53 protein-coding genes, 2 tRNA genes, 1 rRNA gene and 1 pseudogene (1 of these 57 running past the window's edge) are annotated in these 53,670 nt (G+C 40.0%); 18 read left to right on the top strand and 39 right to left on the bottom strand.

Features of this window, described 5'->3' with window-relative positions; genetic code table 11:
- Both ACINWC141_RS02625 and ACINWC141_RS02620 read right to left on the bottom strand, forming a co-directional pair.
- Nucleotides 1-94 (bottom strand): 16S ribosomal RNA (locus ACINWC141_RS02625); the annotation flags it as partial.
- A 518-nt stretch (nt 95-612) separates the two neighbouring features.
- Nucleotides 613-1,183: pseudogene (locus ACINWC141_RS02620) on the bottom strand (TetR/AcrR family transcriptional regulator).
- Between the two features lie 88 nt (nt 1,184-1,271).
- On the opposite strand from ACINWC141_RS02620, the gene ACINWC141_RS02615 reads away from it, so the two are divergent.
- Nucleotides 1,272-2,486: an oxygenase MpaB family protein gene (locus tag ACINWC141_RS02615; protein ID WP_009387684.1), complete on the top strand. Its 1,215-nt coding sequence runs from the start codon at nt 1,272-1,274 to the stop codon at nt 2,484-2,486.
- 67 nt (nt 2,487-2,553) lie between these two features.
- Here ACINWC141_RS02615 and ACINWC141_RS02610 read toward each other — a convergent pair whose 3' ends face one another.
- The 4 genes from ACINWC141_RS02610 to def form a co-directional block, all read right to left on the bottom strand.
- Nucleotides 2,554-2,760, bottom strand: coding sequence for a hypothetical protein (locus ACINWC141_RS02610; RefSeq protein WP_009387656.1), 207 nt, complete (start codon nt 2,758-2,760; stop codon nt 2,554-2,556).
- Between the two features lie 54 nt (nt 2,761-2,814).
- On the bottom strand, nt 2,815-4,929 hold the full coding sequence (locus tag ACINWC141_RS02605) for a TonB-dependent copper receptor (protein ID WP_009387376.1): 2,115 nt from the start codon (nt 4,927-4,929) through the stop codon (nt 2,815-2,817).
- Between the two features lie 72 nt (nt 4,930-5,001).
- Nucleotides 5,002-5,427: a DUF2946 family protein gene (locus ACINWC141_RS02600; RefSeq protein ID WP_005309169.1), complete on the bottom strand. Its 426-nt coding sequence runs from the start codon at nt 5,425-5,427 to the stop codon at nt 5,002-5,004.
- 43 nt (nt 5,428-5,470) lie between these two features.
- Entirely contained in the window at nt 5,471-6,001 is a 531-nt protein-coding gene (gene def / locus ACINWC141_RS02595; RefSeq protein ID WP_004795267.1) for a peptide deformylase, read from the bottom strand.
- 122 nt (nt 6,002-6,123) lie between these two features.
- On the opposite strand from def, the gene ACINWC141_RS02590 reads away from it, so the two are divergent.
- The 3 genes from ACINWC141_RS02590 to tsaC are packed head-to-tail and all read left to right on the top strand — an operon-like array spanning nt 6,124 to nt 9,052.
- Nucleotides 6,124-7,278, top strand: coding sequence for a LysM peptidoglycan-binding domain-containing protein (locus tag ACINWC141_RS02590; protein ID WP_009387409.1), 1,155 nt, complete (start codon nt 6,124-6,126; stop codon nt 7,276-7,278).
- Nucleotides 7,279-7,299: 21 nt separating this feature from the next.
- Entirely contained in the window at nt 7,300-8,433 is a 1,134-nt protein-coding gene (gene dprA, locus ACINWC141_RS02585) for a DNA-processing protein DprA (RefSeq protein ID WP_009387439.1), read from the top strand.
- Between the two features lie 49 nt (nt 8,434-8,482).
- Entirely contained in the window at nt 8,483-9,052 is a 570-nt protein-coding gene (gene tsaC / locus ACINWC141_RS02580; protein WP_009387682.1) for an L-threonylcarbamoyladenylate synthase type 1 TsaC, read from the top strand.
- A gap of 390 nt (nt 9,053-9,442) precedes the next feature.
- Here the strand turns inward: tsaC and ACINWC141_RS02575 are convergent, their stop codons facing one another.
- Both ACINWC141_RS02575 and ACINWC141_RS02570 read right to left on the bottom strand, forming a co-directional pair.
- Nucleotides 9,443-10,363: a DMT family transporter gene (locus tag ACINWC141_RS02575; protein ID WP_009387449.1), complete on the bottom strand. Its 921-nt coding sequence runs from the start codon at nt 10,361-10,363 to the stop codon at nt 9,443-9,445.
- A gap of 104 nt (nt 10,364-10,467) precedes the next feature.
- Nucleotides 10,468-11,121 (bottom strand): TetR/AcrR family transcriptional regulator, encoded by a 654-nt coding sequence (locus ACINWC141_RS02570; RefSeq protein WP_081399989.1) that lies wholly within the window; start codon nt 11,119-11,121, stop codon nt 10,468-10,470.
- Nucleotides 11,122-11,256: 135 nt separating this feature from the next.
- Here ACINWC141_RS02570 and ACINWC141_RS02565 point away from each other — a divergent pair, with 135 nt between their 5' ends.
- From ACINWC141_RS02565 to ACINWC141_RS02550, 4 genes are all read left to right on the top strand, one after another.
- Entirely contained in the window at nt 11,257-12,471 is a 1,215-nt protein-coding gene (locus ACINWC141_RS02565; RefSeq protein WP_009387693.1) for an MFS transporter, read from the top strand.
- 21 nt (nt 12,472-12,492) lie between these two features.
- Nucleotides 12,493-13,257 (top strand): AraC family transcriptional regulator, encoded by a 765-nt coding sequence (locus ACINWC141_RS02560; RefSeq protein ID WP_009387444.1) that lies wholly within the window; start codon nt 12,493-12,495, stop codon nt 13,255-13,257.
- Nucleotides 13,258-13,378: 121 nt separating this feature from the next.
- Complete coding sequence (locus ACINWC141_RS02555; protein ID WP_009387460.1) at nt 13,379-13,924, top strand: glutathione peroxidase; 546 nt, start codon at nt 13,379-13,381, stop codon at nt 13,922-13,924.
- A 143-nt stretch (nt 13,925-14,067) separates the two neighbouring features.
- Nucleotides 14,068-14,664, top strand: coding sequence for a PM1805 family lipoprotein (locus ACINWC141_RS02550; RefSeq protein ID WP_009387399.1), 597 nt, complete (start codon nt 14,068-14,070; stop codon nt 14,662-14,664).
- Nucleotides 14,665-14,716: 52 nt separating this feature from the next.
- Here ACINWC141_RS02550 and ACINWC141_RS02545 read toward each other — a convergent pair whose 3' ends face one another.
- The 11 genes from ACINWC141_RS02545 to ACINWC141_RS02495 all read right to left on the bottom strand — a co-directional run bounded on the left by ACINWC141_RS02545 (nt 14,717) and on the right by ACINWC141_RS02495 (nt 23,530).
- Complete coding sequence (locus ACINWC141_RS02545) at nt 14,717-15,199, bottom strand: DUF2846 domain-containing protein (protein ID WP_009387432.1); 483 nt, start codon at nt 15,197-15,199, stop codon at nt 14,717-14,719.
- A gap of 154 nt (nt 15,200-15,353) precedes the next feature.
- The gene (locus tag ACINWC141_RS02540; RefSeq protein ID WP_002114076.1) at nt 15,354-15,773 is read right to left on the bottom strand and encodes a F0F1 ATP synthase subunit epsilon; all 420 of its coding nucleotides are present in this window, start codon (nt 15,771-15,773) and stop codon (nt 15,354-15,356) included.
- A gap of 17 nt (nt 15,774-15,790) precedes the next feature.
- Nucleotides 15,791-17,185 (bottom strand): F0F1 ATP synthase subunit beta, encoded by a 1,395-nt coding sequence (atpD, locus tag ACINWC141_RS02535; RefSeq protein WP_004795290.1) that lies wholly within the window; start codon nt 17,183-17,185, stop codon nt 15,791-15,793.
- Nucleotides 17,186-17,215: 30 nt separating this feature from the next.
- Nucleotides 17,216-18,085: a F0F1 ATP synthase subunit gamma gene (gene atpG / locus ACINWC141_RS02530; protein WP_002114131.1), complete on the bottom strand. Its 870-nt coding sequence runs from the start codon at nt 18,083-18,085 to the stop codon at nt 17,216-17,218.
- Between the two features lie 77 nt (nt 18,086-18,162).
- Nucleotides 18,163-19,707: a F0F1 ATP synthase subunit alpha gene (gene atpA, locus ACINWC141_RS02525; RefSeq protein WP_005037448.1), complete on the bottom strand. Its 1,545-nt coding sequence runs from the start codon at nt 19,705-19,707 to the stop codon at nt 18,163-18,165.
- Nucleotides 19,708-19,753: 46 nt separating this feature from the next.
- Complete coding sequence (locus tag ACINWC141_RS02520) at nt 19,754-20,290, bottom strand: F0F1 ATP synthase subunit delta (protein ID WP_004795294.1); 537 nt, start codon at nt 20,288-20,290, stop codon at nt 19,754-19,756.
- A 12-nt stretch (nt 20,291-20,302) separates the two neighbouring features.
- A complete protein-coding gene (locus tag ACINWC141_RS02515) occupies nt 20,303-20,773 on the bottom strand; it encodes a F0F1 ATP synthase subunit B (protein ID WP_009387442.1) in 471 nt (156 codons plus the stop codon).
- Nucleotides 20,774-20,811: 38 nt separating this feature from the next.
- Nucleotides 20,812-21,057 (bottom strand): F0F1 ATP synthase subunit C, encoded by a 246-nt coding sequence (gene atpE, locus ACINWC141_RS02510; RefSeq protein ID WP_000424060.1) that lies wholly within the window; start codon nt 21,055-21,057, stop codon nt 20,812-20,814.
- An 84-nt stretch (nt 21,058-21,141) separates the two neighbouring features.
- Nucleotides 21,142-22,017, bottom strand: coding sequence for a F0F1 ATP synthase subunit A (gene atpB / locus ACINWC141_RS02505; protein ID WP_009387400.1), 876 nt, complete (start codon nt 22,015-22,017; stop codon nt 21,142-21,144).
- 104 nt (nt 22,018-22,121) lie between these two features.
- Nucleotides 22,122-22,520: an ATP synthase subunit I gene (locus tag ACINWC141_RS02500; RefSeq protein WP_009387660.1), complete on the bottom strand. Its 399-nt coding sequence runs from the start codon at nt 22,518-22,520 to the stop codon at nt 22,122-22,124.
- Nucleotides 22,521-22,690: 170 nt separating this feature from the next.
- Nucleotides 22,691-23,530 (bottom strand): metal ABC transporter solute-binding protein, Zn/Mn family, encoded by an 840-nt coding sequence (locus tag ACINWC141_RS02495; RefSeq protein WP_034677390.1) that lies wholly within the window; start codon nt 23,528-23,530, stop codon nt 22,691-22,693.
- A gap of 127 nt (nt 23,531-23,657) precedes the next feature.
- Here ACINWC141_RS02495 and ACINWC141_RS02490 point away from each other — a divergent pair, with 127 nt between their 5' ends.
- From ACINWC141_RS02490 to znuB, 3 genes are read left to right on the top strand one after another with little or no spacing between them, the layout of a single operon-like run.
- Complete coding sequence (locus tag ACINWC141_RS02490; RefSeq protein WP_002114130.1) at nt 23,658-24,155, top strand: transcriptional repressor; 498 nt, start codon at nt 23,658-23,660, stop codon at nt 24,153-24,155.
- Nucleotides 24,128-24,916: a zinc ABC transporter ATP-binding protein ZnuC gene (gene znuC / locus ACINWC141_RS02485; RefSeq protein ID WP_034677387.1), complete on the top strand. Its 789-nt coding sequence runs from the start codon at nt 24,128-24,130 to the stop codon at nt 24,914-24,916. The genes ACINWC141_RS02490 and znuC overlap by 28 nt, the downstream gene beginning before the upstream one ends.
- 3 nt (nt 24,917-24,919) lie before the next feature.
- Entirely contained in the window at nt 24,920-25,729 is an 810-nt protein-coding gene (gene znuB, locus ACINWC141_RS02480; RefSeq protein ID WP_034677385.1) for a zinc ABC transporter permease subunit ZnuB, read from the top strand.
- Nucleotide 25,730: 1 nt separating this feature from the next.
- On the opposite strand, the gene ACINWC141_RS02475 is transcribed toward znuB, so the two are convergent.
- The gene (locus ACINWC141_RS02475) at nt 25,731-26,357 is read right to left on the bottom strand and encodes a LysE family transporter (protein ID WP_005804759.1); all 627 of its coding nucleotides are present in this window, start codon (nt 26,355-26,357) and stop codon (nt 25,731-25,733) included.
- Between the two features lie 158 nt (nt 26,358-26,515).
- Here ACINWC141_RS02475 and ACINWC141_RS02470 point away from each other — a divergent pair, with 158 nt between their 5' ends.
- On the top strand, nt 26,516-27,436 hold the full coding sequence (locus tag ACINWC141_RS02470; protein ID WP_009387466.1) for a Dyp-type peroxidase: 921 nt from the start codon (nt 26,516-26,518) through the stop codon (nt 27,434-27,436).
- A 44-nt stretch (nt 27,437-27,480) separates the two neighbouring features.
- Here the strand turns inward: ACINWC141_RS02470 and ACINWC141_RS02465 are convergent, their stop codons facing one another.
- A complete protein-coding gene (locus tag ACINWC141_RS02465; protein WP_009387651.1) occupies nt 27,481-29,178 on the bottom strand; it encodes an NAD-dependent malic enzyme in 1,698 nt (565 codons plus the stop codon).
- Nucleotides 29,179-29,672: 494 nt separating this feature from the next.
- Here ACINWC141_RS02465 and argS point away from each other — a divergent pair, with 494 nt between their 5' ends.
- Both argS and ACINWC141_RS02455 read left to right on the top strand, forming a co-directional pair.
- Complete coding sequence (gene argS, locus ACINWC141_RS02460; protein WP_009387463.1) at nt 29,673-31,463, top strand: arginine--tRNA ligase; 1,791 nt, start codon at nt 29,673-29,675, stop codon at nt 31,461-31,463.
- Nucleotides 31,464-31,622: 159 nt separating this feature from the next.
- The gene (locus tag ACINWC141_RS02455) at nt 31,623-32,237 is read left to right on the top strand and encodes an SPOR domain-containing protein (protein ID WP_005804763.1); all 615 of its coding nucleotides are present in this window, start codon (nt 31,623-31,625) and stop codon (nt 32,235-32,237) included.
- Between the two features lie 40 nt (nt 32,238-32,277).
- Here ACINWC141_RS02455 and ACINWC141_RS02450 read toward each other — a convergent pair whose 3' ends face one another.
- The 7 genes from ACINWC141_RS02450 to guaA form a co-directional block, all read right to left on the bottom strand.
- Nucleotides 32,278-32,946, bottom strand: a complete 669-nt coding sequence (locus ACINWC141_RS02450; RefSeq protein ID WP_009387371.1) for a glutathione S-transferase family protein — start codon at nt 32,944-32,946, stop codon at nt 32,278-32,280.
- Nucleotides 32,947-33,059: 113 nt separating this feature from the next.
- Nucleotides 33,060-33,467 carry an OsmC family protein gene (locus ACINWC141_RS02445; RefSeq protein WP_009387662.1) on the bottom strand — a complete coding sequence of 136 codons (408 nt, stop codon included), beginning with the start codon at nt 33,465-33,467 and terminating at the stop codon, nt 33,060-33,062.
- Nucleotides 33,464-34,411, bottom strand: coding sequence for a pirin family protein (locus ACINWC141_RS02440; RefSeq protein WP_009387349.1), 948 nt, complete (start codon nt 34,409-34,411; stop codon nt 33,464-33,466). The genes ACINWC141_RS02445 and ACINWC141_RS02440 overlap by 4 nt, the downstream gene beginning before the upstream one ends.
- Before the next feature lie 158 nt (nt 34,412-34,569).
- Entirely contained in the window at nt 34,570-34,875 is a 306-nt protein-coding gene (locus tag ACINWC141_RS02435) for a DUF3861 domain-containing protein (protein ID WP_002114086.1), read from the bottom strand.
- Nucleotides 34,876-34,896: 21 nt separating this feature from the next.
- On the bottom strand, nt 34,897-35,286 hold the full coding sequence (locus ACINWC141_RS02430) for a Fur family transcriptional regulator (RefSeq protein WP_009387689.1): 390 nt from the start codon (nt 35,284-35,286) through the stop codon (nt 34,897-34,899).
- Between the two features lie 13 nt (nt 35,287-35,299).
- Nucleotides 35,300-35,827 (bottom strand): PadR family transcriptional regulator, encoded by a 528-nt coding sequence (locus tag ACINWC141_RS02425; protein ID WP_009387677.1) that lies wholly within the window; start codon nt 35,825-35,827, stop codon nt 35,300-35,302.
- Between the two features lie 185 nt (nt 35,828-36,012).
- Complete coding sequence (gene guaA / locus ACINWC141_RS02420) at nt 36,013-37,581, bottom strand: glutamine-hydrolyzing GMP synthase (RefSeq protein WP_009387699.1); 1,569 nt, start codon at nt 37,579-37,581, stop codon at nt 36,013-36,015.
- A gap of 385 nt (nt 37,582-37,966) precedes the next feature.
- Here guaA and ACINWC141_RS02415 point away from each other — a divergent pair, with 385 nt between their 5' ends.
- Complete coding sequence (locus ACINWC141_RS02415) at nt 37,967-39,184, top strand: DUF445 domain-containing protein (RefSeq protein WP_171061953.1); 1,218 nt, start codon at nt 37,967-37,969, stop codon at nt 39,182-39,184.
- A gap of 64 nt (nt 39,185-39,248) precedes the next feature.
- Here the strand turns inward: ACINWC141_RS02415 and ACINWC141_RS02410 are convergent, their stop codons facing one another.
- Nucleotides 39,249-39,686, bottom strand: coding sequence for a DoxX family protein (locus ACINWC141_RS02410; protein ID WP_002114126.1), 438 nt, complete (start codon nt 39,684-39,686; stop codon nt 39,249-39,251).
- A 194-nt stretch (nt 39,687-39,880) separates the two neighbouring features.
- Here ACINWC141_RS02410 and ACINWC141_RS02405 point away from each other — a divergent pair, with 194 nt between their 5' ends.
- A complete protein-coding gene (locus ACINWC141_RS02405) occupies nt 39,881-40,522 on the top strand; it encodes a DedA family protein (protein WP_009387649.1) in 642 nt (213 codons plus the stop codon).
- A 7-nt stretch (nt 40,523-40,529) separates the two neighbouring features.
- Here the strand turns inward: ACINWC141_RS02405 and ACINWC141_RS02400 are convergent, their stop codons facing one another.
- The 5 genes from ACINWC141_RS02400 to ACINWC141_RS02380 form a co-directional block, all read right to left on the bottom strand.
- Nucleotides 40,530-41,120 carry a LysE family translocator gene (locus ACINWC141_RS02400; RefSeq protein WP_009387470.1) on the bottom strand — a complete coding sequence of 197 codons (591 nt, stop codon included), beginning with the start codon at nt 41,118-41,120 and terminating at the stop codon, nt 40,530-40,532.
- Between the two features lie 213 nt (nt 41,121-41,333).
- Nucleotides 41,334-41,720 carry a hypothetical protein gene (locus tag ACINWC141_RS02395; protein WP_002114091.1) on the bottom strand — a complete coding sequence of 129 codons (387 nt, stop codon included), beginning with the start codon at nt 41,718-41,720 and terminating at the stop codon, nt 41,334-41,336.
- Between the two features lie 10 nt (nt 41,721-41,730).
- Nucleotides 41,731-42,573 carry a ParA family protein gene (locus ACINWC141_RS02390; protein ID WP_009387679.1) on the bottom strand — a complete coding sequence of 281 codons (843 nt, stop codon included), beginning with the start codon at nt 42,571-42,573 and terminating at the stop codon, nt 41,731-41,733.
- Nucleotides 42,574-42,649: 76 nt separating this feature from the next.
- Nucleotides 42,650-43,042, bottom strand: a complete 393-nt coding sequence (locus ACINWC141_RS02385) for a SirB2 family protein (protein WP_005071964.1) — start codon at nt 43,040-43,042, stop codon at nt 42,650-42,652.
- Nucleotides 43,043-43,053: 11 nt separating this feature from the next.
- The gene (locus tag ACINWC141_RS02380; protein ID WP_009387620.1) at nt 43,054-43,362 is read right to left on the bottom strand and encodes a BolA family protein; all 309 of its coding nucleotides are present in this window, start codon (nt 43,360-43,362) and stop codon (nt 43,054-43,056) included.
- A gap of 230 nt (nt 43,363-43,592) precedes the next feature.
- Between ACINWC141_RS02380 and ACINWC141_RS02375 the strand changes: the two genes are divergently transcribed.
- Both ACINWC141_RS02375 and ACINWC141_RS02370 read left to right on the top strand, forming a co-directional pair.
- Nucleotides 43,593-43,668 (top strand) — tRNA-Gly (locus ACINWC141_RS02375).
- A gap of 45 nt (nt 43,669-43,713) precedes the next feature.
- A tRNA-Gly gene (locus ACINWC141_RS02370) sits at nt 43,714-43,789 on the top strand.
- 169 nt (nt 43,790-43,958) lie between these two features.
- On the opposite strand, the gene ACINWC141_RS02365 is transcribed toward ACINWC141_RS02370, so the two are convergent.
- The 5 genes in view from ACINWC141_RS02365 to ACINWC141_RS02345 are tightly spaced (at most 54 nt apart) and all read right to left on the bottom strand, a layout consistent with a single transcriptional unit that may run on beyond the window.
- A complete protein-coding gene (locus ACINWC141_RS02365) occupies nt 43,959-44,723 on the bottom strand; it encodes a 4'-phosphopantetheinyl transferase family protein (protein ID WP_009387416.1) in 765 nt (254 codons plus the stop codon).
- Nucleotides 44,723-46,576, bottom strand: coding sequence for an alpha/beta fold hydrolase (locus tag ACINWC141_RS02360; protein WP_009387698.1), 1,854 nt, complete (start codon nt 46,574-46,576; stop codon nt 44,723-44,725). Before ACINWC141_RS02360 ends, ACINWC141_RS02365 begins: the two co-directional genes overlap by 1 nt.
- 54 nt (nt 46,577-46,630) lie before the next feature.
- Complete coding sequence (locus ACINWC141_RS02355) at nt 46,631-47,905, bottom strand: hypothetical protein (protein ID WP_009387641.1); 1,275 nt, start codon at nt 47,903-47,905, stop codon at nt 46,631-46,633.
- Nucleotides 47,902-51,552, bottom strand: a complete 3,651-nt coding sequence (locus ACINWC141_RS02350; protein WP_034677374.1) for an outer membrane lipoprotein-sorting protein — start codon at nt 51,550-51,552, stop codon at nt 47,902-47,904. Before ACINWC141_RS02350 ends, ACINWC141_RS02355 begins: the two co-directional genes overlap by 4 nt.
- Nucleotides 51,553-51,576: 24 nt before the next feature.
- Nucleotides 51,577-53,670, bottom strand: the 3' portion of a protein-coding gene (locus ACINWC141_RS02345; RefSeq protein ID WP_009387484.1) for a non-ribosomal peptide synthetase. 1,866 nt of this gene lie beyond the right edge of the window; only the last 2,094 of its 3,960 coding nucleotides appear in the window; the start codon falls outside the window, past its right edge; it ends in the stop codon at nt 51,577-51,579.

Raw genomic sequence — 53,670 nt, 5'->3', positions numbered from 1 at the left:
AAGTGATAGTGCAAGCACCATCACCCCGCTCGACTTGCATGTGTTAAGCCTGCCGCCAGCGTTCAATCTGAGCCATGATCAAACTCTTCAGTTAAAAATCATTTTGCACCTTATTAAAGACAAGGTGCCAATTCTGGCTCATAATTTTCTGACTTAAATTTCGCTCAAATAAACTTCGAGTAATTTAAACCAATCAATCAATGATAATATTTCGATTAATCAATCAGTAAAAATCCACACAAGTTGTTCTTCAATTCTCTTAATGATCTTCTTCCTGGTTCGTCACCAGCAAGCTAGGTCGGCTATATTACTCTTAATCTCTTAAAAGTCAACAGGTAATTTCGATATTTTTAAAACTTAATCTCTAAACCAACTTCCCATCAAATTCATCACTTAAAGCAATCAACTCAATTCCAAGTAACTGTTTTTCAACAAGTTTCTATCTGCATCACCGCCGATGGATGTGCATTATAGAGGATTAATAACCCTTTGCAAGCGAAAATTAGAAACTTATGACTTGAGCGTTCACTTTTAAATCAACAACCTATTTAACCTATTGTTTTATATTAATAATTATTTTAATTATTTATTTTTGACCTAAATAAGCTAATATCATGCTCGACAATTCTCGCTTAAGTTGTTGTTCTGATATAAGAAAATTATTCTGACTCACATAGCGCATCATCGTAAAAAGCGTACTATTAATAATTACAAAGGATTTATGCTTCACTTGTTCGAAGTCCCACTGATGAGGATTTTTATTAAATGTATATAGCCCTACTTCAAAAAAATGCTTTTCTAAAATCTGAGCAGCTTGCGAATGGTTATAGTTATGCCAATGTTTTAGCACTTCTATAAAAAATCCATGATCGGCTTTTAATGCATTAAATCCTAGCTCTATAGCCAAGGGGATGAGCAGGTCTAAAGGAATATTTTCTTGCTGCATAACTAATTCTTTGAGTTGATGACCTAATAGTTCGCTTTTACGGCGTAATAGTTCTTCTATGATTTGATCTTTATTCTCAAAGTATTGGTAAATCGAACCTACACTTACTCCAGATTTCTCTGCAATTTTAGGAGTTGTGGTATGTAGTAATCCATATTGGGCAATACAGTGTTGTGTCGCCTCTAAAATATGGTCAACAATAATTTTTGAACGCTGTTGCTGCGGAGCTTTTCTCATCGGTTGTTTATTCGTTAAATGCGAATTGAATGCGAATAATTATTCATATTAGCCTATTTATTATTCAGTTCAATAAGTAAGTAACGATATGCAAACGATTAGCCCAACTCGACTTGCTTCTTTTAATGACATGCAAGACAGTAATTTCTTTACTCAGTTTTTAAATATCTGTTGCGAAAAACCAGCTCAACCAAACTATACAGAATATGCATCTTTACAACGTGCTCTTTGTGAAGGGGACGTTGAAATGGATAAGGTGATTGATTGGGTTATGCAAAACCCCAAAGGTCACCGAATGATTTTCAAGAAAGTATTATTTCAAGGCCGCGATGATCTATCTGAGCCAATACCTACTGAGTTAGAAAATTTCTTTAATTACATTGAACAAAAGCCTGAATGGTTAGACCAGCGCCAAATTGATGAGGCTATTAAATTTACTCATCGTTTAGGAATAAATAATGGTTTTATCCTTAGAGATTTATCTTTGATGGCGGGATATTTATATCCGGGATTTAATCAGCCTCTAATTTTAACAGGTGCATTAAATAAACAAGCGGGTACTCGTTTAGCAGAAACTACAAAATGGTGGGTTGATATTACTGAACCTCAGGGGCTTTCTCGTTTAAGTTCAGGTTTTACATCAACCATTTATGTTCGGTTTATTCATGCTCTTGTTCGCCGACAATTGAAAAAGTCTGATCGTTGGGATAGTGAAATTTGGGGAATTCCTCTTAATCAATTTGATTTGGCAATGACTAATTTGGCTTTTAGCAGTGTAGTTTTACTCGGTATTAGAGCTTTAGGTGTATGGCCGACGAAACAAGAAGCTAAGAGTTTTTTACATTTTTGGCGTTATGTTGGCTGGTTAATGGGTATTGATGAAAAATGGCTTATTCAATCTGAATCTGAAGGCTGGCGATTACTGTACTGGATGCAGTTTGCTCACCCTCGCTCTGATCACAGCAGTATTGAATTAGGATCAAGTTTATCTAAAGAGCCTTTTGAGAGAAAATATCTGCATTTGCGTTCTTTGCAGCAGAAGCTTGCATATCGACAACATTTAGAACTAACCCAATTTTTTATTGGTAAGAAAAGAATGAAACTACTTGGATTGCCTCAGCAGTCTGCTTCATGGTTTGCTTATTATCTAATTGTGCGTAATTCACTACTTTATAATGGTGCAAAGCTTTCACCAAAAGTTGAAAAGTTTTTATCTAAATCAGGCCGAAATATACAAAAACTTGGCTTAACGCTTTATCAGAATCAAGGTAAAGCAAAAACCTTAGCGAGTATGCATCAATAATTTTTAAAACCTAAAAATAAAAATGGAAGCCCGTTAATTAGACTTCCATTTTCAAATATTAAGGAACTTATTGGGCTGATGAACTGTGCATTTCAGCGTGATTCATTTGCTCGTGTGACTCTATCATCTGCTTCTTTTTTTGACTTGGCATGTAGTCAGGTTCATTATTGATGGCCAAGTAAAAAATAATCATAAACAATAAACTCAAGATAGAAGCCACAATAAGTAACCTCCATCCCCACCAAGATTGTTCAGGCGATAATTTATTTGTCATTTCATTTCTCTCTTTAAATTAATATTTTCAGTTCATTTCATTCGCTACGGCTTATTAAAACTTCATGCTCATACGAACCCAGTAATTTCTTCCGATATTGTTGAACTGCTCTTCGCTCGCAAATCCAAAGCCTGCACTACCCGCTTTGTTTAAGTGTTCGGTATAGGTTTTATCTAATACGTTATCGACACCAACAGAGACATCAATATCTTTACGAAGGTTGTAACTTCCATTTAAAGAAAGAGTTGAAAAACCTTTACTTGGTTTTAGGTCATATCCCACGATGTTACCTTGATGTAGACTCACGCGGTTTTGCTCAGCAACAGCTCGCCACAACAGACCTAAGTTATATTTGTCAGCTACATAGCGAATATTTAAGCGGCCTTCTAAAGGGGAAATTTGAGGTAGCGGTTTGTCATCTGTGGTGTTTTTACCCCACGCATACATAGCACTTAAATCTGCCTGAATATGGTCGGTAAACTGATATCCAATACCCGCTTCCGCGCCTGCAATGGTTGCATCGACATTTTTGGCACCCGCAGTAATATCATGGCTCATGTCATGCCCATCCATTCCAGTACTTGGATGATGGTGATAACTCATTAAAATGTAGTCATCTACTAAGCCTGCATAAGCAGAAGCCCATGTATTTAAAGCACCATGTTGCTGCTGGAAGCCCAGATCCAACTGTAATGTTTTCTCAGGATTCACACCGTTAAAAGTATTGGTTGAGCCAGCATTACCGTGTTTAGGCGAGAAAAGCTCCCAATAATCAGGCATACGCTCTACATAACCTAAACCGATATAGCTTTTTAGGTCATGCTCAGGATGTTGATTTTCCCAGCGTACAAATGCACTTGGTAAAGTTTTTTCAAGTTTGGTGTTAAAGCCTTGTGCTTGAGAGTCGGCACGTTCATCTTCAACTGTGACTCGATCTAAACGCACACCTGTGACCAGTTTGTTGAGATCGTTCCATTGATAACCAAGCTCACCAAAAGCACCATATGATTGAAAACGCATATCTTGACGATATGGAACATTCATAGAAGGCATATTTGGCGATGACATGCTTCCACCATGTTTATTAAATTGAGAATCTACACCTGTAATCAAACTCCACTTATTCCATTCAGAAGTCATGGCCAAACGTGAGTTTAATGTACGGCGCGTTACCTGCATTGCCATCGCGTTCGGCATCAGCATGGTCATACCACCATGGTTCATTTCAACTAATGGCGGAGTACGTAAGCTAAAGTTATCCATAATATGGTCGTTATAGCTGTAGTTCACCTGCCCTTCAATTTTCTTAATGACATCAGTGATGTTTTTCTTTTCAAAACGTAGCCCTAAGCTTTCACGCGCAAACTGAGAACCATCCATTGAACGCCCAGCATAAAGCGATTCACCATCAGATTTCCCACCCGTGAGCTCGATCCAAGTGTTTTCATCTGGAGTGAAGCCAAGTGCTACATCAGCATTCCACTTTTTCCATGCTGAAGGCACAGTATTGCCATCACCATCTTGATAACTATTAGACTCTGAACGGTTGGCATTTAAACGGATGTATTTCTTTTCATCGCCAATTGCCGCCTCAACGTTATGGTCAATACGTCCATATGAACCCAATAAGACACTTGCTTGTCCACGATAAGGTTTTTCAGAGGTGAGCTTCTCAGGCTGACGTTCAAAAAGAACAGTCGCAGCAGAACCTGTATTGGCATATTGAACAGTTTGTGGACCTTTAATGACAGAAATACGATCATAACTTTCTGGAGAGATATACGAAGTTGGAGCATCCATACGGTTTGGACATGCACCTAGGTTTTCTGTTCCATCTGTCAAAATTTTGATGCGTGAACCAAACATGCCTCGAAAGGTCACATCACCATTTGTTCCACCGCTTTGTATTGAGTTAAAACCCATAATACTTTGTAGATAGTCTGCGCCATCTGTAGCAGGTACTGGCTGAATGGGCTGTTTCGGGTCTGCATGTACAATCAGACCATTTGCATCGTTACCTTGTTGTGCTGTAACAACAATAGGTGCTAATGAGTGAAGTGTTTTGGTATCAACATCATTTTTTTCTGAATCAGCAAAAACTAGACCCGAATGAGAGACAGCAAGCATCGCAACCCATAGAGGCTGTAATAAGAATTTAGAATGTGGCATTTTTATACGCTCTAAAACATAAATAAAGTGATATTGAAGTCAGTTAAGACCCCAACAAAAAATTGCTTTTATTTATGCAAATAGAGGCGGTGCGCGCCCTTGCGGGAGTAGGAAAAGTCGCTGTAGCGCAAAGTAAACATGTCGAAATGCTTGTTGATAGGCAACTAAGCGGACTTGTATGCGGACTAAAACTTCTTTTACACCAAATTCAGGTGGTAAAACCAGATTGGCATAGACGGTACAATATTGACACTGGTGATTTGCATCATGATGATCATGTTGCCCAGAAGCTTGTGCCTGTTCAATATGATGTTCATGATGTGAATGCATGGTATGTGACATGGTTTCCATCTGTGCTTTGGGTTTAAGCAAAGCACGAGTAATAGTTTCACAGACCGGAGCAATTTGATATTGCTTCGGTAATAGCGGCTGTAGAAATACCGCAACCTGTAAAAATACTGCTGCACATGCAAGCAGTAAACCACTACGAAAAACCAAAAATCACATCCACACTATATTAATGTTTCAAGAATAGAAATTTTTAACGTTTTACTGCAACTTTTTCACGCTCACGTTGACGAACAACTTTTTCGACTTTTTCTCGAGCACGTTGACGTTTAAGTGGCGACAAATAATCCACAAATAATTTGCCATTTAAGTGATCCATTTCATGTTGGATACAAACAGCGAGAAGTCCATCAGCTTCTATCTCAAATGCTTGACCTTCAAGGTTAATTGCCTCAATTTTCACACGTGACGGGCGCTCAACTTTGTCGTATATTTGTGGCACCGATAGGCAGCCTTCTTCGTACTGCTGCTTATCTTCTGTCAGTGGAGTGATTTTGGGGTTAATAAAAACCAAGGGTTCATCTTTAGCTTCAGATAAATCTATAACGATTAACTGAATATGACGATCTACCTGTGAAGCTGCTAAACCAATACCGGGTGCGGCATACATGGTTTCAAGCATATCTGCTGCAAGTTGACGAATTTCATCAGTAACTTCTTCAACAGGCTTAGCAATGGTACGAAGACGGGGATCAGGAAAACTTAAAATAGGTAATAAGGCCATACTGACGTCCTCACTTATGCCATTGATTGAAAAACCAAATGAAGGAAATACTTCATCGAAAAATTGTGTGTTAGCCGCATATTATAACGCATCTGCACGCATAATTTTTAGGAATTATCATAATGAAAAAGGTTTTTAACGGCATGGTTGAATTTCATGCTTTGGGGATAAAAAAGCATTTACTTGCTTTCGCACTTTTTACAGGGGTTGCAATGGGTACAGTAGCAGAGGTTCATGCTGCTAGTCCGAACCATAATCCACCCTCTCTAAAAAGCAATGCACCACATGTCTACGTTGTAAAACGCGGAGATACGCTGTGGGATATTTCCGGTCATTTCCTAAGTAAACCTTGGCGCTGGCCAGAAATCTGGGCAAATAATCAACATGTCAAAAATCCACACTGGATTTATCCTGGTGACCGATTGTTGTTATGCAGTTTAGCGGGTCGACCATTGATCGGTAAAGATGAGGGAGATGGTTGCGTTGGCATTATTCGTCGCTACACAGGCCAAATGACAAACTTGCAACCTCAAGTTCGTGTGGAATCGCTTAACGATAATGTACCTGTTATTCCGCTTGAACATATCAAACAGTGGTTAGAACACAGCACTATTCTGCCAGCCGACGCAATTGAACATACCCCTTATGTTGTAGGAACTGCCGATCAGCGCGTCCTTGCAGCAAAAGGTCAAACCATTTATGCACGCGGACAAGGTTTAATTGACGGTCAACGTTATGCCGTCTACCGTGAAGGCGAACCTTACTATTTCACAGACAGCAAAGGTAAAAAGCACAGTCTAGGTATTGAACTGCAACAAGTTGCCTCAGGGATTGCGATCTCTTCTGAAAAGGACATAACAACGCTTGAGTTAACTGATAGCTATAATTCTGAAGTACGCCGTGGCGATCGGGTTATGCCAGAAGAAGATGCCACATTGCCTACTTTATTTTATCCAGTGGACGCTACTCAAGTGCCAGATGGCGGCAAAATCATTCGTGTAATGGGATCAATTGGCACTGCTGCCAAAAATAGTGTTGTAACTTTGGACCGAGGTACAGCACAAGGGATTCAAGTAGGACAAGTTTTTGATATTACTCAAAAAGGTGAGACCATTCGAGACCCTAAAACCAAAGAACCAATACAGTTACCAGGACAACAAATTGGTAGTCTGATGGTTTTTAGAACCTTTGATCAGCTTAGCTATGCCTACGTATTAGAAAGTGACTTACCTATTAAAGTAGGTTCGACTATTCAGCCACCTCGTTTTGATGATTAACGCTGGATATAACCCCTTACAATGCTTACTCAACTTACTTCACACCATTACCACACACTTAAAGTGTGGTATTTGGTGCAACACTCATTAGTTAGCTTCAAAAAAATTGTCAATTATTTTGGTAGCTGTGAAAAAGCGATCCAACCTGCTGGGTTATCTCAATGGCGCAATCTCGGGTTACATGCTAATCATTTAAAACGCGTAGATGAATTTCAAACTACTCAAGGTCAAGCTCAGTTTGAAAAACTGATTGAGCAGATCCAGAAATATACTGACTTTATTTTAACTACAGATGACTCTGGCTACCCTACGCAATTGCTACCATACACAGACCATCCACCCATCATTTTTGGAAAAGGCCAAGCTCAAGCTTTATTGCAACCACAAATTGCGATTGTCGGTAGTCGAAAACCAAGCCCACATGGTCGTCAGGTTGCTTATGATTTTGCCTATTACTTAAGTGAAAAAGGATTTTATGTAAGTAGTGGTTTGGCATATGGGATTGATGAAGCTGCCCATCAAGGAGCTTCAGCACATCAACGTACTATTGCAGTAACGGGAACAGGTTTAGACACTACTTACCCTGCTCAAAATAAAAAACTTGCAGAACAGATCTTGGCTCAAAACGGCGCCATCATTACTGAGTTTTTACCCGGCACACTACCATTACAACAGCATTTCCCTCGTAGAAACCGAATTGTCAGCGGTCTGAGTTTAGGAGTGCTCGTCGTAGAAGCGACTTTAAAAAGTGGCTCACTGATTACTGCCAATAAAGCTGCTGAGCAAGGTAAAACCGTATTTGCTATTCCTGGCCACATTTACAGTGAGTTTCATCAGGGCTGTCATCAACTCATCCGTGAGGGAGCCATTTTAGTCGATCATCCTGAACAGATTATTGAAGACCTTGCTTTACCCACCCAATGGCAAAGTCAGCAACAAAACCTAACTGAGGAGGTGGTAATTTCTTACGCCCCAGAAATTCCAGAGCATTTAATCAATCTTTATCAGTCTCTAGACTGGGTCGGACAAAATATTGACCAGCTTGTCATACATCACTCTCAACCTGTGGCAGAACTCACCTCTTCACTCATGGAACTAGAACTACTCGGTTTATGTATGCAACAATCAGGGCTGTATTTACGTTGTCGCTCTTAGTGCTGGAGCGCAATAGCAATTCTGTCTGATTAAAAGGAAGAGTATTATCATGATTACCACCTCAGTTACCGAAGCAGCCGAAAGTTTACAACAAGGTCAAGTCTTGGCGTATCCAACTGAGGCAGTTTGGGGACTAGGTTGCGACCCTTTTAATGAGCAAGCTTTCCAAAAAATTCTAGAGCTGAAACAAAGACCTATTGAAAAGGGGGTCATTTTATTAGCAGGCCATATTAGCCAAGTCGAACACCTGCTGACGTCTTTACCTCAAGCGACTCAACAAGAAATTATTGATTGTTGGACGAATCACCAACCTTCTGAAAGAGCCACAACTTGGCTCTTACCTGCTGGCGAACACATTCCTTCTTGGATTAAAGGTGAACATCCACTTGTTGCTGTTCGAGTCACTACACATCCTTTGTGTGTGGCATTATGCAATGCTTTTCATGGTTTTATTGTCTCGACGAGTGCGAACCCAAGTGGTCAAGAACCTGCTCATTCACTACAAGATGCCTGCCAATACTTTGGTTCACAATTAAACTATCTCAATGGCGACTTAGGCCAAAGTCAGCAACCAAGTAGAATCATTAACGCTCTCACTGGAGAGATTATTCGCGCCTAATTTTAGACAAAAAAAAGCTCAGTTATATAGGGATAACTGAGCATAAAAAAGGATGGGTATATACCGCATCCAGAGGGTTTGGATATCTCGGCAACGAAAGAAAATTTGTAGAAAACAGCATCTTTCGTGGTGGTCGCTATTATGTGGCAAGGAACCCTATGAGAGAAATATATTATTTCTCTAAAAAAAGCATGAAAAGTGTAGGGAATTTACGATTTTCCGCTTAAAAATTAAAATTATATTAATATTTTTACTCGGATTTTTTAATATTTATATTACAACCTTTTTTTATAAACTATTTATAAATCATATAGAAAAACTTTAACTAAGAAAAAAATGGCATATTTTCATCAATTTTTTTCAAAATATGCCATAGTTTTTTTACTCACTTTAGTTTTGCTCTTGTATGAGTTCACTCTTTTTAGAACCAGTCTTCTTTTGAGCCATAACGATACCAGTTAAAATTATTACCCCACCTAAAGTGTGATAAATGGTCCACTGCTCAGACAACCAGACACTCGCAATGATTGCAGTAAAAACAGGAACTAAGTTCATAAAAATACTAGTTCTATTAGGACCGAGTTGTTGGACAGCCAACATCCAAACTAGAGGGGCAATGAGTGAAGCAAACACACCCGCGTAAATAGCACTTGGCGCATTTTCTGCATTTAGAGCGTCAAGTCCGAACCAGAAAATTAAGGGAAGATGAAACACAACAGAAAAACCAATCTGAACATATAAGCTCGTCATGATTGGCAGAGGCAGCTGCCACTTCTTAAGAAAAACTCCATAAAATGCATAGAAGAATACTGCAATAATCATTAATGCATCACCAAGATGTCCACCAGAACTTAATAGGTGGCCAATATCTCCTTGGGACATAACATAGAGCAAACCTGCAAAAGACAAAATACTGCCAAAAACTGCAAATCGATTAGGCACATCTTTCAAAATGGCAAGCGAAACGAAGATCGTAAAGATGGGAATAAATGCATTCACAATTCCCATATTAGTTGCACTGGTATAATGGGCAGCCGTATAAGCAAGTCCTTGATAAAGCACCATCCCAAATGCACTTAACACAGCCAGCTTAGGCAGATATGGTTTTATTAGTTGTCTTTGTCTCCAAACAGGCAAAAACATAAATGGAGTCAAAATAATAAAAGCGATTAACCATCGGTAAAAACTGATGCTTACCGGAGAGATATAATCCGAGACATAGCGGGTGACTACAATATTCAAAGACCAAATCAGTACTGCCAAAATGGGAAAAATAAATGCCCATTTGTGATATTTCATGACCTGACTCATAGTAATGCACCATCTACAAAAGAGATTTTATTTTGAAGAATGTCTTAATAAATTGAAATATCGTATTTACGACATTGATATTGAACTTAGGACATCTTCTTTTTCTAGAATAATGTCCAAGTCTTCACAGCATGCTCCACAACTTTATGCAATTGCTCTGTACTGGCACCGTCTCTTGCCTGAATTGTTAACCCTTGAATCACAGTCGCATAAAAATCTGTCATTTCTTGCAGAGGAGCATTAGCAGATAAATCACCCTGCTCTACCCCTTGCTCAAGACGCTTTAGTAATTTTTCTTTCGTCTTTATGCGCTTATCTAATAAATTTTGCTGTACATCTTGAGTCGCGTCAGAGCAATTCATGGCAGCAACGACCAACATACAACCAGCCGGTTTATTTGGTTGGACAAGACGTTTAACGTTATCGTACAAATAAAGTTCAAAAGCAATTTTTGCTGTTTTCGCCTCTAAAAAGATAGTTTCAATAGGACAAGCTTCATGAGCTAAATAGTAATCAATACTTTTATAAAACAATCCTGCTTTGTCACCAAAAGCACTGTATAAGCTTGGCGCCGTAATTTCCAAAGCTTGCGTTAAATCACTAATAGACGTTGCTTCATAACCATGCTCCCAAAAGAGCAACATTGCTTTTTGCAAAACCTGTTGTTCATCGAAGCATTTAGGACGTCCACGCTTTTTTTTCAGCGCGTCTTCTGTAACAGCTAAATTCGTTTCATGCCTATTTGTCATAAAGATCACATCTATTTTTATAACAATCGTTATTAAATTAATTGACGTTCGATTTTTTATCAACTATTTTATTTTCATAATGATCGTTAGTTAATTAATAAATTGCCTTTCTTCACTCCAAATTTAGCCAAGTAAGGATTTCCTATGGACCAATCTTCTATCTCTAAAGCGCGACCCACAACCTCCTCTCAAGGAAGCTGGTTTGCCATTTTGGCCGTTGCCATTGCAGCATTTGCATTAGTAACAAGTGAATTTTTACCTGTTGGTGTTTTAAATAGTGTTGCAACAGATTTAAATATTTCTGTAGGTACAGCAGGTCTTATTATTACTGTACCCGGCATTATGGCTGCAATTGCCGCCCCTCTACTACCTGTTTCCGTGAAACAACTTGATCGACGCTATGTCCTCATTTTACTCACAGCAATTATGGTTATCGCCAATACCATTACTGCCTTTGCAGAAAACTTTCATATTTTATTGCTCAGTCGCTTAATTTTAGGAATTTCGATTGGGGGATTCTGGGCGACAGCAATTGCTTTAAGTGGGAAATTAGCTCCCTCACATCTTCCTATTGCAAAAGCAACAGCTGTAGTGATGGCAGGTGTAACTTTTGCTACAGTTTTAGGTGTACCTATTGGAACATGGTTAAGTGAATTTTATGGCTGGCGTAGTGCTTTTGGAATTACAGCAGGAATTGGCTTAATTGTTTTAATCTTACAATTAATCTTTCTACCTAAACTTGTTCCAGACTCGCCAATCCATATGAGGGACTTACCAGCATTATTACGTACGCCTAAAGCACGTAGTGGTATGTTAATTGTTTTACTTATTGGTCTCGCTCATTTTTGTGCATATAGCTATTTAGCACCTTTCTTCAAAAATATTGCAGGCTTCAATGGTACAACGATTAGTTCCTTACTATTGCTCTATGGAATTGCAGGTATTTTCGGAAATACGTTTGCTGGATATAGTGGTAATTTAAATGTCCGGTATACACTTGCCTTTGTTAGTGCTTGTTTTGCAATTGTATTTTTTGGATTCCCACTTTTTGCCATTCATGAATTTGGTGCTATTGTCTTAACAGCTTTATGGGGATTCGCATTTGGTGCTTTCCCTACCTCAGCAAATATCTGGATGTTTGTACATGCGCCACATGCAGTTGAAAAAGGTATGCCTCTTTTTGTAGGTATGTTTCAGGTCATGATTGCGACAGGTTCATTATTAGGTGGATATGTGGTTGATCATTTCAATGAAAATACTTTAATTTATAGCGTATTAAGCTTTGTTGCTTTAGCACTCGTAAGTACTTTTACCTTAGCAAAGGGCTTAAACAATCCTAAAGCAACCTGTGAAAATTAAAATATTAGTCAGAGCATATAGATGAAAAATGAGGACCAACAATTTTCTTTATTAAACAGTATAGAAGTTCATGAATTTCTATATCAAAAAGAAGATATCGTTCGTCCTCATGCCTCTTTATGGGGTGATTTTAATTTCAGTTTAAATGGCATTTTAGAAATGCAGATAGAAGAACAAATATATTTGTCACCACCGAGTTATGGACTTTGGATTCCACCTCAAACTGTTCATCAATCTACTCATATCGACCATGAAATACACTATATCTGTATTCGTTTGCACCCTCGTCTATGCTCTATTTTAGGAGATATCTGTCGATGCTTCAGTATTCAACCTTTTCTGCGTACCCTAGTTTTACAAATTCTCGAACAGCAAAAACAATCTGAAAAACCTGAATATTTAGAACATCTTTTACAAGTTTTATTCGATCAACTCAAACAAGCTCCTGCCTATTCACATTATTTACCGCAAACGCGGCATCCTGTTTTATTGCCTATTTTAGAAAAACTTTCAGACCCATTACTTTTTGATCATTCGTTACAGCAGTTACTTCAAGAATTCTCGGTCAGTGATCGCCACTTATTACGATTGAGTCAACAAGAGCTTCAGCTTTCTCTATCTGAATGGAGAAATCGAGCCAAAATTGTTTATGCTATTCATCAGATTCGCCAAGGGACGCCTATCAAGCGTTTAGCATACGATTTAGGTTACCAACATAGCTCAAGTTTTATCGAGTTTTTTAAACGCTACACTGGCCAAACGCCTATTCAAATTAGAAATAACTAGAATCCAGTTTATCTTTTAAAATCTTTTTCTTTTTTGAACACGAATATTATTGCACTCCCCCCCAATAGCAGTTAAAACAAATGCGTTACTTGATATCAATTACAATCTTTAGGAAAGACTCATGACACAATCTGTATATCACATTCCAGTAAAAGCCATTTCAGGCGAAACGGTTGATCTTGAACAATATAAAGGCAAAGTTCTACTTATTGTAAACACTGCTTCTAAATGTGGTTTAACTCCACAATACGAAGGCTTAGAAAAACTTTATCAAGCAAAAAAAGATCAAGGTCTTGAAATTTTAGGTTTCCCTGCAAATAATTTTAAAGAGCAAGAGCCGGGCTCTGATGAAGAAATTCAGCAATTTTGTTCATTAAATTATGATGTTCATTTCCCTTTATTTTCTAAAGTATCTGTTGCAGGTGAAGATAAGCACCCACTCTATGAAACTTTGACAGTAGCTCAACCAGAACGTACTGGTGAAGGGCCTTTCCGTGAGCGCTTAGAGGGTTTAGGTATTCCAACTAATCCAGCTCCAGAAGTTTTATGGAACTTCGAAAAATTCTTAATTAATAAAAATGGCGAAGTCGTGGCTCGTTTTGCTCCAAACCTGACTGCGGATGATGAACAAATCGTTAAAGCAGTTGAAGCAGAGTTAGCAAAATAACGTTTTAAAAAACGTGAAAAAGAGCGTTTCTTACGCTCTTTTTTATTATCTGGTCAAAGTGTTGTTTGTTTGCAAAAATACAATCTTTCTCCATATTTTATGCCTATAGTACCTATTTGCTTTATTTGATGTTGTTTGTAGTTATGAAAAAAGTTTTACAGGGTGCATTTCTTCCTTTTGTAATTTTTGCCTCAGGCATGCTTTTACTCGGGTGTGATCAAGCACAAGACCATGCTACTGAACAAGAAAATACTGAAATAAGTGAACAGGCATCTGATCAAGCGATTGAACGACAAGAATCAGATATTGCCCCTAGCAAAACTGAATTCAAAAGCGGCAATATTTTTTATATGGTTCGAGATGCTGCTAATTTACAGCTTAAAGCTGGAGATTATGTTGAACAGCTTAAAGACACTCAACTTGACGTTGAACAAGCGATTCAAGATAAAAATAAAAATGAATTAAAAACAACTGTCACAACTTTAAAACAGCAGTTACAAGGTTTAAATCAAGCTCTACTCACTTTAGATATCAAGAGTCAGGAAATTGAAAATATTCGCCAAAGCTTATTACATGCTAATCAACAAGCTCTAAGCATGCCCTTGCTAAATGGAAAATTAGATCAAATCAATTTTGACCAAATTGAAAAACAGCTAAATACCATTCAAATGGATATGGTTAAACTCGCCGCTATGATTATGGCTGGAGATGAGAAGCCAGATTCAAAAACTGACCCTTAATCTAAAATCCATATCATAAAAAAAAAGCCACCTTACGGTGGCTTTTTATCGTTTATTTAGCAAGTACTATTGTTGTTTTACTACATTTACCTGTTTCAGCTAAATGGTATTCACTAATTGCTTTTTGACCTTGTGTATCATCTACTAATTTTAAGTTAGCCCCACCTACAAAAACGCCTGGTTTAATGTATTGTTGTACAAAATAATTTTTCCCTGCCTCCGTTTTAAACTTCAAATGATTTGGAGAAAATTCTGATTCGGTTGAAACAGTATGTTCTTCATTAGCAGTAACTTCTTTATAAAAGAAAATACCTCGTGCCGTTTCTCCTAAACACTCCCCATCAACCCAGACATCTTTTTTCAAAGCACTACCTACTACATTGTTAGAGCGATATACATAAATTACCGCATTTCCATTTGTTGGTGCTTTTAATTGTTTTGCTTGCTGAGCTAACTGCGGATTGGCCTGTGGTACTGATGCACAGCCAACAAAAGCAGTAGAAACAAGAATAGGTAACCAATATTTGATATTCATTTTAAGTGTCTCTTATTTATGATGATTTAAGTTTTGAAATGCGAATTTACATTAAAAATATATTATTTTAAATAAAAATATTAATTTATTTTCTACCTAAAAATTACAATAAAAAAAGCCACCTTACGGTGGCTTTTTTATCTCAAACCGACACTTAGAGTGCGCGGTTTTTGATTTTACGGATAGTTTCAAGCTGTGCAGCTGTTTCTGCCAAGGCAGCCAACGCAGCAGCTGAGTCCAAATCACTCTTTTGGTTTGCAAGCAATTGTTCAGCATTTTTACGTGCTTCTAAAATTGCAGCTTCATCCAAATTGTCTGCACGAATTGCAGTATCTGCAAGAACCGTTACAACATGAGGTTGAACTTCTAAAACACCGCCAGATACATAGACGATTTCTTCTGTACCATTTTCCAACTGAACACGAATCGGGCCCGGTTGAAGCAAGGTTACGAGTGGAGCGTGTCCTGGTAAAATACCAAGCTCACCACCAGCACCTTTCGCGATTAACATCGTCACTGCGCCAGAGTAAATAGACTCTTTAACACTTACGACATCACATTGCATAGTCGCCATGAGATGATCTCCTTAAATTAGAGTTTCTCAGCTTTAGCAATCACTTCGTCAATACCACCAACCATATAGAACGCTTGTTCTGGGATGTGATCGTATTCACCAGCTAATAGACCTTTAAAGCCACGAATCGTTTCTTTAAGTGGTACTAATTTACCAGGAGCGCCAGTAAACACTTCAGCTACGTGGAATGGTTGAGAGAAGAAACGTTGGATTTTACGCGCACGGTAAACAACCAATTTATCTTCTTCAGCTAACTCATCCATACCCAAGATTGCGATAATGTCTTTAAGCTCTTTATAACGTTGCAATACGTTCTGTACAGAACGAGCAATTTCATAATGCTCTTGACCAACAACTAATGGGTCTAACTGACGTGAAGTTGAGTCAAGTGGATCGATCGCTGGATAGATACCAGAAGATGCGATGTCACGGCTCAATACTACTGTTGCATCTAAGTGAGCAAATGTAGTTGCAGGCGATGGATCTGTTAAGTCATCGGCAGGTACGTATACTGCTTGGATCGATGTGATCGAACCAGATTTAGTAGACGTAATACGCTCTTGAAGAACACCCATTTCTTCTGCAAGTGTAGGTTGGTAACCTACAGCAGATGGCATACGACCTAACAATGCTGATACTTCAGTACCTGCAAGTGTATAACGGTAGATGTTGTCGACGAATAATAATACGTCACGACCTTTACCATTTTCGTCTTTTTGATCACGGAAGTATTCAGCCATAGTCAAACCAGTTAACGCTACGCGTAAACGGTTACCTGGTGGCTCGTTCATCTGACCGTAGACCATTGCTACTTTGTCAAGAACGTTAGAATCTTTCATTTCGTGATAGAAGTCGTTACCTTCACGAGTACGCTCACCAACACCAGCAAACACAGATAAACCTGAGTGAGCTTTCGCGATGTTGTTGATCAACTCCATCATGTTAACGGTTTTACCAACACCCGCACCACCGAATAAACCAACTTTACCACCTTTCGCAAACGGGCAAAGTAAGTCAATTACTTTAATACCAGTTTCTAAAAGATCAGTAGAAGCTGCTTGTTCAGCATAAGAAGGTGCTTCGCGGTGAATCGGCAAACGCTCTTCAGTCGCAACAGGACCTGCTTCATCAATCGGGCGACCCAAAACGTCCATGATACGACCAAGCGTAGCTGGACCTACTGGAACAGAAATCGGTGCATTTGTGCTGGTTACGTTAAGGCCACGTTTAAGACCTTCTGTAGAACCCATTGCGATGGTACGAACAACACCATCGCCAAGCTGTTGCTGAACTTCTAATGTAGTTTCAGTACCGTCAACTTGGAGAGCGTCATAGATCTTAGGAACGCTATTGCGCTCAAACTCGACGTCGATAACCGCGCCGATGATCTGAATGATACGACCGCTACTCATTGCTGTCTCCTCAATTCAAACTTAATAATGTTAAACGGCAGCGGCACCGCCAACGATCTCGGAAATTTCCTGAGTAATCGCGGCTTGACGCAGCTTGTTGTAAATGAGTTGTAGGTCTTTAATCAGTTGTCCTGCGTTGTCTGTCGCTGCTTTCATCGCGACCATACGAGCTGACTGCTCACATGCAACGTTTTCAATCACACCTTGATAAACCATAGACTCGATATAGCGAACCAACAAACCATTTAACAATTCTTCTGCTTCTGGTTCGTAGATATAGTCCCAACCATAAGTACGGTTGAGATCATCGCCTTCTTCTGCTGGTGCTAAAGGAACAAGTTGTTCTACTTTAGGCTGCTGAGTCATTGCATTAACAAAGCCATTTGATACGAGGTAGATACGATCTAATTCGCCTTTATCAAATGCATCAAGCATAACTTGAACTGAGCCAGTTAACTGTTCCAAACTCGGCGCATCGCCAAGTTGGGTAGTTGCACCAAGCACTTTACCGCCGTAATTCTTAAAAAACGAAACCGCTTTTTGACCAATTAAAGCAAATTCAACTTCAATTGACTGCTGTTGTTGTGCTTTGACATGCTGCACAACTTTCTTGAACAAGTTAATGTTCAAGCCACCTGCCAAACCACGATCTGAAGACACTACGATATAGCCAACACGCTTAACTGGGCGGTCAACCATATAACGGTGTTTATATTCAGGGTTTGCTTGGACCAAGTGAGCAATTACACGGCGCATATTATCGGCATACGGACGGCCCTGAGCCATGCGCTCTTGCGCACGACGCATTTTAGAAGCAGCTACCATTTGCATCGCGCGAGTAATCTTTTGCGTGCTCTTGATACTAGCTACTTTGGCGCGAATTTCTTTTAAATTTGCCATACGCTTAACCTAGTATTCGAAAGCTCTTTCGAGCTTCCGAAGGTTGATCCGTGAACCAAACTTAACTAAAACTGAACTTAGTAAGTTTGAGTCGCTTTAAAGCTTTCAATACCTGCTTTGATTGCTGCTTCGATGTCTTTGTTGTAATCACCAGTTTCATCGATTTGTTTCATCAACGGAGCATATTCTGAGCGGAAGTAAGAAATTAACGCAGCATCAAAGTCTACGATTTTCTTAACTTCTACGTCAGCCATGTAGCCTTCGTTAGATGCATAAACAGAAACAGCTTGGTCAGCAATTGAGTAAGGAGCATATTGCTTTTGCTTCATTAACTCAGTTACACGTTGACCATGTTCAAGTTGTTTACGAGTTGCTTCATCAAGGTCAGAAGCGAACTGAGCAAACGCAGCCAATTCACGGTATTGCGCTAATGCAGTACGGATACCACCAGACAATTTTTTGATGATCTTAGTTTGTGCAGAACCACCAACACGAGATACAGAGATACCCGCGTTCACAGCAGGACGAATACCTGCGTTGAATAATGATGTTTCTAAGAAGATCTGACCGTCAGTAATCGAAATTACGTTCGTTGGTACGAATGCAGATACGTCACCTGCTTGAGTTTCAATAATTGGCAATGCAGTTAAAGAACCAGTTTTACCAGTTACTGCGCCATTAGTGAATTTCTCAACGTAATCAGCAGATACACGAGAAGCACGTTCAAGAAGACGTGAGTGAAGATAGAATACGTCACCCGGATACGCTTCACGACCTGGTGGACGACGTAAAAGTAATGAAATTTGACGATAAGCAACTGCTTGCTTAGACAAATCATCATAAATAATAAGAGCGTCTTCACCGCGGTCACGGAAGTATTCACCCATTGTACAGCCAGAGTACGGAGCTAAATACTGCATTGCAGCAGGATCAGCAGCCGCAGCAGCGACAACAGTTGTATACGCCATAGCGCCAGTTTCTTCTAGCTTACGTACAACGTTTGCAATTGTTGATTGTTTTTGACCAATCGCAACGTATACGCATTTAATGCCAGAATTTTTCTGAGCGATAATCGCATCGATCGCCATCGCTGTTTTACCAGTTTGACGGTCACCAATAATCAACTCACGCTGACCACGACCCACAGGAATCATGGTATCAACTGATTTATAACCAGTTTGAACAGGTTCGTCTACAGATTGACGCCAAATTACGCCTGGTGCTACTTTTTCAACAGCATCAGTTAATTTTGCATCAATTGGGCCTTTACCATCAATTGGGTTACCCAAAGCGTCGACAACACGGCCAAGAAGTTCCGGACCCACTGGAACTTCAAGTACACGACCTGTACAACGAGCTTTTTGACCTTCTTGAAGGCTTAAGTAGTTACCTAAGACAACGGCACCCACTGAATCCTGTTCTAGGTTCAGTGCCATACCAAATAAGCCGCCGTCAAATTCGATCATTTCACCGTACATTGCATCAGCAAGACCGTGAATGCGCACGATACCGTCGGATACCATAACAATGGTACCTTCGTTTTTAGCGGTCGCGCTGGTGTCCAGATCGCTGATACGCTGTTTAATGAGCGCACTGATCTCGGATGGATTCAGTTGTTGCATTGCGCTATTCCTCAATCTTTTATTAGTTCAGTCTTCATCATTTGCATTATGCAAGAAGACGAGTACGCATTTTTTCAAGCTTGTTAAGCGCAGAATCATCTATCACTTGATCGCCTGCACGAATTACAACACCTGCAATAAGCTCAGGTTTAACTTCAACTGAAACAGTTACAGTACTGTTGAAACGCTTTTCTAAAGCAGATTTCAACAATTGTTCTTGTTCAGCAGTTAATGGGAAAGCCGATTCAATCACGACATCCACATTGTTGTTATTCTGTGATTTAAGCTGTTCATATTCTGCTTCAATTTCAGGTAACAACATTAAACGATCATTATCTGCAAGGAGTGTCAAAAAGTTAGACACTGCTTGAGATTGACCTTCACCTAAAACTTTAGCAAAAAGCTTCACTTGCTCCACAGGAGTAAGTTCAGGGCGATTTAAATAAGCGGAAAATGCTTCGTCTTGCACCGCAGCACTGAGCACTTGTAACGCATTCGACCAATTGTCTGTTGCACCTTGCTCAGAAGCATAAGCAAATGCTGCTTTGGCATACGGACGTGCCAACGTCAAGAGTTCAGCCATGATTCGCCTCTCTTAAAGTTTAGCAGCCAGCTGTGACAGCATGGCGTTATGAGCATCTGCGTCAACTTGCTGGTTCAGGATTTTTTCTGCGCCAGTTACTGCCAAAGCAGCTACTTGTTGACGTAATTCTTCGCGAGCAGAATTGATTTCTTGATCAACAGCTTCTTTAGCCTGTTGACGAATACGCTCACCTTCAGCCGCAGCTTGAGTACGAGCTTCTTCAATCAATTGTGCTGCACGACGGTTCGCTTGTTCGATCAATTGAGCCGCTTGTGCTTTAGCTGCATCAAGCTCTTGCTTTACTTGCGATTGTGCATCGGCAAGGTCAGCTTTCGCTTTTTCTGCTGCATTTAAGCCATCAGCAATTTTACGCTGACGCTCACTAATCGCATTGATTAGTGGTGGCCAAACAAACTTCATGCAGAATGCAACAAAGCATGCAAACGCAATCGCTTGACCAATCAATGTGAGGTTGATATTCATTGCAATTCCTCAAATAGTGGATTTAGGAATTAAGATGATTAACCTACAAATGGATTAGCGAAGATGAAGAACAAGCCAATACCAACACCGATCATAGGCACAGCATCAAGAAGACCCGCGATTAAGAACATACGAGTTTGAAGTTGTGGAGCCAATTCTGGTTGACGAGCAACAGCTTCTAGAAAGCGACCACCCAAAAGACCAAAACCAATCGCAGTACCTAAAGCACCGAAAGCGATCAAGATAGCAGATGCAATTGCAACTAGACCTAAAGTGAGTTCCATGAAAAATTCCTCAGAGGTTAGGTTATTACCAAATTAAATTAAAAAAATTCAGCCCAACCATCGTTTGATAGTTAGGCAATACCATTAATGTTTTTCGCTTGCCATGCTCAAGTAAACGATGGTAAGCATCATAAAGATGAATGCCTGCAACGTGATTACAAGAATGTGGAAGATCGCCCAAGGCACAGATAACGCCCATTGAATCCAGAACGGCAATAAAGCAATTAGGATAAAGATCAGCTCACCAGCATACATGTTACCGAATAGTCGGAGAGCTAATGAAATCGGACGAGCAAGGAATGTTACCAATTCCAAAATCAAGTTCACTGGAATAAGCAACGCTTTTGCAACTGGATTACTTGGGTTAAATGGGTTAAGTGCCAACTCGCCAACGAAACCACCAACACCCTTTTCGCGGATGCTGTAGAACAAGATAAGTACAAATACAGATAAAGACATACCTAAGGTAATGTTTGGATCTGTAGATGGAACAATCTTGAAGTAAACGTGGTGAGGGTTCATACCAAATACGTTTGCACCTACAAATGCTGCAACTTGAGGAATCCAGTCAACTGGAATCAAGTCCATTAAGTTCATGAGGAAAATCCACACGAAAATAGTAAGAGCAAGTGGAGCAATTAAACGTGATTTGCCATGAAAGGTGTCACGGACACTTGAGTCAACAAACTCAATGATCATTTCAATTGCAGACTGGAATTTAGTTGGAACACCTGCATTTGCAGCTTTCGCAACCATCCAGAATAACAAACAGAAAATAACACCAAGGCCAATTGACCAACCCATTGAATCCAAGTGAATTGCAGTGAACCCCATCGAATGAGCTTCTTCAGCAGTCTCAGCCAATTTCCATGTACCGTCTGGCATTTTGCCATAGGTCATATTGGTCAAGTGATGCTTGATATACTCTGTCGAAGTGAGGGCATGTTCTTCAGCAGCCATAAATCACACCTGGTCAATGTCAATTACTAAAAAGAAGGGCTACGAACATCGGCGTACTGTCGATATCTCGCCACCCTCCAAAAAATCTTCAATTCTTCTTGTTTCTACACCCGTTTTTGTTGACGTGACACCCAAAACGGAGCGACCCACGACATTGCCTGAACGAGAATAAAACCAAACAGCAATGCTAACGGTGATAAAGGTTTAACATTGCTCAAAATCAAAATAAATCCAACGATCATGATTGCAAATTTGCCTAACATGCCCCTATACATGTTAGCCAGCACTTGTTTTGATGCTCTCGCACCTGCTGTCCTGAAGGATTGCCATGAAAAATAACTCATAGCAAGCCAGCAGACCAACGCACCAAGTGCCGCACTCAATGCTGCTGTCATGTCTTTTATGCTCCACGCCACGAGGGCGGAAACAGGGATCATACATGCTTGTAAGAAGACCAAAGCTTTTGCTAATCGTCGGTCAATCAAGCGACTAGTTTGGCTCATTATTTATCCACTCACAGCATAAATGCTTGACAAGTTTAGCTGATGATCGCTTTTAATCGCAGGCATTATAGAGTTACACCCCTGAACATGCAATCTTTTCCCGACTTTAGTCGGGGTTTTTCATGACAGGTGGTGCTGACGCTACAGTCAGCCTTTGTTTATTTTTTATCTTACTTTTGCGTACTTAATACACATTTATCCGTTTTTATAGCCAGTTTCTTCCATGCAGTGACGAAATCATCCTCGTTATTCATGCTCTCGTCTACCGATTGAAAAGTAATGTTACCTATTTTTTGATACTGACTCTTAGTAGTAAAACTTTCTGCGAGTAAACACATCTGAGCTTTTGGTCGATTATCATTAAGATACTTAATTTGGGCTGCTGTTGGTGCAACATGGGGATCATCTGTTAAAGCGCCGGCGAACTTTAAGTTTAACGAGCGCTCTAAATATTGATAGGCATCATGATATGACCAATATGGCTTACCATTACTTGAACTGTCATAAGCTTGCGCTGCTTGCAACATCTTACGGGCAAAGATATTGGCATTATTCCAATATTTAGCTTTATTTTCAGGATGCTGCTGAGAGCGTAAAGCAGCAATAAAGAAACCAATTCGAACTGCGTTATTTGGCTCTAGCCATACATGAGTGTCTACTGTATTAGGTAAAGCTACACCGCGTGTACTACGCAACGGTAAAACAGAAACAATGCCACTATCTAACAAGGCAATCGCTTTCTTATTATTACCTAACAATTTATTTAGAGGAGCTTCGTGAGCCTTACCCAACCAGATTACTAAAGATGCATCATTAATTGCTTTACGGTGAGCCGGAGTCAACTGTACGTCATGACCGGTCTGACCTTTAAGCAAAAGCTGAGGTTCTTCCACACCCTGAGTGATTTCTTTTGCAATCAGATAAATCGGGTGTGTAGAAACCACCAACCCCTGACTCCACCCTAACGTACTCAAAAGAGAGAACATACTGAAAACAAAAAAACGGAACATGCTAGACCATCAATTTAAATTAGCTCGAAGCATGTTATAATATAACAAAGTTACAAAAATACCTAAGATTAATCGAATGAAGCATCGCTTCATGCTAATATTCCGTTAAAAATTCGAGGTTATTTCTATGAGTTCCTGCTCGCATGAACATCATGATTCTTTGCATGGTGTGCATGATCACCATAATGTCGCAAGCCGTTTAGCTGAAGCAGAAAGTTTATGTTCTGCGACTGGCGCACGCCTTACACCTTTGCGCAAAGAAGTTCTGGAACTCATTTTAAATGCATCGGGTCCAATGGGTGCCTATGACTTATTGGCACGTATAAAAAGTCAAACCGATCGCCCTGCTGCACCTCCAACTGTATATAGAACTTTAGATTTCTTATTAGAAAAAGGCCTCATTCACCGCCTAACTTCTATTAATGCGTATATTCCTTGCTGCCACCCGCGTGAAGGTCATCAAGCAGCGTTCCTGATTTGTACCGAATGCCATATGGTTAAAGAAGCTTCTTCTCAAGGCCTCACACACCAGCTTGACCAGCTTGCAGCTTCAGATGACTTCGTGGCTCAACACAGCATTATTGAAATTTCGGGGAAATGCCAACAGTGCCGCACAACTCCTTAAATCCTGTATTAATTCAGCTTGAGCAGGTTTCTGTTCGTCGTGATGATCGGGATATATTAAAAAAAGTTGATTTTGCCCTACATCAAAATGAGATTGTGTCTTTAATTGGACCCAATGGTGCAGGCAAATCAACACTAATTAAAGTTCTACTCGGTATTCTCCAGCCGAGTAGCGGGCGTGTTATCAATCATAAAAAACTTAAAATGGCTTATGTGCCACAAAAGTTTAATCCTTCACACAGCCTTCCTTTACGTGTTCAGGACCTTCTTGATTTAGAAAAATGCAGCCCTGCCCTGCGTCAGGAAATTATTCAAGACACAGGTATTTCAAAGTTACAACAATCAAAAGTACAACAACTTTCCGGTGGAGAGCGCCAACGAGTACTGTTGGCTCGCGCTCTACTTCGTCAGCCAGATATTTTAGTCCTTGATGAACCCATGCAAGGTCTAGATATTCAGTCAGAAGCGGAACTTTATGATTATGTTCGCAGCCTGCCAGAACGATATGGGTGTGCGATCTTAATTGTTTCTCATGACTTACAATGGGTGATGCAAGGAACACACCGTGTAGTGTGTTTAAATAAACATATTTGCTGTAGTGGACTACCCGAAAATATCCAACAACACCCTGAATATCAGGCAATATTTGGAACTCAAAGGGTTTTCTATCAACATCATCATGACCATTGTGCTCACGGTGATGCTGCACACCCCTGCCCTCATAATGACCGTCCTCACATTCACCCAGAACCGGAAGCTTAAGCCATGATGGAATGGTTACAATTATTGTTACCCGCATGGATTATGGGAACTCTGCTAGTATTTTTGACTGCACCTCTGGGTTGTTTGATGCTTTGGAGACGTATGTCTTTTTTTGCCGACACGATGGCGCACGGAACACTACTCGGAGTTGCTATTGCAGGAGCCTTAAGTCTTCCATTATGGCTTGGCGTTGCAGGTACGGCGGTTTTACTGGTAGGCGTTTTATGGGCTTTACATGACAACCGTTTACCCAATGATGCTCTGCTAGCCTTATGTTCAGCAACATTACTCTGTAGTGGCCTGTTGTTTATTCAACATGTTCCAAGTTTAAGACCCGAGCTTTTAAGTTATTTATTTGGTGATTTGCTTAGTATTGATTGGCCAGATCTTCCTGTTTTTACTTTAATTATTGCGATATCACTCATAATTCTTTACCGTTTTTGGCAACCACAAATACAGTTTGCAATTGATCCGGATATCGCAATTAGTGAAGGGGTGAATGCAAACTGGCAACGCCTTATTTTTATGCTGTTATTGGCTTTATTTACAGTTTTAGCTTTGCGTGCTGTAGGTTCTTTGCTAATGGGGGCATTACTCGTAATACCAGCTTTAAGCGCTCGTCTATTGGCAAATTCACCAAAGCAAATGGTTATTTGGGCATTCGTGTTAGCCCAGCTTGGTGTTAGTGTCGGTTTATGGTCAAGTGCAGCACTTAATATCTCTACAGGTCTTAGTATTGTTTTATGTATGGCATTAAGTTTTGCTGTTATTTTTATAACTCAAAAACTAAAAAATCAGACCCAGGCGGCCTAAGTTAGGACGCCTGATGAACAGTGCTCAATAATAAAGCCGCACAGCTAAACATTACAGCAAAGCCCCGATTTAAATATTTCTGCTGTCTAGGGGATCGAAGTAATCTTAAAACCTTTGATGCCAGCCCCGTGTATCCCGCCATTACTATCAAATCGATCGTAATCATAGTAGCCGCCATAATTAGATATTGTATCCATTGAGGCTTACTCAAATCTAAGAACTGCGGTAAAACCGCCAATAAAAATACGATCGCTTTAGGATTACTAATATTAACCACAAAACCATTTAATAGCAGAGCTAAAGCAGACTTATCTCTTTTTTCTTGTTGAATTTCTATATCTTTTACAGGTGCTGTCCACTGCAAATAGGCCAAATACAATAAATAGGCTACACCGAACCACTTAACGGCCTGAAAAGCTAAAGGAGTCGTTGCAAATAAGACCCCGACACCTGCGGCCACCACCATAATTTGAAGCACTAAGGCAACTTGCAAACCGATTGCATTCCAGTAACCATGTCTAAATCCATAGTTTAGACCACTCGACATTGAGGCAATAGCTCCCGCACCCGGAGAGATACTAATAACCCAACAGGCCAACATATAGGCAAACCAAACTTGCAAAGACATAGTAAAAATAGACAATAAAAGTGGAATTATACTGTTATATAAAACTATATTGATGAGAATTCAAACAATAAAATCAAGAAATAGACTACTAACGGCTCTTCGCATCAGGCACAATAATTAAAGCTCATACTAAATTATAATTGAGGAGATACCTTCCAATGACTGCTCAATCTGTCATTTTGCCGTTGCCATCAGATCATGCCCGATTTATTGTTCTTCGTTTAAAAGACTTATCAATTGATGAATTAAAAGAACAACTCGAAGCGTTGTTTGAAACACGCGACCGTCTCATTACTCAGCATTCAGACGCGCAAATTAAAACAGCAGTCGCTTTTGGTCCAGAACTTTGGAAGCAACTTTACAGTCAATCTCCTGCTGGCTTTAAACAACTTGAACCAGAAAACGGCGCATTCAATATGCCAGTTGTACCTGCTGATGTCCTCATCCATATTGCTAGTATGCGTTCTGATATTTGTTTTGCATTAAGCCAAGCATTTTTTGAAGGTATTAAAGATAAAGTTGAAGTTCTTGATGAGCGTGTTTGCTTCCGCTATTTTGATGGCCGAGATATTACAGGCTTTATAGACGGTACAGAAAACCCTCAATTTCCAGAGGACCGCGCAGAAACAGCCCTATTGCCAGAAAGCGCGGGAGTTTTTGCGGATGGCAGTTTTATTTTCGCGCAGCGTTATGCACACGACTTAGAAAAATGGAAAAAACTAAAAGTTGATGCTCAAGAAAATGTCATGGGCCGTACCAAGCTTGAATCAATTGAACTTGATGATGATGTTAAACCAGAAAATGCCCATGTCGCCCGTACTGTTGTTGAAGATGAAGAAGGCGAAGAAATGGAAATCTTGCGCCATAGTCTGCCTTATGGTGACGGCCGAGGTGATCAAGGTTTATTTTTCATTGCCTACACCAAGGACCTGAACATTATTGATGCCATGCTAAAACGTATGTTCGGTACAAGTGGAGATGGTATCCATGATCGCCTATTGCATTTCGTGACACCACTTGATGGCGCATATTACTTTGCACCTAGCGAAGAATTGCTAGAAGAAGTTTTAGAAGACTAAAATAAAAAAGAGGAGCATAAGCTCCTCTTTTTACGTTCTCAACCTTAGAAAGGAATACGCTTATATTTGCGGTATTCAGGTTTCCAGAATGATTGATCAATTTTTTGCTGTAGTAAGTCATCACTAATCGTTACAGCCACGCCATCTGTCATGGCAGCTTTCGCAACTTCAAACGCAATAACCTTAGAAACTTGCTGAATTTCACCTAAAGGTGGCAATAAATCAGCTTGTGGATCTTTCAGTAATGGTGAGCAATTCGCTAAAGCACTACTTGAAGCCATTAACATATTTTCAGTTACGCGTTTAGCACCTGATGCCACCACCCCTAAGCCAATGCCAGGGAAAATGTACGAGTTATTACACTGAGAAATATTATAAAGCTTGCCGTGATGATTCACAGGAGCAAACGGACTACCTGTTGCAATTAACGCTCTACCTTCAGTCCACTCCACAATATCTGCTGGCACAGCTTCAACACGTGAAGTTGGATTAGACAATGGCATGACAATTGGTCGTTCACAATTCGCTGCCATGGTTTTAATAATCTCTTCGGTGAACAGACCCGGTTGACCAGAAACGCCAATTAACACTGTAGGCTTAGCATTTTTAACAACATCAAGGAGTGAAATCACTTCTTCAATATTGCCCCATTGATCAACCACCTCAGCTTTTTGCGCCAATTTGCGTTGGAAGTCCAATAAGTTTGGCTGATTTTCGGTAATCAAGCCAAAACGATCAACCATATAAACGCGTGCACGGGCTTCAGAATCAGTCAGCCCTTCAGCAACCATTTGTGCAACGATTTGCTCTGCAATACCACATCCCGCAGAGCCCGCGCCTAAGAAAGCAATTGTTTGATCTTTTAATTGCTTGCCTGCTGCACGACTTGCAGCAATCAAACTACCTACAGATACCGCTGCTGTTCCTTGAATATCATCGTTAAAACAACAAATTTTATCTCGATACTTTTCTAAAAGTGGCATCGCATTTTTTTGTGCGAAATCTTCAAACTGAATTAACGCTTTTGGCCAACGACGCTTCACAGCCTCAATCACCATATCAACAAATGCGTAATATTCATCGCCACTAATACGTGGCTGACGCCAACCCATATAGATCGGATCATTTAACAATTGTGGATTATTCGTCCCCACATCAATTGTGATTGGCAATGTATAGGCTGGGCTAATTCCACCACAAGCGGTGTAAAGTGAAAGTTTCCCAATAGGAATACCCATACCACCAATACCTTGGTCACCAAGACCTAAAATACGTTCACCATCAGTAATGACGATCACTTTTACATTATTTTTATTTACGTTTTGCAAAATATCATCAATCACATCACGATCTGGATATGAAATAAAAACACCACGATGACGACGATAGATATCGGAGAAACGCTGACATGCTTCACCTACTGTTGGGGTATAAATAATCGGCATCATTTCTTCAAGATGATTTTCGATTAAATGATAGAACAAGGTTTCGTTGGTATCTTGGATATTACGCAAATAGATATGTCGATTGATATCATCAGTAAAAGCGCAATATTGCTGATAAGAGCGCTGGCTCTGCTCTTCAATAGTTTCAATAATATGGGGGAGTAAACCGTGTAAGTTAAAGTTACTTCTTTCTTCTTCAGTGAAAGCCGAACCTTTATTTAAGAGTGGTAACTCTAAAAGTGTAAAACCTGCATATGGAATATAAAGGGGATGTTTACTTGGGTGTCCTGATATCATTGCCTATCTCATTTTCCAGCTTAGAGTAGAGAAAAACACATTTTGTATGGTCTCTAAAACTCTTTGTGCGTATAAGCTTAAGCCTAATTCGACCAAAATAGATATTTTAAACCGTGATGTTGAAATTAAACACTATTTAGTTAAAACATGTCTAAAAATAAATAATAAAAATCAGTATGTTAATATTTTTATAATTTTAAAAATTTCTTTTATTATCTCGACTTTAAAAGCCATAATTATATGTTTTAGCGGCAACAGGTATTTTCTCAGGAAATAATATTAAATTAAACACGTAATTTACTCACAAAAACTGCCCAGAAGGCTTGTAAATCTTTATTCTCAGAATAATAAGGCGATTCATCAACCAACATTCATTTAAAAAATAATCATCAATAATTTGCATAAAGAATTATTGGAATATTAAATCCCCTCCCCTAAGTCATCGGAAATTTGCTATATTTGACGTTTTTCTGCGACATCTATTTTCGATTGATATGAATACGGCAATACAAGCAGCTCTCGACCATGCAGTGCAAACTCTTCAACAAGAAGGGGTGCTTCCTTCCGACTGGAAAAACACAAGCAATTTAACACGCACAAAAGACCGAAGCCATGGCGACTTTGCTTCTAATATTGCCATGATCGGCTCGAAAGCTGCTGGTATGAAACCACGTGATTTAGCTGAGAAAATTCTAGCTGCATTACCGGAAGTGGCAGATATCAGTAAAGCTGAAATCGCAGGACCTGGATTTATTAACTTCTTTTTAAATGCAGACCAGCGCTTTGCTATTCTTGATCAAATTCAAGCACAAAAAGAAATTTTTGGTCGTAGCCAAGCAAATGCAGCGAAAAAGATTCAAGTCGAATTTGTTTCTGCAAACCCAACGTCTAGCCTACACGTAGGTCATGGTCGTGGTGCGGCATACGGTATGACTGTTGCTAATTTACTTGAAGCAACAGGTGCTAAAGTTGACCGCGAATACTACGTGAATGATGCTGGCCGTCAAATGGATATTTTGGCGACTTCTACTTATTTACGTTATTTGGAGCTACTTGGACAAAACCTTGTATTCCCTAAAAATGCATATCAAGGCGATTACGTTAAAGAAATCGCACAAGGCATTATTGATAAAGATGGCGATGCTTACGTTCGTGAAGTTGCAAATGTCTATAAAGACGTACCAGAAGATGTGCAATATGCTGAAGAGCTAGATAGTGAAGGCAACAAAGTTGTGTTATCTGGTGATAAAGAAAAGCATATTGATGGTCTTATTGCCAACTCACAACAATTATTAGGTGAAGGTTACCGCGTATTCCACCAAGCTGCTCTTCATGCCATTTTAGATGACATTAAAGATGACCTTGCTGACTTTGGTGTAACGTTCAACCAATGGTTTAGTGAAGCATCTCTTAGTGCAAAAATTGATGAAGCTTTAGAAACACTTGATCAACGTGGTTTCCTTTATGAAAAAGATGGCAACATCTGGTTTAAATCGACTGAATTTGGCGATGAAAAAGACCGTGTTGTTAAGCGTCGTAATGGTCAAACGACTTACTTTGCTTCTGACATTGCATACCACTTAAATAAACTACAACGTGGTTATACTGACCTTATCGATATTTGGGGTTCTGACCACCATGGTTATATTTCCCGCGTAAAAGCGGCAATTGATGCGATGGGTTACGACTCTAAAAAATTAACAGTTCTTTTAGTTCAGTTCGTAAGTTTGTGGCGTGGTGGCGAGATGGTACAAATGTCTTCTCGTTCAGGTCAATTCGTGACTTTACGTGACTTGCGTAAAGAAGTAGGCAACGATGCAGCTCGTTTCTACTATGTAATGCGTAAGAGCGAACAACACATTGACTTTGACCTTGACCTTGCTGTGTCACAAAGTAAAGACAATGCTGTGTACTATATTCAATATGCACATGCACGTATTTGCCGCATGTTAGAAAAAGCAGCAAGCACAAACTTACAATTCGATGTAAACACTGCTCGCCCACATGCAGCACGCTTGTCTCTTGATGCAGAAACCGAGATTCTTGCTAAACTGGCAGCTTATCCAGATGCAGTGTTGCGAGCGGCAAATGCCTATGAACCACACCAAGTTGGTAATTACTTAAAAGAGTTAGCTGCCTTGTTCCACGGTTGGTACAATGAACATAAAGTATTAAGCGATGATGCAGAGCTTACACAAGCCCGTTTATTGCTTTCAATCAATGTACAACAAGTACTTCGTAATGGTTTAGAATTACTTGGTGTATCTGCACCAGAATCTATGTAATAAATATATTGCATGACAGCAAATTAAAGGTCATGCAATATATAGTAAGCAGTGGTTTGTAGAGTTAAAATATCGATACAAACCACAGTTTTTTTAGCATCGTAAGACGAGACTCAAACTCGAATTAAAAAACAATCAAAATACAGAGGAATAATCCACGTGTTTGGCAAAACGCAACGCGGTGTATCTGAAAGACCTAATAAGCCTAAAAAGCCCCTAATTCCCAAATGGTTAGGGACACTTGTCGCTATTTTGGCGGTCTTATGTATCGCTGTAATGCTTATGCTTTGGAAACCTTGGCAACCTGTTCCTGCGAAAAATCAGATTACTTCTGAACATTATCAAGAAGAAGATACCAATAAAGACTATCGCTTCTACGATCTATTACCTCAACAACAAGTAACACCTATTCCTGAACAAGCAATCCCTGAAAGTAAAAATCAAGGCACTGCTATGATCGTTGAGGCACCAAGTACAACTCAACCAGCTGCCTCTGAAAGTGTAGGAATTGACCCGAATCAATCAGCTACCACTCCTCAGCAACCTACCTATATTTTACAAGTTCGTAGTTATAACGATCCTGATCAGGCTGATGCCCGCCGTGCAGAAATCATTTTAAATGGCTTATCTGCTGATGTAGTCAAAAGTACTGAAAACGGACAAACATGGTATCGCGTTATTTCCGGACCGTATGATACTCAAGACGCTGCTTTAGCTGCTCAGCAGACCTTACAACACAGTGGTATTGATTCTATTGTGATCAAACGCAAGTAAAGTGAAAATAAAAAAGGAACAAATATTTGTTCCTTTTCTTTTAAATATCAGCACAATTCCTTTCATTGGAACCAATTCCCTTTTGTCTCGCTTTTTGAAACGCAGGTCTTTGCTGAATACGGTGTAAAAAAGCTTGAATATGAGGGTATTTACCCTGTAAGCGTGATTGTAAAGCCTCCAATGGAAAGCTCATTTGAACATCAGCAAATGAAAAATCACCTGCGAAATATTCATGCTCAGTCAAATAGTTTTCTAAAAAGCTAATATGATCTTTCATACGTGGGCGAACAAAATTTGCCTTTACCCCTTCCGTGATTTTTTTAGCTACTGGTTGAATTAACCATGGTACATGCTTGTTTACATTATTCATGACCAAAGTCATCACCAATAATGGCATAAGTGAACCTTCTGCATAGTGCATCCAGTAAATATACTGCTGTAAATCTTGTGGTTTTGTAGGTTTAAATTGTTGCTTCTGATCATAACGCTGCTGTAAATATTCTAAAATCACAGCAGATTCTGCGATGACTTGTTCATCATCAGTCAAAATTGGAGCTTTGCCTAATGGGTGAATACATTTCAATGTTTCTGGGGCAGAGTAGTTAGGTAAGCGTTGATAATAATGAATATCATAATCTAAGCCCAACTCTTCTAAAGCCCATAAAATTCGAAACGATCGCGAACATTCCAGGTGGTGCACACTAATCATGTTATTGCCTGCTTTTATTTTTCTTTTTTACATAAAAAACAGCATGTGAACATGCTGTTTTATTCCATTTGTGGGATGGATATAAAATCATCCACCTCAACAAAATAGCATTTTTATGCTGTAACAAGCACAGTATGAATGTCTAAACTACGTAACAAAGTTTTAGTGACTGGGGTTTTACCACACACCAACAAGATTTTTTGTTGAAGTTCTTCATCTGGCAAGTCTTTAAAAACAATACGACGCTCAATATGTTCTTCATGCTCTCTATTGGTATGGAAATCGATTTCAACCGAAAACTCACCAAAATCATAACCCTTATGCTTTGCATACATTCTTAAAGTAATGAGCGTACACGCGGCTAAACTTCCAGTGAGCAAATCATATGGCGCCGGACCTTGGTCTTGCCCTTCTAGCTTCTCTGGCTCATCACAAAAATATTGATGGCGACCACTGGTGATTTCGCCCTTCCATTGTTCAGCAAGGGGCTTTGCTTTACTGCTTGCGATTACTGCTGTCATTTTGATGCTCTCATTTGATCTGGAAGAACAGGGGCTTCTAAACGCGCACCTACATAATCTGGGATTTCACCAAAACGTGCATCATGGTTAATCCATTGCTCACGGGCTTCTTTTAAATCATCCATTGTACGTGCAACAAAGTTCCACCATAGCAAGATCGGTGTTTCAAACGGTTCACCACCAATTAACAAAATCCGATTGCCTTTTTTTACTTCAATCTCGATTTCACTAAGCCCCGTATCTAATACCACCATGTTGTCAGCAGTTAACTCATGACCATTCACATGAGCGCTACCCTCAAGCGCCATAAAACCATATTCATAATTAGGATTTAATGGAATGCGGGTTTTAGTATCTTCGGTAGCAATTAAGTCAACACCCACTAATGGTGTATGTACCAAGACCGGAGAAATCGTTGCCAAATATTCACCCACAAGCACGGTAAATTCTAGACCGTCTTTCTCAACAACAGGCAGTTCAGGATAATGTTCAAATTTCGGATCCATGTTGCGCTTAGCATCTGGTAAAGCAATCCAGAGCTGCGCAGCGTGCATTTGAGTTTCAGTATCAGGTGCAACTTCTGTATGTGAAATTCCGCGACCTGCCGTCATTAAATTAACTTGTTTAGGTCGAATCAGTTGTTTTGAGCCTAGACTATCGGTATGCATCATCGTGCCTTCAATCATCCACGTGAAGGTTTGCAAACCAATATGAGGATGAGGACCAACATCTAAACCATCACCCGCCGGAAAAGTTACTGGGCCCGCATGATCTAGGAAACACCACGCACCAATCATTCGTTTTTGTCGGCTAGGTAAAGCCCGCTTAATGACTGTCCCCTGTCCAATTTCAGCAGAGCGAATTGGAAATTCCTGAATAAACTGATTGGCAAATTTTTCGCAATCCTTTGAATCAGAAATATCGTAATCATTATTATTGCTCATGATATTACTCTCTTTTACCTATGCTTTTGCAATGAGTTGTTCTAATGATCTTAACAATACACTCATTATTCAATATAGTCTTTTAGTAATACACAGGGTGCTATGAATGAGACAATCAAAGTTTTTAATTACAGAAAATTAAAGCTGCATTGAGTAGCTTAAGATGATTGAGTTTTAACGAGCTGTTTTAGGTTCTTCATAAATTGACCAAATTGTGGGAGAAACTCTTGAAATAGTGGGTGGTCTCGATTTTCCAGCATAACCTCACTAAAAAGTTTTAGCCCAACTCCAAAGGATTTTGTTGTTTCATCATCAAAAAAATCTGCTTTTTTTAAGCGTTCAACAATTTCAAAAATATCGTCATGATTTCCCGCATAGAATTCAAGGCGTTCAGTATAGGTTGAGGCTTCTCCTTTTGCATTTTTTAAGTGTTGTACCGTGACATGATATTGATGTTGTTTCATTTATAAATTCTCTCTTAAAAATTAATAATTTTGAATAATTTCAACCTGCTTAAGGTCGACTTGAAACTGTGCAAATACTGCTTGTAAAGACGCTAAAAATTCCTCTTGTTTAGCCGCGGTTAAATCTGTACAGAGAATTTGCAATAATTGATTATTTTCGACTGAGGGCAAATTAAATTTAGCTTCGTCCCATTTTAGTTGAAGATTTGAAATTAAACCCGCTCCCGCTAGGTCGTTTACTACCCGATAGACTGTAGCTAAACTTAATTTCTGTTTTTGGACGTATAGCTTTTGGTAAATCTGTTTAACAGTCAGATCTTCTGCTTGTTGTTGAATTACAGATAAAACAGCAAGTCTTGGATGAGTGACTTTTAGGCCCGCTTCTTTAATTTTATGCTCTAGTTCTAACATTGCTTTTCCCAATTTATAATCGCCCAATCGCAACCGCAGCTTGATCAATTTTTTCGGCAATTTGATAAATCTGCTCTTGTTGTAAAGCTGTCGAGTTCAACTTCAAACGTAAAGCAGTTTTTAGGTTTTCCATTGCACGGTGAATTTCAATTAATTCATCTTTACTGTGAATTTCACGTCTAAGGCGTAATTTTTCTAATAGCTCAATCAACTTGTCTTGCTGTTCAGTTAAATAAGCTTCTCCAAATTCCGTGATTTGATATTGCTTACGCTCTACATCTAGCAAATTAATCAAATTCATTTCTTCGAGACTGGTTAATGTTGGATAAATTGTTCCTGCACTTGGAGTATAGCCATCACCCACCACATCACTTATTTCTTTAATGATTTCATAACCATGCTTAGGGCTTTGCTGAATAAGATGAAGTACCAAAAGTTTCATACGGCCAGCTTCAAAAAGCCTCCCACGACGCCCCGAATGGTGATGGCCGCGATGATGTTCGCTGTGTTCAGCATGATGATGTTCTGATTGTTGTTTCATCGTTTAAAATCCAAATTGATCAATTTATAATTATTAAGATATATCTTAATATATCTTTTATCAAGAATAAGTATTAAGAATAGATTTATCATTTTGATAATTATTAAAATTAATTTTAGTCTTTAAAACTTAAGTAATAAAAAAGGACGCTAATGCGTCCTTTTTTTACAACAACTAGAGGAAAATTATTCCCACTCAATTGTTGCTGGTGGTTTAGATGACACGTCATATACAACACGTGATACATCTTTAATTTCATTCATAATACGCGTTGAGATTTTATCAACCAATTCGTATGGCAAATGTGCAAAACGAGCTGTCATAAAGTCAACCGTTTCAACTGCACGAAGTGCAATTACCCATGCATAACGACGACCATCACCTACTACACCAACTGACTTAACTGGTTGGAACACAGCAAATGCTTGAGCAGTTTTATCATACCAACCGCTGTCACGAAGCTCTTGCATGAAGATATCATCAGCAAGACGAAGAATATCTGCATATTCTTTCTTCACTTCACCCAGAATACGAACACCTAAACCAGGGCCCGGGAATGGATGACGGTAAATCATGCTGTGTGGCAAGCCAAGTGTAGTACCTAATTTACGAACTTCGTCTTTGAACAAGTCGCGTAAAGGTTCTACTAATTCAAATTCTAAATCGTCTGGTAAACCACCTACGTTGTGGTGGGATTTAATTACGTGTGCTTTTCCTTGTTTGCTTGCAGCAGATTCGATTACGTCTGGGTAAATCGTACCTTGTGCCAAGAATTTCACACCATCAAGTTTACGTGCTTCTTCAGCAAATACTTCGATGAATTCACGGCCAATGATTTTACGTTTTTTCTCTGGATCAACTTCACCAGCCAATGCAGTTAAGAAGCGTTGTTCAGCATCTGCACGAATAACACGGATACCCATGTTTTCAGCAAACATTTGCATCACTTGATCGCCTTCGTTTAAACGAAGTAAACCATTATCAACAAATACACATGTTAACTGGTCGCCAATTGCTTTATGTAAAAGCGCAGCAACGACAGACGAGTCAACACCACCAGAAAGGCCTAAAAGAACTTTTTCATCACCGATTTGTTCACGTAATTGCTCTACGCGTAAATCAATGATGTGTTCAGGTGTCCAAAGACCACCGCATCCACAGATTTTATGAACAAAGTTTGCAAGTAACTCTTCACCTTTTGCCGTGTGTGTTACTTCTGGGTGGAATTGCACGCCATAGAAACGACGCGCTTCATCACTTACAGCAGCAACTGGACAGCTTGGTGTGCTTGCAGTAATGGTAAAGCCTTCTGGAATCTGGCTAACTTTATCGCCATGACTCATCCAAACATGAAGTTGGTTTTCACGGTCTTGTAAGTTACCAATCAGTTGGTCGCGTTTAACGATATCAACTTCGGCATAACCAAACTCATGTACAGTACCTGGCTCAACTTTACCGCCCAACTGTTCAGACATGGTTTGCAGGCCATAGCAAATACCCAATACTGGAACGCCTAACTCAAACACTACTTGTGGTGCGCGAGGGCTGCCTTCTTCATGTACGCTCTCAGGTCCACCTGACAAAATAATGCCATTTGGCTTAAAAGCGCGAATGTCTTCTTCAGACATATCAAAAGCATACATTTCAGAGTAAACACCAGCTTCACGTACACGACGTGCAATCAGCTGACTATATTGAGAGCCGAAATCCAGAATCAGGATACGATCTTCAGTAATTTGAGTATTGGTAGTCATGACAAACCACTAAATGGCAAAAGAATTAAGCGCGCCATTTTAACATTTTTCGCGCTTCGGCGCACCGCAAATCATCATATATCTTATTTTTTTCATATCAGAATCATTTCTATAATTAGATTGTTTGATATAAATCAAAATTTACTTATATTTATCAAATGTATGGGTTACGCTTAGAAACTCCATGTGTATTGATAAATTCATCACATTCTATGCAACATCGTCTTGGATTTGATGTTAAGATGAGCCGATAAAACAGGCATTACCATGGAAAGGTAAATACCATAAGCGATATTTGTCTGTGCTTAAACAATTATCCATTTTTATGGCTTGTTGCCCCCTATCAAAATCAATAGAAATCTAAGGAACAACAATGCTTCAAACTATGATTGCAGATTTCCAGCAACATTTTTGGTTGTATATCTCTATTCCTTTTATGAGTGGTTTAATTGGCTATATCACCAAAGTGATTGCCATCCAGATGATGTTTTCGCCACTTGAATTTAAAGGTATTAAACCCTTTCTGGGTTGGCAAGGTATTGTGCCTCGCAAAGCCGAGAAGATGGCAACCATTGCTGTTGAACTCATGACAGCAAAGCTGATTAAACCTGAAGAAATTTTTGCACGCCTAGATCCTAAACGTATTGCCAAAGAAATAGAAAAACCGCTACTTGCGGCAGCTGAAGATATTACCCGCGATGTCGCTCAAGAATATCAGCCCGGTTTATGGGAAGGCATGCCAGAATTTGCTCGCCAAAGATTGATCCGTCGAGTGCAATCCAAAGCGCCAGAGATCGTTGAACACATCATGAGCGAAGTACAGCGTGATGTGAATCGATACTTTGATATTAAAAATTTAGTTATCAGCAACTTGCTTAAAGATAAACGTCTACTCAACAATATTTTTAAACGTGTAGGAAAACAAGAATTTAAATTTTTCAGTAATGTTGGTTTCGTATTTGGCTTCGGTATCGGTGTGATTCAGATGCTGTGCTGGATTGTCACTCAAGGAAAATATCCCTGGATGCTACCTTTGTTTGGTGGTTTTGTGGGTTTCTTCAGTGACTGGATTGCACTGCAAATGATGTTTAGACCACTTTATCCTAAAAAGATATTGGGTTACACATGGCAAGGGCTGTTTATTAAACGTCAAAATGAAGTTGCAGCTGACTATGCAGCTTTAATTTCTAAACAGCTTTTAACTTCACGTCACATGATGGAAGAGTTATTTTCGGGTACACATTCTGCACGTGTTATTGATCTGGTTAACCGCCATGTCAAACAAGAAATTGATATGCAAGCTGGAGTTATTCGTCCGTTAGTTGTATATGCAATTGGCGGAGAAAAATATCAGAATATGAAATCACAAGTTGCTGAACGTATTATGCAACAGCTTCCAGAGACGATGAAATATGTAGAGTCTTATGCAGAAGATGCAATGAATATTCGTAGCACACTCATTGAACGTATGCAAAAATTAACACCTTCTGAATTTGAAGGGATGTTACGTCCTGCATTTAAAGAAGATGAGTGGGCCTTGATTGCAGTCGGCGCAGTTCTTGGTTTCGTGGTTGGGGAATTACAAATCCAATTTATGCTTTAATTTTAAAATAAAGAAATAAAAAAACCGGATGACTTGCTCATCCGGTTTTCTTTTGTCTTATATCTTATTTTTCGATTGCATGATCCAGACTAATACGGCCAGCACCATGAAGCATTAGGAAGAATAAACCACCTGCCATTGCTAAGTTTTTCATAAAATGGATGCCATTATTGTATTGTGCCGCTGCATCAGCCCCACCTTGGTGGAACAAGAATGCAGTTAAAATACTGAAGATACCAAGACCAAAAGCTGCAAAGCGTGCTTGGAAACCAAATAACAAGGCTAAACCACCACCAAACTCAACCAAGATAACTAAAGGAAGAATTCCACCTGGTACACCCATTGCTTCCATATATCCTGCAGTTGCTGCATAACCGGTAATTTTCCCCCAACCAGCAACAAGGAAGATATAAGCCATAAGAAGACGAGCAATAAGACTAATAAAACTGTCCGCGCCTGATTGCGTTACGATATTTTTGACCACTACATTTGGATTAAACATTTTGCCACCTTTATTTAAATGCTTATTTATTGATGAGCTCATTCTAGGTATAGGACATTGATAATTAAATACTCAAAATCCATATATATCGTTGCACAAATAGAATGATCAATTTGTATATTTTTGATGTTTTATACTGACTTTCTATAGGCTCACTGCTAGGATTTGAGCACGGTTTACCACTTAAACATCTCATGGAACTTCTTGATTTTATTCTACACGTTGATCAACATCTCGCCGAGTTTATTACAAATTACGGGACGTGGATTTATGGCATTTTATTTTTAATTATCTTTGTCGAAACCGGTTTAGTGGTCATGCCGTTTTTACCGGGCGATAGTTTGTTATTCGCAGCTGGTGCTTTAGCAGCCTCTACTGGTGCGATGGATCCATGGTTGTTGGGGGCTCTACTCTTCATTGCTGCGGTTTTAGGCGATACGGTGAACTACCATATTGGGCGTTTTATCGGTCCACGTGTTTTCGAAATGAATTCACGCTTCATTAATAAGCAGCATTTAATTAAAACTCAAGAATTCTTTGCTCGTCATGGTGGCAAGACAATTATTTTTGCTCGTTTCGTTCCATTTGCCCGTACCTTTGCACCTTTTGTTGCTGGTGCTGGCAGCATGAACTATAAGTTTTTCTTAACTTATAATGTGATCGGAGCATTTTGTTGGGTCGCTTCTTTTGTGACGTTAGGGTATTTATTTGGAAATATGCCAATCGTTAAAGATAACTTCACTCATCTTATTTTTGGCATCATCATTATTAGCGTTTTACCAGGTATCATCGGCTTTATTCGTGAAAAACTAAAAAATCGAAAAGCCAACGTTTGAGGATGATTTAGAAAAAACGGAATACCACTGGAAGCATACATAAAATGAGTAACATAGCCGATCCTTTATATAAATGATCGGCTTTTATTTTTTGCATTGAACCCGTCAATAGAGCACGTCCAAAAATCATCCAGAAACTCGCTGCAGGAATAAGAGTTAAAGTAAAAGCGGCAAAAACCATAAGAAAATTTTCAGGCGAATTCCATGTTTCAGCTGGGAAAATACCTGCAGCAAATAGTAAAGATTTCGGATTTCTCAAAGTTGAGAAGAATAATTGACGTGGGCGAATGTTACGGTGAGTTTGACTAAATTGTTGTAAATGAGTGGTTTTCCATAATCGGAATGCCATCCAGAACACATATGCCACACTTGTAATATGTAAAATGAGCAATAACGCAGGCCAAACTGGTGCTGCCAAATGAATGAATACAGCCCAAAAGCTAATACCGTAGGCATAGCCTAACCATTCCATAGGGATAAGCCAAAACGCTTTAGATAAACCTTGAGAATGAGCAGCGGTTGCAAGTAAAGCATTTGTCGGCCCTGGAATGAGCAAAACAGCCAACATTGCCAATACAAAAAACCAACTCTCAATCATAAAGTTTCCATAATATCCAAGATGGGGCCACCTTAAACGAAACAGGCAAAATATAGCAAGTTTATGAAGCTTTTTGATTACAGAAAATGCAGGTTTTTAGAAGCAAAAAATGAATAACTGATTTATTTATATTAATTTTATTATGAAACATTTTGCTAAACTTTATTCATCACAACATGCTTTTATTAGCATATTGTGATGTCAAATTGACTATTAATTCGTCTTTTTCCGAACAATAATTGGACAATTCTTGAACTGAGCAGCCTGAACAATCGCTTCTTGTTGACCTAAAACACGAGAAAGTTCGGTGTTCTTCGTTGAAGAAGATTGCCCCATATTTACAGAAATAGAAGGTCCGAATCCCCAACCGCCTCGTCCCCAGCCACCACCGAGTCCGAGACCAACACCCATACCTGTACTTTTTGGAGTTTGCACGCCATTATCGATATATTGCTGAATACGGTTATATTCACTTTGTAACTGTTGGCAGCTCAAAGATTGATATTGTGTTGGAGACACATAAGTCGGTTTTACCGTTGTAGCACAAGCGCCAAGCAGTAAAGTGGCTGCCACCAAAGGCGCAATATATAAGCCTTTCATCATTTTTCTCTTATCGTTTTGGCTCAATCTCACCAAACAATGTCTCATAAGCTTGAGTCAATTTATGTTCTGGTGCCAAATGTGCCAAAGGTAAATTTTTCTGATGCGATTCTTTCATCAAAATCGAAGGTGGTAACATGCTATTGAGTACAGGCAACCCTTCATCTTTTAACTGCTGAACCACTTCCCGAGGTAATTTTGCTTGGGATTGGAATTGATTCACCACAATTCCTTCAATTTCCAAGCGATCATTATGATCATCTTGCGTTTCGAGAACATTTTCAATCAATGTTTGTAACGCACGCTTTGAAAAAACATCACAGTCGAAAGGAATGAGTACTTTATCTGCCGCAATCAGAGCAGAGAGAGTAAAAAAGTTAAACGCTGGTGGTGTGTCTATATAGATACGGTCATATCGCCCAACTAAGTTTTGGATCGAATCACGTAATTTATAAATTTTATGTTTACTTTCAAGTGCATGTTCAAGTGCACCAAGTGTAGGGCTAGCTGGAAGCACATCTAATTTTGCAAAAGGGGTTGAATGTACAAAACTGTCGAGATCTTTATTTCGTGGGGCTTTTAAAATTGAACCTAGCGCATTACCGATTAAACCTTTTTGTTGATTGTTGCCCAACACATCTTCAAAAAAGTTTTCGATATTCGGTTCTAAAATTGATTTTTCAGCAGAATAGGTTGCTTCATCGCCTAAAAGATACTGACTAGAATTGGCTTGAGGATCAAGATCGATCACCAATGTTCTTAAGCCATGTTTGGCACTAATTGCAGCCAAATTTACAGTAATACTTGATTTCCCTACACCGCCTTTTTGGTTAAACACCACACGAGTTAACATGTTTCCCTCTGCATATTATTTTACTGTATGCAGTTTAACCTAGAGCTTAATCAAAAAGGCAAAGAATGTAGAACAATTAAGCAAAAACAGGTTTCACAATCACTAAAATAATAATAGCAATAAATGCAATCGCACTAATGACCAAACCTGCACGGCGCTGTGCCAACAAAAGAGTGTCATCTTTTTTAAAGGCTTTCATTAAGGAAGATAACAACACTAAAAATAGAATAATTTTAGCGTAAAACCACGGTTGTACTTGAAAGTCTTTCATGACTAACAAAATTGCACCCGTAATGAAAACCACGGTAAATGACAAATGTTGCAAGGCAACTAATACTTTACGCCCTGCTGGGTTAGGTTGTTCACCTTGAACACCTATAAACAAAGTTGAAGCGCGTAAAACAAAGACCATAAGTGCGGCAGCTACCGCAGTCATATGAATAATTTTAGTGAGTAAATGTGCATCCATGAAATTAACCCTTAGCTTTTAGGTGCATGTGCACATTCTGGGCTAGCAGGAGCTTGACCTTGCCACTCACTTGGCAAATAAACATGAATTGCTAAAGCATGAATTTGGCCTGGATTCATCAAATCAGAAGCTAAAGCGTATACTTTTTGATGACGTTGAACTAAACGCAATCCATTAAATTCGTCGCTCACTATAATCACTTTAAAATGAGATTCTTTACCTGGAAAATAACCACCATGTCCTGCAGACTCATTGATAACTTCCAAATGGCTAGGTGCAAGGGTTTGTAACCGTTCAATCAACTGTTGTTCAAGGCTCATAGCTTTTCCTTTTACGATTATTCGTATATTTACCCCTAGTATACCCTGTCTACACACAAACAAAAGTTGCTCTTGTATGCTTTGACCTCAAACAAAATGTCTATTTATTCGGCAACTTAACGATAAAAATACATCTAATTGCTCATTTCTGATTTTATTTTATGCAATCAGCATATTTATTTGCATAAAGTTGTTGACCCATGTTTCGCTTAATGTATTATAAGCGGCACGCGGGAATAGCTCAGTTGGTAGAGCATAACCTTGCCAAGGTTGGGGTCGCGAGTTCGAGTCTCGTTTCCCGCTCCAAATTGGTTTTTTTTGAGAAAGTTTTCGTAAAAACTGCTTATATATGCGGGAATAGCTCAGTTGGTAGAGCATAACCTTGCCAAGGTTGGGGTCGCGAGTTCGAGTCTCGTTTCCCGCTCCAAATTTAAAAGGCCCTAGTCGAAAGACTGGGGCTTTTTTCTTTTCATTAATTCATAATTTTTTTACGTTCTATCTATTCACAGCATAATTCATTGAGAATGGCTCGGCTCATAGCCAAATATTTTATTACTAGGTTCACATTTTTAAATCATCATTTATAACGATTCAATCTAGCCATATTTACAAGGCGTTGGAGTTATTCGATGCGTAGATATAAAAGGTAATACTTGAAAACAATCTATATTAAAGCTTTCTAGGCTATGGCTTTGTTGTAAACATATAGAAAAGATAAAGTTATGATCATAGACATAACTCTGGAAATAATACTCTTCTGTCTTTTGAGCATCATTGGTTGAGTCGAGAAACTGTATATGTTCAGGCAACACATGAAAGTTGAGCTTCTTTAAATGACGGCTCATTCCTTCGCCCGTACATTTGATATAAGCCTCTTTTAAAGTCCATATTTGAAAAAACCGCTGGTATACACTGGATGAATCAGTGAGTTCATTCTCTTTAATCCACTCAATTTCAATCGGTGCTAACACACTATCAACACGCATCCATTCGAACTCACGGTCCACCCGTTCAACATCGACTCCTATTTCCCCTTCTTCTTCAGTCACCGCAAGAACAATAACGTCTGCTGAATGACTAAGATTGAAATAAACGTCTTTATTGCCTTGTATAAAAGGTTTGCCGTTAGGTTGTAATTGAATATTAACTTCATGGGGTGAAATGCCTAGCTTATCCGCCAAGACAGTCTTCACTAACACACGAGTGATCAAGAAAAGGCGAGCCGCCTTTGGATGATATTGATCATATCTCAACTTTTCTGCCGCATTGAGAAAGCTGAGATAATGACTCAATATAAAATGATCTTGTGGTACACGTGAAACTGGGCAGACATAGACCTGCACTTGGGCACGACCAGACATTAAGAAGCTATAGTGTTGTTGTATTTCATCAGAACAGATGCGAGATAGTCAGAAACCGCATCTACATGTGTAATGTGCGGATTATGGCCTGTACCAGCGATAATATGTATAGGGATATCTGAGCTTATTGTGGTAACAATTGGGTCTTTATCTCCCATAATGATTTCAACTTTAGAGCTAAGCTTGTTTAACAAAGCTGTCTGAGTTGCTCGCTGCTGCGGCAAACTAATACGGTGCATATACTCACTAATATGCTTGGCTACCGACACTCGACGTAATGAATCCATCGCATAACTAACAGACGGATTTTGTTGCCCCTCTGGATGTAGGTCTTTAGCAATCATATCTTTTGGCACAAAACGGAAAATCAGATTAGATATAGTTTTTATCTGAAACATTTTAGCGGCTTGTGCCTGAACAAAATAAGGCGATATGAGGATGAGGCGTGCAACTTTATCTGGATATTTCTTTGCAAGATTTAATGCAAAGAGACATCCTAACGAATGTGCAATAACAACACTATTTGGCGCTAAAAGCTTTGCAGCAGCATCAATAAATTGATGGTTGTTGTCTTCCATCATCTCATAACTACCTGAACGCCCAAGTCCCGGCAGGTCCATCATAGCGACCTGATCGTATGTGATTTTATTAATGATTGGAGACCAGCATGCACTATCAAATGGAATCCCATGTAAAAATAATGCAGATGAGGTGTCAGAACTAATCGGCTGTTTAGTATAGATTTCTGTCCAATATCGATTCTGATAGCTGAAATGACTAGGTGTTGATACTTGCATACGACCAAAGCGTGTAAGCACCAAACGATCAATCCAGCGAGAGAAATAAGGAGTGATATTGATCAGGTCTGCGATGCCCATTTTCGCTGCCATCGCCTCTGCTCCCGCAACATGATAGTGCTCGGTAGAAATGAATGAGAGTTGCTCTTTAGAACCGTCAAGTAATACCTCTGGTAATTTCTCGAGCAAAACTTTAGGTATTTGTAAATGTGGTGAACTAACTCCCAAATGCTCTGCAGCTAGGTGAACGAGACGATGAAATTTGGGTGTCGCAGGATCAAGCAGCATATACTCCTGAGCAATAGTCTCAGGATAAGACATCGTTCGAATCAAAAAGCTCACGATATACTGCATATTGCATAGTGGCAGGAATGTGTCACGACCACCTGGCAATGCAAGCAGACGCCCCTGATAGAGCTTATCAATCATGTCAGCAATACCGATATATTGCATATCGCCATAATTATAAAAACCATCAATGACCGTCGCCGGATTTATTGCAGTCCATGGCACATTTAAACGCTTACAAGCTTCAATAAAAGCTTGATAACCCAAGATTTTTGAAGCTTCATAGCCACCGTGTTTGCAATACAACTCATCAGCCGACTCGTGTGGCGGAGCCGCCACACGATATCCACCAATCCAAATAAATCGCTCATGCTGCTTCAATGTTGCAGCCCATTCAATCAAGGCAAGTCCTGACTTAATATTGGTACGCTCAGCTTCAGCTTTGCTAATGCCCCAATTAAAGGATGCGGCAAGATGATAAATCACATGGATCTTTGCCTGAGCATCCGCTAGCAGAGAGTCCAGCTTAAAATCGCGACTTAAATCATATTCGACAAACGAAATAGACGGATCGACCAGCCCTTCTGTTGCAATGAAACCTAACAGCTTATCTTTCTTGGTTGCGGCATTACGCAGCGCAGCAATCACCTGATGACCTTCACGCAGAAGATCAACGATCAGTCTACTACCAATAAAACCTGCTGCACCTGTTACTAATATGGTCTTCCGTGAAAAATTATCTTTTTTTGCGTTATTTAAATTATCCATAAATCACCTTATTAGGGACTGGGCACTCCCAGCATTGTTTTGGAGCGAATTATCTTAAAAATTATATCGAACCTGGGCATACACCAGACTGTTATCTCTAAATTGTCCTAACACCGTATCATTTCTACCCCAGAAGCGATCTCCACCTACATTCAATTGCCAGTGATCATCAAGGCTGTAATTAATACGTACTCTCAACAATTCATTAGGCTCTGGTGCAAAGTAGAATCCTGTTACTTCTAATTTCAGATTATCATTCAGTAGGTTAAGTGCATAGCGCAGCATAGCTCCATACTGATCCTGCTCATATTGGTCACTGATCGTTTGCTGATAACGGTAGACTTCTCTCAATACTGGATTTGTTAAGCTGTCGGCAGATCTAAAGTCCTCCGTATGTTTGTATACGCCAACCAAACTTAGTGTGGAATTTTTCAATGCTAATTCTGGACCCATGACCACGGTCAGATTATTTTTTTTGTGCGTAAGATCTTCACTACCATTCGAGTCAGTATGGGTATATGCTGCTTCACCGCGCCATACGATATCGTTATGGTTATAACTGAAATCAAATCCATAGACAGACATAGGATTATTTTTCAGCTGCAATGTTACCTCCCCTGTTGGAGATGCAGAAAGAATTGACAGATCAGGCATGTGATCCAAACCTGAGAAATACGATGCACCAACATCGAGACCATCTACAGAATAATCCCAGCGCATTGCAAATGCAGGACGGCTCTTCTTATCTATTTCATACTGGACACCAGAAATCTGGCGCAATGGAATCACATCTGAACGACTACGCGGATACCACAATGCTGTCAATTTATTGGTTCCCGATTCAGGAATATATGTCAATTTGATTGCATCATTTCCAAGACGTTGATCTGTCTCATCGGGTACTAGGCGCGTATAGTCACGGGGCGATAGATTATCTGTCGGATTAATCCCATCAGCTCTCCCCCAGACTACAATCTGGCGACCAACATCGACATAGACTGTCTGACCCCAGTTATAAGAGGCATACAACTCACGTAAGTTGCGATTTACCTTACTCACCTGATCTGGGTTTACAGTACGGTCCGTTTCGTCTCCAATATTTATGTCGTAATGGATCTTAAACTCTGGATTAAACTTGAGCGTACCATTGGACCAGAAACTTGCTTGCCCAATATTTTTTAACGAACTTAAATCACGATCTGATGACCACACATCGAGTCTGGCTGAGTTCTGGCTCACAAAACTAATTTCGCTGTCATCTGCATGAGCATGCTGCAGTAGCATAAAGCTACTGCAGCATGCAAATACCCAATAGGCACCTTGCGTCATTTTTCAAGACTCTGCGGTGAGAAAAGCTTATCGGATAAGGTTTTCTCTGCGACAAAATCATTGACGATAACTTGTGTCATATGCTGAGTTTGCAGGTTCTTTGCCATAGACTTCATGGCCTGCCATCTTGGTTTCACTTTGCCGTAAGGACGGATATCCGTGAACTCAATATGCTTTAACGGCTTACCTGCTGTATCCCAAATGTCGATGGTTGCTGTAACAAAGTTGTCTTTGAGGATGCACATGCGTCGTTTGCTATAACCAAAGTCACTCTTCACAGTATTATTGATTGGCGTTGCTTCAATCGTGTAGCAATCTTTGCCATTAAATTTGCCATCCGTCAGTTTAGTGTACTTCCAGTCACTGAGCTTATAACCAAGTACATCACCATAACTAAAGTCCGTACCAATAAAAGCATCGCCCTTATTCGCTGATGCAAGACGACGTACTTTTTTCAATGCAGGCAAATAGACAAACATGCTATCGCTGCCTTTTGCATTCTCAATCAACAGCGTCGTGGTTCCCTGCACATCTGCTGGTGAGATGAATTCAGTCAAACGCATATTGTTCTGAGTATTTCCAGCAAGCTTGGTCATATTTTTAGTTAAACGTACACGTTGCTCGCCGCTTTTAGATGTCAGCACAAATTTAGCACTAGCACTTGAAGACAAGAACTTAGAGGCATCATCACTACGATTAACAATGTCTTGAACTTCATCTGCATGAGATGTTTTAGGCATCGACATTGTAAGCGCTGTACCTAACAAAAGGCTTGTCACAACAGTTTGTGCAACAGGAACGCTCTTCTTATTTGAAGAAAAGATAAAACGAGGTTTCAACATCAGAATCATTGTAGGTACCATAATTAAGGTTGCAAATACACTGAAAAGCATCGCAATCACAATAAACATTGCGAGCCATTGATGAACGTGGAAGCCTTGTGATAAGGACAATACGCCATACCCACCGGCAACCGCAGTCGCGACAAAAAGAGATGCCTTACCAGCAGTACTTAAAGTTTTACGAATAGCGTCTTTGATATCGCCGCCTTCTTCGCGCAAGATTTCACGCAAGCGATAGAGGAAGTAGATGGCATAATCCGCACCAATACCTACAGCCATGGCCGAGATGAGAGAGTTTGGAATATTGAGCGGAATGTCGAGCCAGCCCATCACACCAAAGATGGCAAGAATTGAGAACAGAAGTGGTGTCAGGACAATCAGTCCAGCTGAAATCGAACGGAAGACCAGTGCTGAAATAAAGAATACGGCAAATGAAATTTGTAGAATGTTCATGAGCTTGCCGTGAACCATGGTTTCGGTCAAAGCAATGGTTTGCGTCACGTCACCACCGAAACTCACTACAGCCTTGTCGCCCAATTGACCCGCCATATACGTTTTTAGCGACTCAAGGATTTCTTTAATGCGATGATTACTGCCAGTTTTCAGAAGAATCGTGATCTTGGCATAGCGCTGAGTCGTATCAATGTAAGATTCAAAATCAGTCGGCTCACCAGACATTGAATACAACAGCAGATATTGAGCAACAACATCTTTAGTTGCTGGAACCTGAAATGCCTGTGGCTGATCGGCATTCATTGCCTGATTCATTCGTTTGATATAGTCCACGATAGAGATGGTTTTACCGACCTCTGGAATTGAGTTCGCGAACTTTTCTGTATTATCAATTGCTTTTAGGATTTCAGGGTTTTCAATACCATCACGAACTTTCGTATCAACCATAATGTAAAGGCTATTTGTGCCGCCAAGAGACTGATTTAAAAATCTGTCGTCTTGTTGCATTGGTAAGTCGCGAGAGAAGAAATTACGGCTATCGTTGTCTACCACAATACGGCTCGTGCCAATAGCAAGTAAGACTCCCATTGCCGCAATCGCAGTCATTAACATCATTCGCGGACGAACTGACAAAATGACATCACCAATACGGTTTGGAATCCAATCCCAAATTGGCAAGCCTTTGCGTTTGACCTTCACAACCGAAGGTGGTGGCAACATTGAGCGGAGTGCCGGAATAAAAGTCATCTCAATCACCAGCGTACTGATGATCCCAATTCCTGTAAAAATACCGAATGAACGGATGGTCGGAATATTGAAGGTCAACAGAGAGAAGAATCCAGCCGCTGCAATACCACCAGCCAACACCATAACCGGACCAACACGAACCATAGACTGCACCACGGCTTCGCTATTTGCAGCTTTAGGCTCCATCCCTTGGGCAATCAGACGATCAAAATCTTCATAGTAGCGCTTGAGCAACTGCACGGCGTGCCCTGCCGCAATAGCTAAAATCAGAATTGGTGTAGGCGAGTTAAAGATATCCATTGGCTGTTTGAACAGACCCATCATGCCCATACCCCATGCCACAGCCAACAAAGCTGTAACGAGTGGCAGAATCAAACCTTGCTTACTGCGGAATGCCTCAAAGTGCAATAAACCAATCACTAATACGGCAATCGGGAACAAGATATTGATACGCTTAGAGTAGTCTTCAGCTTTATCCAGATACACAGGATTGCCACCAACACTGATAGTCATATCTTTAGATTGTTCGCTCTCTACGATTTTGTTAATCGGGCCCATCATCTTTTGGAAGCCCTCTGGACTTTCCTCAAGTTCAAGCAAAATCGCAGCAGTTCTTTGATCTTTCGATACCACTGAATTCATATAGGTTGGATTCAGTGCCAGTAGTTTTTTCAGGTGATCGATATCCTCCTGAGTGACTGAACTACTCGGCAATAGTTTCTTGGCATCGAACCCTTCTGCATTCGCCTCGATACCTTTCGCCTGACGTGCAGCCAAACTCATCATGGTGGAACGGACCACGCCCGGTGCATTGTCAACTTCTTCGGTAATGCGTTTGACTTTCTCCAATACTTGCGACTGATAAATATCACCCTGCTTTGGAGTAATACCAATCACGACCATATATTTGGAGCCGAATTTCTTTTCAATCAGCTTGGTCGAGGTGATGTAAGGATGCCCTTTAGGCGCAAGTGCATCTGGGTCAATAATAATTTTTACACCAGATGCCAGATACGCCAGAGCAAGTGTTAAGAGCATCACCACAATCAAGACAATACGGCGATGGCTAAGAATCCAACGCGCGTATTTCTCCATCATTTGTTGAGTCTTACGAGGTGGTTTATTGGTTTCGAGAGTTGGTTTATTTTCATTGCCAACCGACTCATAGGCTTCACCCTTCTGAGCCAATGCTTGAAGATTGTCGACATCTTTCTTGAACTGAGCGAGCACCATCTTTTTTAGCAGTGCTGGCGGCAATACACCAAAAAAGCTACCTGGCTCTGCTTCAAACACCCATTCAATCCATGTACCTTCCGAATGTGGTTTGAAACGGTAAGTACCTGTGTAGTGAAAGGGTCCTTCCACTACTTTAAACGCATACAATTCGTTCGGTACCAGATGTGTAATTTCACCTTTAAAGGACATTTCACGACCAATAAAGCTAAAACCGATTTCGTACTTACTGCCCACACGCGGAGTACTGTCTAGCAATTCAGAATGCTTACACGACAATTGCCAACCTGCATCATTGGCCGGGTTTGCAAGGTAGTTGAAAACCTTGTCAATCTTGGCCGGTATGAGGAAAGCATGTTCTATGGTCACCATAGTGGTTCTACCTTCTTATATTTCTTATGCAGGAATTGGGTACATCTGATCAATTGTCTGGGCAACAGCCACGACATTCTCAGCGTACATAATTGATGAGTGGTCACCAGGCAAATCCACCTGTGTAAATGTGTCTTTAACCAGTTGATCCCAACCTAAGCTTTCCCCAAAATCTTCTGGCTCATCTTTTGCCTTCACAAAAAGAATCGGAAAATCTTCAGGATCTGGGAAATAGGTCTGGAGTGCGATGCCATTGGCCAAATAAGTATCAAAGTAAAGTCGGAAATCTGATGGGTCTGCATCGAGAGGCAGGACATTAATAGCCTTGGCTTCTTTAAGCACATGATCAAACATGTGATCTGGACTCAACTCACGCAAATATTGCGCTGGGATCGTCAACTTTTTGCCATAAGGTGCAGCCAAATCACGGGCAAACCAAGACAAAAGCATGGCATCGTCGGCATCTTCAGGCACATTTTCTGGAATTGGAGCACGGGTATCGATCATGACAATACCTGTGACCTGCTGTCCCATTTGACGCAACTGACGACTGATCTCATATGCAATCGCACCGCCAAAGCACCACCCACCGAGGAAATAAGGTCCTTGAGGCTGCATCTTTTGCATTTCAGCAATATAGAGCTTTGCCATATCTTCGATTGCCACTTCTGCAGCATCTGCCTCAATCAGTCCAGGAGACTGAATAGCACGCAAGGTACGTTTCGGATTGAGATGACGCGAAAGCTCCATATAACAGAAGGTACTGCCACCAATTGGATGGAACAACCACAGTGGTTGCTCGTAAGTTCCACGGCGCAGCTCAATTACGATGGATGGTTTGATTTCTTTATTTTCACGAATGATCTCACCCAGACGCTCTACAGTGGAGTACTGTGCTAACAAAGCAACTGACAGTTCGGTACTGAAAGCCTTTTTGAGATGGTTAACAAGCTTCACAGCTAATAGTGAATGCCCACCTAGTTCGAAGAAATCATCATGTATACCAACACGCTTAACCGACAAGATCTGCTCAAAGGTAGTACACAGCTCGATTTCGATCGGATCACGCGGTGCAACATAATCATTGCTCTGCTCAAACACTGGCTCAGGAAATGCCTTACGGTCCAACTTATAGTTGGCCGTCATTGGAAACTCATCCAATCGGATAAACGCACTTGGCACCATATAAGCTGGAAGATGGATTTGCATGGTCTTTCTCAAATCAGCAATATCAATCTCATGGCCGGTTAAATAAGCCACTAGTTTCTGGTCGTTGTCAGCTGTAGTTTTAACCAGCACTACTGCGTCTGTGATACCATCGATCTGTTTGAGAACATTCTCGATTTCCCCTAATTCGATACGGAATCCACGAATCTTGACTTGGAAATCTAGACGTCCATGATGAGTCAAACGTCCATCTGTACGCAGGCAGACTTTATCCCCTGTACGGTAGAGTCGACCAGCATTTGGTAGAGATGGCAATGTTCTAAATTGTGCATCTGTCAGTTCAGGTCGATGCCAGTAATCAACTGCTAGACCATCACCCCCAATCCAAAGTTCTCCCATAACGCTTGGTGGAACTAAACGCTGCTGCTCATCAAGGACATAAAGCTGGGTGTTCGCCAGTGGTTCGCCTAAATCAATATACTTTGCATCAGTGATACGAGCCGCACTAGACCACACTGTAGTTTCGGTCGGACCATAGACATTCCATAGGCAACCGACTTTACCCAGCAGTTTTTCTGCCAGAATAGTATCTAGCGCTTCGCCTCCACAGAGTGCTGTCAATCCCGCATTGCCGCTCCATTCGCTGTCTAAGAGCATTTTCCAAGAAGCGGGTGTTGCCTGTAGTACATTGATAGACTTAGCATTTAGATAATCCACCAATTGATTGCCATCTTGTGATACTTCACGTGGGCAAACATGCACCACACCGCCGTAGATCAGCGGAATCAGCAACTCAAGAATCGAGATATCAAATGCATAAGTGGTAATTGCTAATAGCTGAGTATCAGCAGTTATTTGCAATCTATCATTCATAGATAGCAAGAAATTGATAATTGAAGGATGCCCAATACGCACACCTTTAGGCTTACCTGTCGAGCCTGATGTGTACAT

Origin of the sequence: Acinetobacter sp. WC-141 (assembly GCF_000313935.1) — a bacterium.
Taxonomy (GTDB): domain Bacteria; phylum Pseudomonadota; class Gammaproteobacteria; order Pseudomonadales; family Moraxellaceae; genus Acinetobacter.
Note: the sequence above shows the minus strand (reverse complement) of the source record. Positions and strands in the feature narration are given on the sequence as shown.

What these genes read in the sequence shown, in the direction of transcription:
- ACINWC141_RS02615 (WP_009387684.1), top strand. Translation starts at nt 1,272, where the DNA reads ATGCAAACGATTAGCCCAACTCGACTTGCTTCTTTTAATGACATGCAA.
- ACINWC141_RS02610 (WP_009387656.1), bottom strand. Translation starts at nt 2,760, where the DNA reads ATGACAAATAAATTATCGCCTGAACAATCTTGGTGGGGATGGAGGTTA.
- ACINWC141_RS02605 (WP_009387376.1), bottom strand. Translation starts at nt 4,929, where the DNA reads ATGCCACATTCTAAATTCTTATTACAGCCTCTATGGGTTGCGATGCTT.
- def (WP_004795267.1), bottom strand. Translation starts at nt 6,001, where the DNA reads ATGGCCTTATTACCTATTTTAAGTTTTCCTGATCCCCGTCTTCGTACC.
- ACINWC141_RS02590 (WP_009387409.1), top strand. Translation starts at nt 6,124, where the DNA reads ATGAAAAAGGTTTTTAACGGCATGGTTGAATTTCATGCTTTGGGGATA.
- dprA (WP_009387439.1), top strand. Translation starts at nt 7,300, where the DNA reads ATGCTTACTCAACTTACTTCACACCATTACCACACACTTAAAGTGTGG.
- tsaC (WP_009387682.1), top strand. Translation starts at nt 8,483, where the DNA reads ATGATTACCACCTCAGTTACCGAAGCAGCCGAAAGTTTACAACAAGGT.
- ACINWC141_RS02575 (WP_009387449.1), bottom strand. Translation starts at nt 10,363, where the DNA reads ATGAGTCAGGTCATGAAATATCACAAATGGGCATTTATTTTTCCCATT.
- ACINWC141_RS02565 (WP_009387693.1), top strand. Translation starts at nt 11,257, where the DNA reads ATGGACCAATCTTCTATCTCTAAAGCGCGACCCACAACCTCCTCTCAA.
- ACINWC141_RS02560 (WP_009387444.1), top strand. Translation starts at nt 12,493, where the DNA reads ATGAAAAATGAGGACCAACAATTTTCTTTATTAAACAGTATAGAAGTT.
- ACINWC141_RS02555 (WP_009387460.1), top strand. Translation starts at nt 13,379, where the DNA reads ATGACACAATCTGTATATCACATTCCAGTAAAAGCCATTTCAGGCGAA.
- ACINWC141_RS02550 (WP_009387399.1), top strand. Translation starts at nt 14,068, where the DNA reads ATGAAAAAAGTTTTACAGGGTGCATTTCTTCCTTTTGTAATTTTTGCC.
- ACINWC141_RS02545 (WP_009387432.1), bottom strand. Translation starts at nt 15,199, where the DNA reads ATGAATATCAAATATTGGTTACCTATTCTTGTTTCTACTGCTTTTGTT.
- ACINWC141_RS02540 (WP_002114076.1), bottom strand. Translation starts at nt 15,773, where the DNA reads ATGGCGACTATGCAATGTGATGTCGTAAGTGTTAAAGAGTCTATTTAC.
- atpD (WP_004795290.1), bottom strand. Translation starts at nt 17,185, where the DNA reads ATGAGTAGCGGTCGTATCATTCAGATCATCGGCGCGGTTATCGACGTC.
- atpG (WP_002114131.1), bottom strand. Translation starts at nt 18,085, where the DNA reads ATGGCAAATTTAAAAGAAATTCGCGCCAAAGTAGCTAGTATCAAGAGC.
- atpA (WP_005037448.1), bottom strand. Translation starts at nt 19,707, where the DNA reads ATGCAACAACTGAATCCATCCGAGATCAGTGCGCTCATTAAACAGCGT.
- ACINWC141_RS02520 (WP_004795294.1), bottom strand. Translation starts at nt 20,290, where the DNA reads ATGGCTGAACTCTTGACGTTGGCACGTCCGTATGCCAAAGCAGCATTT.
- ACINWC141_RS02515 (WP_009387442.1), bottom strand. Translation starts at nt 20,773, where the DNA reads ATGAATATCAACCTCACATTGATTGGTCAAGCGATTGCGTTTGCATGC.
- atpE (WP_000424060.1), bottom strand. Translation starts at nt 21,057, where the DNA reads ATGGAACTCACTTTAGGTCTAGTTGCAATTGCATCTGCTATCTTGATC.
- atpB (WP_009387400.1), bottom strand. Translation starts at nt 22,017, where the DNA reads ATGGCTGCTGAAGAACATGCCCTCACTTCGACAGAGTATATCAAGCAT.
- ACINWC141_RS02500 (WP_009387660.1), bottom strand. Translation starts at nt 22,520, where the DNA reads ATGAGCCAAACTAGTCGCTTGATTGACCGACGATTAGCAAAAGCTTTG.
- ACINWC141_RS02495 (WP_034677390.1), bottom strand. Translation starts at nt 23,530, where the DNA reads ATGTTCCGTTTTTTTGTTTTCAGTATGTTCTCTCTTTTGAGTACGTTA.
- ACINWC141_RS02490 (WP_002114130.1), top strand. Translation starts at nt 23,658, where the DNA reads ATGAGTTCCTGCTCGCATGAACATCATGATTCTTTGCATGGTGTGCAT.
- znuC (WP_034677387.1), top strand. Translation starts at nt 24,128, where the DNA reads ATGCCAACAGTGCCGCACAACTCCTTAAATCCTGTATTAATTCAGCTT.
- znuB (WP_034677385.1), top strand. Translation starts at nt 24,920, where the DNA reads ATGATGGAATGGTTACAATTATTGTTACCCGCATGGATTATGGGAACT.
- ACINWC141_RS02475 (WP_005804759.1), bottom strand. Translation starts at nt 26,357, where the DNA reads ATGTCTTTGCAAGTTTGGTTTGCCTATATGTTGGCCTGTTGGGTTATT.
- ACINWC141_RS02470 (WP_009387466.1), top strand. Translation starts at nt 26,516, where the DNA reads ATGACTGCTCAATCTGTCATTTTGCCGTTGCCATCAGATCATGCCCGA.
- ACINWC141_RS02465 (WP_009387651.1), bottom strand. Translation starts at nt 29,178, where the DNA reads ATGATATCAGGACACCCAAGTAAACATCCCCTTTATATTCCATATGCA.
- argS (WP_009387463.1), top strand. Translation starts at nt 29,673, where the DNA reads ATGAATACGGCAATACAAGCAGCTCTCGACCATGCAGTGCAAACTCTT.
- ACINWC141_RS02450 (WP_009387371.1), bottom strand. Translation starts at nt 32,946, where the DNA reads ATGATTAGTGTGCACCACCTGGAATGTTCGCGATCGTTTCGAATTTTA.
- ACINWC141_RS02445 (WP_009387662.1), bottom strand. Translation starts at nt 33,467, where the DNA reads ATGACAGCAGTAATCGCAAGCAGTAAAGCAAAGCCCCTTGCTGAACAA.
- ACINWC141_RS02440 (WP_009387349.1), bottom strand. Translation starts at nt 34,411, where the DNA reads ATGAGCAATAATAATGATTACGATATTTCTGATTCAAAGGATTGCGAA.
- ACINWC141_RS02435 (WP_002114086.1), bottom strand. Translation starts at nt 34,875, where the DNA reads ATGAAACAACATCAATATCATGTCACGGTACAACACTTAAAAAATGCA.
- ACINWC141_RS02430 (WP_009387689.1), bottom strand. Translation starts at nt 35,286, where the DNA reads ATGTTAGAACTAGAGCATAAAATTAAAGAAGCGGGCCTAAAAGTCACT.
- ACINWC141_RS02425 (WP_009387677.1), bottom strand. Translation starts at nt 35,827, where the DNA reads ATGAAACAACAATCAGAACATCATCATGCTGAACACAGCGAACATCAT.
- guaA (WP_009387699.1), bottom strand. Translation starts at nt 37,581, where the DNA reads ATGACTACCAATACTCAAATTACTGAAGATCGTATCCTGATTCTGGAT.
- ACINWC141_RS02415 (WP_171061953.1), top strand. Translation starts at nt 37,967, where the DNA reads ATGATTGCAGATTTCCAGCAACATTTTTGGTTGTATATCTCTATTCCT.
- ACINWC141_RS02410 (WP_002114126.1), bottom strand. Translation starts at nt 39,686, where the DNA reads ATGTTTAATCCAAATGTAGTGGTCAAAAATATCGTAACGCAATCAGGC.
- ACINWC141_RS02405 (WP_009387649.1), top strand. Translation starts at nt 39,881, where the DNA reads ATGGAACTTCTTGATTTTATTCTACACGTTGATCAACATCTCGCCGAG.
- ACINWC141_RS02400 (WP_009387470.1), bottom strand. Translation starts at nt 41,120, where the DNA reads ATGATTGAGAGTTGGTTTTTTGTATTGGCAATGTTGGCTGTTTTGCTC.
- ACINWC141_RS02395 (WP_002114091.1), bottom strand. Translation starts at nt 41,720, where the DNA reads ATGAAAGGCTTATATATTGCGCCTTTGGTGGCAGCCACTTTACTGCTT.
- ACINWC141_RS02390 (WP_009387679.1), bottom strand. Translation starts at nt 42,573, where the DNA reads ATGTTAACTCGTGTGGTGTTTAACCAAAAAGGCGGTGTAGGGAAATCA.
- ACINWC141_RS02385 (WP_005071964.1), bottom strand. Translation starts at nt 43,042, where the DNA reads ATGGATGCACATTTACTCACTAAAATTATTCATATGACTGCGGTAGCT.
- ACINWC141_RS02380 (WP_009387620.1), bottom strand. Translation starts at nt 43,362, where the DNA reads ATGAGCCTTGAACAACAGTTGATTGAACGGTTACAAACCCTTGCACCT.
- ACINWC141_RS02365 (WP_009387416.1), bottom strand. Translation starts at nt 44,723, where the DNA reads ATGTCTGGTCGTGCCCAAGTGCAGGTCTATGTCTGCCCAGTTTCACGT.
- ACINWC141_RS02360 (WP_009387698.1), bottom strand. Translation starts at nt 46,576, where the DNA reads ATGGATAATTTAAATAACGCAAAAAAAGATAATTTTTCACGGAAGACC.
- ACINWC141_RS02355 (WP_009387641.1), bottom strand. Translation starts at nt 47,905, where the DNA reads ATGACGCAAGGTGCCTATTGGGTATTTGCATGCTGCAGTAGCTTTATG.
- ACINWC141_RS02350 (WP_034677374.1), bottom strand. Translation starts at nt 51,552, where the DNA reads ATGGTGACCATAGAACATGCTTTCCTCATACCGGCCAAGATTGACAAG.